Below are 56604 nucleotides of genomic sequence, written 5' to 3'. Positions count from 1 at the left end.
GCTGCTGTGAACTTGATGATGTTGCATATTATCAGGGTGAAACAAAGTCAGGCGAAAAGTGGACTCCAGCCTTTATAGAATATGTTGATAAAGAGAAATGCAACGGCTGCGGGATGTGCGTGAAGGTCTGCTCAAAGGGAGTTTACGAGATTAAGGAATTAAATGGCAGGAAAATCTCAGTCGTTGTAAACGCTGGTAACTGCGTGGGGGATGGGAGCTGCCACATGGTTTGCAAACCGAAAGCAATGGTGTGCGTACCAAGGAAAATAACATAATCAGTGGATATAGAAATGAGGTTATAACATGGACAAATTTGACTTAATAATCATCGGCAGCGGCTCTGCTGCTTTCGGGGCGGCGATAAAAGCCGTAGATTTAGGAGCAAAAGTGGCGATGGTTGAGAAAAGTACAATCGGCGGCACCTGCGTTAACGTTGGCTGCGTGCCAAGCAAGCACCTCCTCAGGGTCGGGGAAATCAACTATTACAGGAATCATGGTCACACTGGATTGGACGTTACCTCATCCCTTGACTTCGCTGGCACGATAAACGAGAAAAGAGAGATTGTGGAGGGCTTGAGGAAGAGCAGGTATATTGATGTAATTGATGCTTCAGGGATAACTCTTCTGAGAGGGCAGGCTGTTTTTGATTCCAAAAACGAAGTAAAAGTGAACGGCAGGACTCTACATGCCGATAAGTTCGTTATAGCCACAGGTTCCTCTCCACATATCCTTCCTATAGAAGGTATAGACAGCGTAGATTACCTGACCAACGTAGAGGCTATGGAGCTATCCGAACTCCCTGAATCAATGATAGTGCTGGGCGGAAGGGCTATTGGTCTGGAATTCGCCCAGATGTTCGCTCATTTTGGAACAAAAGTTACAGTGATCCAGAGAAGTCCCGGCATAATACCTGAAGAGGAAAGCATAATCTCAGATTATCTCAAAGCCTATCTTGAGGAGGAAGGCATAAATATTCAGACCGGGGCAAGTGTCAGAAGTGTCAGGAAAGAGAACTGTAATATCGTAGTAACTGCATTTTTTGGAGACGAAAAAAGAGAATTTAAGGCTGAAAAACTGCTGATGGCAACAGGCAGGAAGCCCAATACGAGGGATTTAGGTCTGGAAAGAGCAGGTGTTCAGGTTGATAAGAACAGCGCAGTAATCGTGGATGATGAGATGAGAACCACATCACCAAATATTTGGGCAGCAGGTGATGTTATAGGCGAACCAATGCTTGAGACTGTAGCAGGCAAAGAAGGCTCAATTGCGGCTGAGAACGCCCTGGCAGGTAAAGGGAAAAAGATGGACTTTTCAGCAGTTCCCCATGCCGTATTCACCATACCGCAAGTGGCAAGTGTCGGTCTGACAGAAAAGAAGGCAGAAGAAACAGGCATAACTTGCAGATGCAGCACTATCCCGATGGAACTTGTGCCAAGAGCAGTGCTGGCAAAGGATACACGGGGACTTGTAAAAATGGTGATCGATGCAGAAACAGAGCGCATACTCGGCGTGCATATAGTGGCATCCCTGGCGGCGGATATGATTCATGAAGGAGTGCTTGCTGTAAAATATGGAATGACGATTAATGACATTATAGACACGGTTCATGTTTTTCCCACAATGACAGAGGCGGTAAAACTTGTGGCACAGTCCTTTAGAAGGGATATCAGAAAGATGAGCTGCTGTGCTGAATAGAGCAGAAAGACGGCAATTAAACAGAAAACGAGGTGTAATATGGAAAAACTGATTCTTGATATCGCTGGAATGCGCTGCGGGGCATGTGCTATAGGCATTGAGCTTGCGCTTGGAAAAAAGAAAGGAGTCAGAAGTGCGAAAGTTTCTTTGAATGAAAGAATGGCAGTTGTGGAGTACGACCCGGCAATAGTGGGAGTATCAGACATTGCAAAGGCTGTAAGCGATCTTGGATACATTGCAACAACAAGAAGTTAAACAGGACATTGAAAGTAAGTGAGCGCTAAAATTTGAAAAATAACTATTTCAGGCAATCAAGCATCATAGAGTATTCATGGTAGTTATAAGCATATCACTCTCAGGCACAGAGCTAAAGGAATTCGACAATATCACGAATAAGCTGGGTTTCTCCAGCCGTTCGGATGCAGTCCGTGAGGCTCTTCATAGATTCGTTGCCCAGAATAAATGGATAGAGCATATTGACAGCGCTACTCCATTCATCGCTACTATTGTTTATGACGATAAGAGAGAGCAGCCGGTACACAACATCATCCATGATTTTAAAAATATTGTCAAATCTGCAACCCACACTAATTTTGGCGACAGGTGCGCTGAGTGGGTAATCCTTCAGGGAGATAATGACAGTATCAAACAGTTTGTAGAGCGCATATCTGCAATAAAGGATGTTACGGTCTGCCGCTGTTCCGTCTAATTTGCATATCCGTACTTCTCCCATAAAGGCAAGACTTTTGAGAGCAATAGCAGTACAGGGATTTCGATAAGCGGCGCAAGCACCAACGCCAGAGCAATCAGAGGTCTATCTGGAAATGCTGCTACTGCTATAGCTAAAGAAAGAGGGGAGTTTTTTGCAGTCGTCGTCATGACAAGACATACAATCCTGCGAAATTCAAAGCTCAAGATCTTTCCAATGATAAGCCCTAATGTAAATATGATCAGATAAAAAAGGAAAAGCGGAAGTAGAAATTTGATAAAAAGAGAGGGGGTTTTCAATAATATGCTCCCCTGCGAAGCAAACATGGAGAATATTGCAAACGCCAGCGCCCACATCTGCATGGAAGAACTCTTTGATATAAGTTTTTCCTTCAAATCTTCAGGTAGCGCCCATCTGGAAAAAGCAGCTCCGAGAATAGGAACTGTGAGAACAAGTCCCATAGCGTCTATGATCATTTTGAGTTCAATATTTATGAGTTCACCCACGAAGATTTTTAGATAAATAGGTAGTAAAGCCAACTGAAGTATAAGGTTCCATGGCAGCAGGGTTAGACAGGCTGGAACATCCCCCCTGGCAATCTTTGTATAAGTAAGATACCAGTCAGTACATGGTGTAACCAAAAGCATGATAAGCCCTATCCAAAGATCCGGAATGTCAGAGAGGAATATCCAGCCAATAACATAGGCCAGAACTGGCGTGAATATAAAATTAAGACCAAGAGAAGCGGATATAAGAGGGCGGTTTCTTGCAGCTTTTGAAACATCAGCAACTTTTACATCTACAAAAACAAAATACAGCATTACTATAAGTGATGGAATTATCAATATCGAAATATTCCCAACAGCCTCGATATTACTTGATGCAAGACCAATGAGTATGGCTGCAAAAAATACCAAAGGTTGGTTTCGGGCTTCCATTTCTTGGACTCATCTCTCTAAACCTTATTAACATTTACCCAATTTCTTAGCACAACCTACTTTTAAAAATATGAACTATAAGTCTCCATGGTCGAGCCAAATGAATGCGAATTGAAAGTAAAAGGCATGGACTGTCCTTCATGCGCTATGAATGTGGAGAACGCTGTGAAGAAATTAGACGGCGTATCTGATATAAGCGTGAATTTCATTACGAGAAAAGCAGCAATAAAGTACGATTCATCCCGCATTAACACATCGCAAATTATAGGTGCTATTGAGAATGCCGGATATAATGCAATTGAAGAGGGAAAAGAGATAAATCACGAAGAAAGCTGCTCATCATGTGCAACTGATATTTTTGAGGAAAAACCATCCATCTGGAAGCAAAGGAGCACGCTGATCATAGCACTTTCCTCTGTATTGCTGACTCTTGGGCTTTATATCGAATTTGTATTGGGAATGCAGCTTCAGGCTAACATCCTCTACCTGATGGTTACTGTAGTCTCCGGATACAGCATAATGAAAAAGGGGCTTTTAGCTCTTCTGAAAAAACGCCTTGATATGAATTTCCTTATGACCATTGCCGCGGTGGGTGCCTTTTCCATAGGTCACGGGGAAGAAGGAGCATCTGTGGTATATCTGTTTTTCATTGCCGAGTTCTTAGAGGATTATGCGGGCGAAAGAGCAAGAAAATCCATTGGGGCGTTGATTAAGCTTGCTCCTGAGACTGCTGTTGTAAAGAGAAATGGAAAGGAGGTAAACCTGCATGTTCACGATGCGAATATAAATGATATTGCGGTTGTAAGACCTGGCGAGAAAATACCACTTGACGGTATTGTAATTAATGGAGAGTCAAGCGTAAATCAGGCCGCTATCACCGGAGAATCAATGCCAGTTCACAAAAAGGAAGGGGATCAGGTCTATGCCGGGACTCTTAACGAACACGGCTATCTTGAAATAAAGGTCTCCAGGAGGTCAGAGGAAACTGTGCTCTCAAAGATCGTGAAAATGGTTGAAGAGGCTGAACGGAAAAAATCCCCGACTGAGAAATTTGTGGATAAATTTGCCCGATATTATACCCCTGCGGTAATATTTTTGGCAGTGGGCGTGGCTACAATTCCAAGCCTTGTTTTCGGTAAGCCTTTTGATGAATGGCTTTATAAAGCACTTGTCCTGCTGGTTATATCCTGTCCCTGTGCTCTTGCCATTTCCACGCCCGTTTCAATGGTTTCTGGAATAACAGGCGCTGCAAAGAACGGGGTCTTGATAAAAGGCGGAAATTACATAGAGGAGATGGCAAAGGCAAAAGTTTTTGTTTTTGACAAGACAGGCACCCTGACCGAGGGAAGACCGGTGGTGACAGATACGCTGGAGGTCAATAATTATCCGGCTAAGGAAATTCTGGAGATGGCTGCATCCATAGAGTCATTATCCGAGCATCCGCTTGCAAAGGCGGTGGTTGCAAAAGCTGAGTCTGAGAGCGTGAGTTTAAAACCTGCCAGCGAATTTAAGGCGATTCCAGGCAAGGGCTTAAAAGGAAACATAAACGGTAAGACCTATTATATCGGCAGTCCTGCAATGTTTTCTGAGCTATCGATCCCTTTCCCGCAGGCAAAAGTCAAGGAGCTTGAAGAGGAAGGGAAGACAACAATACTTGTAGGGAACCGGGAATGTATGGGAATTATTGCAATAATGGATAAAGTCAGGGACGCTGCGCCTGAAACCATACGCTTGTTAAAGAAAAAGGACATGCGTGTGGCGATGCTGACAGGAGACAATGATAGAATTGCAAAGACGATAGCTAACAAGCTTGAGATTGATGAATACCATTCAAATCTCCTTCCGGAAGATAAGGTCAGGATGATCGAGGAACTGAACCAGAAATACGGTAGGGTAGTTATGGTAGGCGATGGAGTGAACGATGCCCCTGCGCTGGCAAAGGCGACTGTTGGTATAGCAATGGGAGCAATCGGCAGCGATGTTGCACTTGAGACCGCCGACATAGCGCTAATGCATGATGATATATCAAAGCTTCCTTATTTATTTGAACTCAGCAAAAAGACATTTGGGATAGTTAAGCAGAATATCTTTACTTCAATTGCAGTAAAAGGAAGTTTTGCTGTTCTTGCTTTTCCTGGCATTGTAACTCTCTGGATGGCTGTTGCGTTTGGAGATATGGGCCTTTCTCTGCTTGTGATAGTGAATGCGATGCGGCTTGCGGTGTTTAAATGAATTTCTCTCCTGATCCTGGAATTCATCTTATATGTAGTAACCCTGCAATATTAGTGTTTATGCATTATCGGCTGCCCGAGCACCCAGAGGTTAAACACGAAAAAGATTAAAACAAATATGAGAACAGGGATATATGCGGAGTCCTTTCCGTAGAAAGTCCGTTTTGAAATATTCTTGCCAACCGATACTGAAAATACCAGCCCGATTAACATCAGCAGCAACTGGATGAGGAGAATGTTATTAATATCAAGAAGCGGGGACGGCATATACCCGGAAGTCCCGAATAAATCCCACCCAAATCCAAAAGGGTCCGAAAGAACAGGAATTATCCCTGCGCCTTCTTCCAGCAGATGGCGGATATTATGGGATAGATGCATCATCAATCCAAGAGGAATGATGGAATATGCATAGCTGGTGAAAAGGTCTTTAAAAATTATTTTCTGAATGAACAATTTTGAAATCGCGATAGCTGTTGAATAAATCAGAACAGGAAGAATCGCTGCTGTAATAAATAATATGAATCGAATGGTATCGTAACCTGCGCCCGTATAAATCATTAAATCACGGGTGAAACCCGCCCACGGTCTTATCATAATCAGTGTCTGAAATATTGTCACTCCCAGGAGCATCAAAATAAACAGTGCTTCATCCATTCTTGTTTTTGTTAACGTGAACAGATCTCCTGCAAAGGAACGAAGATTAAAGGAGATATTATTCCTGTGACAGGTTTTTACACACTCTGTACAGAGAATACAATTAGCATTTTTCTCCATTGTACCCGGATATTCAAATACCGGGCATGCGTATCCATTTTCATTTCCCGATATGCAGTATTTTTCTTTGCATATCTTACAGGTTTCCTTTTCTTTTGCCCTCAATTCAAAAGGAGCGAACATTGAATACAGGCCTATCAATCCTGTTATGGGGCATACATACCTGCAAAAAGAGCGGCGTTCGAAGATAATTGATATTATCACGATCAGACCGAGTAAAGCAACGATAAAATACGCTGTGTACATCGGGCTATTTACAAGATTGAACTGGAAATCTGCCCATGTAATGATTAGAAAAAATATTGCTGCAAAAGAGAGATTCCTGAATTTAGCAGGCCATCTCCTGTTTAAACTGAATGTATCATTAACCTTTTTATATAAAGTCTGGTGCTGAACCCAGTCTCCTGCAGCCCCGAAAGGGCATATCAGGCACCAGATCCTCCCAAACAGAGCCAGGCTTATTATGAGAAGAGACCACCAGATAACCCAGATTGAAATGGTTGCCAGGCTCTTATTGCTGTTCTGGATCCCGAAAAAGCCTGCAAATACGACCAGAACTAAAAGCAAAACTGCTGGCAGGTGGAATAGAAACCGGGTTTTGTGGTTTTTGAAGACGGATAGTATTGATCCATTCTCAAGCAGGTCGTATCTATCTGTTTTATCTTCGTTTTTCATTTCTCGTTTCTTATTTTTTATTTCTTATTCTTCCTCTTAAAAAAACTCACTATCAAAATGGAAAAAATAACAGAGCCCAGCACTGGACCCAGAAACACCATGCCTGGTTTTGTAAAAGAGTCTGTCAAATCATCATTTACTTTCACACTCCTGCTGAATTCCCAGTCCTTACCGTTGTATATTCCATTTGAAAAAAATATATCTCCGGCATCAGTCACATATTCCCCGGATACAGTGTTGTCATACAGGATCTTTTCTGCCTGCCATACAGTGTAGATATTGTCCTGCGATATCTCAATCTGCGGATCGTAATGTTTGCCGCTAACATCGTTTACTTTGATATTGTTATCAAACTCAAGACTGTCATTCCTTCTGATGCTTCTTGAAAAATAAATATTTGATGCGCCTTCCCTTTCATCCTCCCAGACAGCAAAAACCTCCCCGTTCCTGACTGCAATTGAGGGGTGCATTTGATCTTTATTTCCTGTATCGTCATTCATCCGTATGTTTTTATCAAATTTCCAGTTGTCCTCTAACCTGCCTGTTGAGAAGTATATATCAAAATCTTTATTTCTGTCATCGTACCAGGCGATATACACGCTTCCATTCTCAAATGCCAGTGAAGGAGTATAATGGGAAGCGTTTGTGGAATCATCATTTACCCTGACGTTCTGACTGAATTGCCAGATCCCATTTTCCTTTACTCCATGTGAAAAATAAATATCATAATTGCCATTTCTCGCATCAAGCCAGGCAACACATACATTTTTTTCATCATCCACAGCAAGCGACGGCGCATAGTGCCAGTTACCTGCGGGATCATCATTTACCCGCACCGGTTTATCAAATCTGTAAACACTGTTGGTAGAACGCCCGGTAGAACGCCCTTCTGTGAATTCTATATCCCAGGTATTCTTGTTCATCATTGCTGCATATACGGTTTCATTCAGGATTGCAATGGAGGGCAGCACCTGGCTTCCCGTCTCAGCTACAACCGGGAAATCTTTTTTGAACTTGATATTATTTTTTTCGGCCATTGAAAAATAGAGTTCTTCAAACCCGAATCTGTCATCTTCCCAGACTGCATAGATATTGCGGTTATCAACAGCTATCGAGGGAGAACCGTGCCCTGTAGTTCCTTTAATTTCATTTATCCTGATATTTTCATCAAAAACCCAGCCATTCTTGAAGCTTCCTTTTGAAAGATATATGTCCCCGGATTTATGGGGTATATTGTTCATTGTCCTTGTGTAATTGCCATTTCGCTCATCGGCCCAGGCAATATAAACTGTGCCATTATCAGCAGCTAAAGATGGGAACCACTGGAGGGAAGGAGCAGGTTCTTCAGAAGAGATGGCGTTTCCAGCAAAATTTATATTCAGGGCTGTAATTGCAGTTATAAAGATAAGGAATACGCATTTTTGTTTATTCATGTTTTTTTGCCCTGTACAGGGAAAGCGTACCAAAAAGCGACATAAATCTTGCAGTTTCTTCTACCTGTTCAAATCCGGCTTTCCGGAACATATCGGGCAGCAGCCCATCTATGTTCTCTTTTGTTTCCTCAAGATGCCGCAATACCAGTGATATCAAATACGCCAGTGCATTATGGGGTTTCCCGAAGTCTGCAACATGCAGTTCTCCCCCTTGTTTCAGAACCCTGAATATCTCTTTAAATGTGCGGGCTTTGTTCTCTGCTGTCAGATGATGAAAAACAAGGCTTGAAACTACACGGTCAAAAGAGCGGTCAGGATACGGTAATTCAAACGACATTCCCTGGTCAAGTTTGATGTCAATACCTTCATTTATTACTTTTTTCCTCGCAATCTTGAGAATTTCAGGATCTCCGTCAAGACCTGTCACTTTAGCATCCGGATTGGCTTTCTTTATGAGAATAGTTAGTGTGGCTGTACCGCAGCCGATATCAAGTACCTGATAACCCTTTTTTATATTAGCCTGCTCGATAAGGCCGCGCTTGAATGTGGATTCGCGCATGAACAACTGCATTAATGGATCATAAAAAGGTGTGAACCACCCATGGCGCAGTGCCGGAATATATTTATTGTTATTCGTGTCCATACTTTAAATCTTTTTCAGATAATTTGAAAATACAAATAATTCCGGCCTTAGAGCCATGATAATTCTCATTTTAGATCCTGGCTGCCATTTTAGTGTATTTCTTTTCAAACTCGCCCTGGCATGTAGTGCAGCAAAAGAAATAATCTTTGTTATCGAATTTCTTTTTTACTGCATCTCCTGTCACTTTCTTTTCGCAATAAGAACAGGTCAATGTTATGCTGGAGGACGCGAGCGGGATAGTTGAATCCTTCCCGTATGCATTTTTTACTGATAATATACGGATGTTATTCACATCAGTAAGACCTATTCTCTCCTGTATCGCAAGAATCCGCTGCATATCCCCTGCCACTCTTGATACGATGGCTGTATCAGAATCAGAGGTTACATACAGCTCCTTAACTTCTTCAATCCCCCGGAGCTCTTCAGTTATCCTCCTGACAGCGCCTGGCTTTGCATTTACAAGGAGTATCGCTTCTGTTATCCCCAGCTTGGCGTTATCGATATCTATTGTGAATTTATTGATAATCCCGAGTTCAAGCATCCTGTCCACACGGCTCTTGACCGTGGGAACGCTTGTAAGACACCGCTTTGCGATCTCCTGGAATGATTCCCTGCTATTGCTCTGCAAATGTGCCAATATCTTTACATCGAGATTGTCCAGTTCTATCATAATATGTTTACAAGGAGTGTAAACGTAAGTACTTTACGGTAATTCTTGAGGTCTCTTGTTTTACAGATTTTTCTGGCTCAGGAAATTTCTTGTTAAAAAAATGCTTAAATAATTTTTCAAATTTAAACCAAAAATTTCTTTAGCAATTAGATAGTTCTTACATATGCGATCTACCATGCAAGACAAAGATAAAGAAATGATGCTGGTATTTTTATTCATGTTCATATTTATTGCCATACTGGGACTCTCCTCTCTCTGGCTGAGGTATAAATAAAATTAAAATTAAATGCAGATCAATCGGAATTACCAATGGAGGTTTAAGGATGTCAGAAAGATGTATCTACTGCGGTATGGGAATTGAGGGAGAAGGAGTAAACAGGGAAATTGATGGAGAAAAAATTAAATTCTGCAGCCTGCATTGCTCAATTATGTTCGGAGGACTTGAGAAAAAAGGAAGAATGAAAGCAGCAATCATGGTAGAGCGGACTGAAATACTTTCTAAACTGGAGGAAGAAAGGGGGACTAAAGTAATAACATTGATCCACAGAAGGGAGCCGTGGGAAGAAAAAGATGAGAATTATATCAATATCGAGGATACAGAGCATGTTTTAATGAATATAAGGCAGACACCAGAGGATAAGGATGTGGATCTGATTCTGCACACTCCCGGCGGACTTGTCCTGGCTGCTGAGATGATCGCCATGGCAGTGAAGAATCATCCTGCAAAGGTCACGGTCATAGTTCCTTTTTATGCCATGTCTGGCGGTACACTTATCGCACTGGCTGCTGACGAAATTATTATGGAGAAGGACAGCGTGCTCGGGCCTGTTGACCCGCAGATAAAGGATATACCTGCAGGCTCTTTAATCTCTCTGCTCAATAAAAAGCCGATAGGGACCATCTCAGATGAGAACATCATGCTTTCGGATATAGCCAGGAAGAGTCTCGTAAGAGTAATAAAATTAGTAGAGTGGCTGCTGGAAGATAGAATGGAAAGAGAAAAGGCACAGGATGTGGCTGATTTTTTAACGGGAGGATACATAACCCACAGCACACCTATAACATTTGAAGTCGCTAAGGAATTCGGCCTGGAGGTCAAGAAAGGAGTCCCTGATCATGTATACGACCTGTTCAGGACGTTTGAGTTCGGCGCATGTCCAAGGCCGCAGTATGCGAAATATTGAATAATTATTCTGGAAATTCATTCAGTGTTTGTTATTTGTTTTTATTCCTTTAGCCTTTTCTCGATTACTCCAGGCCATATCGAAGCCGATACTATCATCGAAAGAATGAACGCATAAACCATCCCCGCATACACATCCGTATAACTGTATTGAGTGGATGGGCCAACTTTCTGGATAGCAAATATATAAAATAATATGACGATCAATATCGATGTTACCATACTTGCTGCAACGCTGTAAAATCCTGTTTTATTCTCCATATTTCACCTTTAAAGTTTTATCCTCTTCATCAAAAGAGTGTTCATTGTCACGGAAACAGAGCTTGTAGCCATTGCTGCTGCTGCAAGTGCGGGATTGAGCAAAAACGGCGGATTCGTGAACGGATAGAGAATTCCTGCAGCTATGGGTATTCCCACAATGTTATAGAAGAAAGCCCAGAACAGGTTCTGCTTTATCTTTTTCAATGTTAGCTTGCTTAAGCGTATCGCTTTTGCCACATCACGCACATCACTCTTTATCAGGACAATTTGTGCTGACTCGATCGCAACATCTGTACCGCTTCCGATAGCGATACCAACATCAGACTGCATGAGAGCTGGCGCGTCATTAATGCCATCGCCGACCATCGCCACTTTTTTACCTTCGGCCTGGAGTTTCTTGATCTGGGATGCTTTTTCCTCAGGCAGCACTTCTGATAATACAATATCGATACCTACCTGTTTTGCGATAGCATCAGCAGTACGCCTGTTATCTCCTGTGATCATGGCGACCGTAAATCCCATCTTATGAAGTTCACTCACTGCTTCTTTTGAATGCTCTTTCAGTGTATCCGCAACAGCGATCATTCCCACAATTTCATTATCAGATGACACAAGCATGGCAGTTTTCCCCTGGGTTTCGAGTTCTTCCATCCTGCTATTCAGGGGTGCGATATCCATATTGTTCTCAGTCATCAGTTTTCGCGTGCCAACAAGGACCCGCTTTCCACCGGATTTTACTTCTATTCCTCTTCCCGGAATTGCCTTAAAGCTCTCTGCATCAGGGATTTCAATACCACGTTCTTTTGCGCCTTTCAAAATAGCTTCACCAAGCGGATGCTCCGAGCCTTTTTCCGCAATAGCAGCAAGTTTCAGGATTTCAGCCTCTGTTCCTTTAATAGCTATTACATCGGTAAGTGAAGGCTCACCTTTTGTAAGCGTCCCTGTCTTATCAAATACAATAGTATCAAGTTTCTGCGCACGCTCAAGCGCCTCACCACCCTTTATAAGAATACCGTTCTCGGCTCCTTTTCCAGTGCCTACCATTATGGCAGTAGGCGTAGCAAGCCCCACAGCGCATGGGCATGAGATGATCAGGACTGTTATGGAGATCAATAGCGAGAAGAGAAAAGGTGAGGTCATTCCCATCCCGAATGTGGCCGGGACATTGAAATATTCAAATCCGATAAAGAACCAGAAAAAGAACGTTAGAAGCGCAAGCACATGGACTGCAAGAATGAAATGCCCTGCAACAATATCAGCAAGTTTCTGGATCGGTGCTTTCTGGGTCTGGGCGTTTTCCACTAATCTGATTATCTGGGCAAGCGCTGTATCTGCTCCAACTTTTGTGGCCGTGAATTTTATCATCCCGGTCTTGTTCATGGTGGCACCGATAACTTCTGAGCCTACCGTTTTCTCAACAGGTATGCTCTCACCTGTCAGCATTGATTCATCAATTGCAGTAAGACCCTCTATGACCCTGCCATCCACAGGTATTTTCTCTCCCGGTCTTACGATCACCACATCATTGACCATGACATTTTCCACAGGGATCTCTTTTTCTTCACCGTTCACAGAAATTCGGGCTGTCTTTGCACGTAGACCCATCAGCTTCCTTATTGCCTCGGAAGTTTTTCCTTTGGTTAGCGCCTCAAGGTATCGCCCAAGCACTATGAACATGATAAGAAGCGCAGCAGTATCGTAATAGGTATGTTTGTATGCCTCACCAAGGTCAAGGAAAGTTGCTGCGACGCTAATGATATACGCAGCCCCCGTCCCTGTTGCGATCAGCAGGTTCATATCGGTGACCCCGTGTTTTAGACCTCTGTATGTACCCTCGAAGAACTGACGTCCAGGGAACAGCATTACGATGGTGGCGAGAATAAATAGCAGATAATCATTTTTCAGTATGTCAGGAACAAAACCCCAGCCAAGGTTTCGTCCCATATCTCCAAGTGAAATGGGAATTGCAAGAACCAGAGCGATTATGAAATTGATCTTCTGTCTTTTTATCTCTGACTCTCTTGCTCTTTGCTCCCTGTCAGCCTCTGTCTTATCAATTTTTTCAGATGCTGTATAACCTACATTTTCAATGGCTTTTTTTATTTCCGGGATTGAGACTAATTCGGGATCATAATTGATCTTTGCCTGTTCAAGAGGAAAACTCACATCTGCCGAGGTTATCCCGTTTGTTTTCTTAAGGGCGGTTTCTATATTAAGAGCGCATGAAGCGCAGTGCATCCCGCCTATTTTTAACGTGATCTCCTGCTTTGCAACCCCGTATCCGATGCCTTTAATAGCGGTTTCAAAAGCTGCCGGGTTCACCTTTCCCGGATCATACTCGATCGTTGCTTTTTCAACCGAGAAATTGACTGTTGCTTTTTTTACCCCGTCTATTTTATTAAGAACTTTCTCGATATTCTGGGCACATGATGCGCATGTCATTCCTGTAAGTTTCAAAGTGATTTTTTGTATTCCGCCGGATTTAACTTCATTTTTCACAGGTGGTAAAGTGACAGCCTGTGCCTGCTTAACAGGTACAGGGCATGCTTCTTCTTCATCAATGACCTCATACCCGGATGCTATTATCGCCTTTTTTATGGCTTCAAGATCAGTAATAGAAGTATCATACGAAACCAAAACCTGTCCCTTTTTATAATCCGATGAAGCTTTTGTGACGCCTTTAACGCTCTTTGCTGCTTCACTGACCGTTTTTTCGCAGTGCCCGCACATCATGCCTTTGATTTTTATCAAAACGTCTTCCAATTTAATTCTCCTGGGGTTTTTTGAATTTATGCAATAATTATAATACTTTAATTATCTCTATCTTTTATGTTTCTTTTGGTTAAAATAATGAAACTTTTTAATGCAGATTGTTGTTTAATAATAAAATCAAAGCTTGAAGTCTTGCAGAACGTAAAATGAACCAGAAAAGAATAAATGTGAAAAATTTAAAGAAAAGTATGAGGAATCACTATAATTAAGAGGCTTCCTCCCCCTACTGTTTCCTCGATGGAAAATGTTCTATTTTCCAAATACCTTCTTGATCTGACCGGTCTTTTCTTGAAGTTTGCCTACAATTTTTTCTGCTGTTCCTTCGGCTTCCATTTCAGGATCATCGAGGAGCTGTCCTGCAGTTTCCTTGATTTCACCCTTTATTTTGTGAGCCTTGCCTTTTACCTGATCTTTTGTGCTGCTTTTCATAATATTCACCAGTTTCTTAATTTATAAGTGATGATTTAAACTCTCACGATTATCTCACGATTACTTTTCCGCGCGGCATGGTTGGATGGATTGTACAGCTATACTCAAATGTTCCGGCTTGATTAAATTTGTAACTGTATGTTTTACCCGCATCGATACTTCCTGAATCGAATGAGCCTGATACTGAAGTTACTGTGTGTGGAACATTATCATCATTAATCCATGTCACGGTTGTTCCCACCGGGACTTCTGCAGTAGCAGGAACGAAATTAAAGTCTTTAATATTTACCTGTTGTTCGGTGGATGTCTGTGCTGGAGTTGTTGGTCCAGGTGTTGTCGATGCGGGTGTTACCGTAGTCGTTGAAGTACACCCGCTTATTAACACAAACACCACTAACAATCCAATAATCAATGTCTTTTTCATAACTAACCTCCTTAATATAGAATATTTGTATTAAGTACATATAATCCTTTCGCTTGCTTCAGTATCTCCGAATGCTGAATTCCAAACAAAATATCATATACAAATAACCAATCTCCTGGCTTGTTTCAAAGATTTGTTCCGATTATATCATTCATCCAGGAAAATGCTGCAGCTGCTGTTGAGAAGCCGACAGTATCGACCAGGAGAGCAATCGTATGATAAATCTCTTCACTGGATGCCCCTGCTGCAATTGCCCTTCTTGCATGCGAATGGGCACCACCCTCTGACCGCAAAGCAACGCATGCTGCAAGCTGTATTAGATGTCCGGTCTTTACATCAATTGGGCCCACATTTCTGGCAAGGGTACCTGCATGCTCATGAGCCTGAATTAGTTCAGGGAACATTTCCTGAAATGTCAAATAATTCTCGGGATACTCTATCATAATACACTCCTCCTAATAATTCTTATTCAAACTATCTTGCCAAAACCATTTAAATCTATGTTTCAAATATTGCAGTAGGGTGAAAAGATACCCAAAGTTATATTGCCTTTGTTTCTTTTATTCGTATATAAACGAATGATTTTCAAAATTCGTTCTTAAAGGATGTAAATAAGCAATGAACAGCGAAAACGACCCCATGCTTTTAAAAGTAAATGATATGAAAGATTATATATATTGCTCCAATGCGTGCCCTTACTAACGAAAAAGAGTCGGAATGGAATGGAGTTCAACTTCTATGTTGAGCACAAGGAGAAAAGCACAGGAACCAGGGCATTTCAAATGCTCACGTATAAGTATACTGGCATGATGTTTCCAGTTGCGGGAAGAAAAAATAGATTAATGTCTAATTGAGATAATTGAGAGCCAAAAACAGCGAAAGGATTATAAACATTCATTTCAAATAATATCTATGTGGAGGTTAGATAATGGATTTAGTAGAAACATTAATTGTGATCCTATTGATTTTATGGCTCTTGGGGTCGCTCGGTTCAGTTGGTGCTTTAATCAATATATTGTTGGTCATTGCCATCATTATGATACTGATCAGAGTCATTGAAGGTCGTAGGCCGTTATAACAGGCTCAGCCATCCTAAAGTCGGTTATTACAAATCATTTTAGGACTTACACTTTTGATTGTAAATAATCAGCATTTGCATCTCGAATATTAGTCAATGTGGAGTATACAATCTTTGATTTCGCGTATGAATTCTTTTACCATAATTACTATTGTAATTTATTACAATAGTATAAGGGTTTTGCTAACATAATTTTTACTGCGCATATTGTAACTGTTACACTACAATTTACTTAATAATATAAAATTATGCATCGACGGTTTATATGTATATAGGAAATTATTGAGATTAAGGGTACGGAAGATGGGTTTAAGTACAAAGCTTCACTATTTATAGCCGTAGACAGTGAAGAGGACATTGAGGTATTCAAACGAGGGTGTGAAGTTGTAGCAGTTATCGACAAAAATGTTGGAATTGGAAGGGAGGACATACTTGCCCTTGCGTTTAGAATTGCGAAACTCTGCGCTTTTGAATAAATTAAATAAAAATTTAAAATTTTTTTCACCCGCTCAATTGATCAACCTCAGAACTAATTTCCCTTAATGTCTCGATAGCTGATGGAGGCGAGCCAGCTCCCTTATGGCAGCCAATGCAGGCATTATATGTTTCAGCCCATACATTTTCAAAACTCTTAGCATCCTTTTTGGAAGCTGCATCTTTTAATTTCGGAATATAAGTATTGCGGAAATCAGTAAGAGAAGAAGCCCTTTGGGAATCAAGGATAGCAGCATCTTGCAGCGTTTTATCCAATTCATCTATTTCAATTTTTGCAGTATCCCATCTTGCAAACTTTCCTGCATAATCAAGGGAGAGCATTCTGCGACCGATCTCCTGCATATCCCTGATGAACGAAACTTTATCTTTTTCTGCCAGAGATGTTTTTACATCCTTTACAGATGAATCAATTGCTTTTATTGAGGAGTCAATTTCTTTTACTGATGTCTCAAGTTTCTTGACATCAGAAGATACAACGTTTATTTCTCCAGATATTTTTTGCTCAAGGAATATTCCCAAAATTATGCCTATCACTACTGCGGCAAGCACAAGCAATGTTTTGTTTTCACCATTCATTTATCTCACCTCTACTCTTTGTTCATATTTTCAACATTAATAAAATCTTTTAATATCCCGGCAGCATGCCCGTAAAAGCCGATCATGTCATTCTGTTTAACATCTTCACAGAATATAGGGACCCATTTTGAGAAATGTTCCTTCATAAAAGAATCATGCTGGGCGTTGAACCCATTTTCTGTGAGATAATACAGGAATTCCAGTTCAACTGCCACATGATCCGGAAGATCGTGGAATTTTTCAATTACATTCAATCCGGCCTTGTTGTAAAAATCAAGCACAGATAATGTGGAATGTCCCATTATGACATCTTCCCTGTACATTGATTCATAAGGGGGGCATGGAACTTGCGGTATTGCAGTTGTAAAAAGCCTTGTGTACTCTACAGCAAGCATTTCATAGAATTTCTCATCATCCTTTTCCCTGTTTTCCTTTAAAAAAGTGGAAAAACCACTAATAGCGGCTTCATCAAGGAACTTAACATCCTCAATAAAGCCATCCCTCAAATATAAAGTGAATTCCCTGTCAGGTTTATGAAAGATAAGACTTAATATTTTATAATATTCTTTCTCCATAATTAAGGTTGAGAGGGGAGGAGTTTAATAAACCTCAACCCTATAATATATGCTATTCCTATTGCACCAACTACCCCGAGGATAATAGCGACCTCTGCTCCTGAAATTGAATATACGGCAGGTTCACCGTATAATCCCATCATAGTTCTTCCAACCACCTGCTGGGAAGGTACTGATTGACCTGGAATCACAAGGCTGAACCTTTCTGCAAACACGCCAATAACTGCTAGAAGGGATGCTATCTGCACCTTGATCATTGTCTTCTTTGAAGAGAGGATGATTATTGGTAACACTGTTCCGAAGATTATCTGTATCCCCCAGAACACGAAACTGTAAGGGCCTTCGAACAGGAATTTTGACATCTCACCTCCACCCATTCCCCCATAAGTGCGTACTATGTTTTCAATGAATACAAGGAACAACTGTAACAACAGAAAAGCTGTTAGATATTTTCCCAACCCTACAACGAGTTTCTCATCCATCTTATACCCTATCAACTTGAAAGTAACTGTGAGGATCAATATGAGCAACGCTACTCCGGATGTCAGGGCTGCAACAATGAAAAGTATTGGAAGAAGCGGCGAGAACCAGAGTTCTTTAGCTACTATGAAACCAAATATTGCGCCGGTACCTGTGTGTACGAATATCGCAAGAGTTGCTGCCATGGCTCCGAGGAGCTTTGTGATTTTCAATAGATCGTCTCTAAATGTAGTCCAGAGATATACAATTGAGAGAATAATATATCCCGTATATAAGAAAGAATTTACCGCGAACATCGATGAAAGGTTACCTGGCCCATACAGGAATAGATTCATGAACCTATCCGGGCGACCAAGTTCCCCTAATATGGTTGTCAGGGCTCCGATTATAAGGAGGATTGCAAGGAATATGGATACTCTTGAGACAGGCTTGTATTCTTCCTTCCCGAAAACATAGGTCAGGGATGAGAGCATAAGAGCGCCTGCACTTGCTCCTATGAAAAATATTACCGATGTTATAGGCAGGCCCCAGGGAACAATGTTGCTTGTGCCGAAACTTTCATGGCCCTGGATCATACCCTGGATAAATTCGTATAAACCTACAGCCACCATTATTGCCAGGATCCCGATCAAAACGTAAGACCCGGTAGATTTTCCATTAATTTTTGTGTATTCCATGTTTTTGCCTCCTAATCCAGATAATAGACCTGTGGTTCCGTACCAAGGTCAGCCCGAAGCTGGTAATTCCTTCTGCTGCGAAGCAGCCTGGAGACTTCGCTATCCGGGTCATCCAGATCACCGAAAGTCCTTGTCTTTGCAGGGCACGCCTGGGTACATGCGGGTTCAACGCCATCGGGTGAGCCGATTTTTTTCCCTTCAGCTATCGCTTTATCAATCCTGTGGCGGCAGAAAGTGCATTTCTCCACTATGCCTGATATCCTGGAAGGTACATCTGGATTGTGATACGGGATTTCCAAATAAGTTATCGGAACATTCTTGTTTTCTTTTTTGAGCTCCTCTGCTTCCTTTTCGAACCTCTCCACATATTTCTTTTTCTGATCATAGAAATTAAAGAACCTCTGCTGGTAAGGACATGCTACCATACAATATTTACATCCTATGCAGCGCTCATATCTTTGCAGCACAAGACCATCTTCTCTCTTATATGTGGCATCCACAGGGCACACCTTAACACAGGGAGGATGTTCGCAATGGTTACAGATAAGAGGCATGATGCTTGCACTCACATTAGGAAACTTTCCTTTAAAGACCGTGACAACACGGTTCCACTCCATCAGCCTTCTATTTTTGTAATCTTCAGGAGTGCTTGATGTTACACTGTTCTCTGCTTTGCAGGCTACAGCGCATGCAGCACATCCAACGCATCTATCAAGATCAATGACCATTCCATATCTTACCATAATTTCACGCCCTGTAAACTTTGACCATTGTTGCATTGGTAGCGCTCTGCGCCGAGATCACAGCTGAGAGGTTTGCTATTATCTCGTTGGGGTTAGCGCCCAGTCCTTTAGCATATTTTCCATAGTTCCAGTGCCCATGCTCGAACGGGAAAACAACCAACCATGGAGGATTTCCCGGATTTATCACAGCCATTACCTTGATCTTACCTATCGGGGATTCAACCCAGACTTCGTCCCCGTTCTTGATCCCAAGTTCTTCGGCTTTGTCAGGGTTAAGTTCTACCCAGCTTGTCCATGCTTTCCCGATCACTACCCCGAACCTTTCTTGCAGCCACTGTGCGTTTGCACCCCTGCCTTCTGCATGGTTTATCATTTTAGGCGAACTCATATGAAGAGGGAATCCTTCTTCTTTTCCTGCAAAATGCGGTTCTTCGTAATGGGGGTACGCATAAAGTTCAGGAGATTTCAACTCGCTCTTTAGTATTTCTTTTTGCTTATCTGTAAATCCCTCAAGCTTTGAACTTCTAAACTCGAACTTGCCAGATTTTGTTTTCAGGAGTTTGTCCTTTACCGGGTCCTTAACAGTTGTTGTTTTGACCTTTTTCCCATCCTTCATTTCTTCCTTTTCTTCTTCGGCCTTTTTCATCTCCTTATTGTATCCGGCGCCGTCCCATTCATAGAAGTTTCCATTCGAGAAGCGATATATGTAAGGTTTCTTATACCATGCTCCTTTTTCAGCCCATGAATCAAAGCCGTTAACTCCATTATCTCCCGGGGTTTTTTCAAAGCCTTTCGCTATTTCACGCAGCATGTTTTCATGGTTGCCAAGCAGGGTAAAATACTCTCCCATTTTTCCACCCATTCTCTTACCCAGGTCTATTATTACATCTATTGAATCCCGATTGTCATATATTGGTTTCACTGCCTGCTCTCTAAATCCAGTAACAGGATAACCTGAACTTGCATATACTGCCATATCCTGCTTTCTCTCAATGTAATAAGCATCCGGCAGTATATAATCCGCATAAAGCGCTGTTTCGCTCAAATAACTTGAGGTCTCGACCATGAAAACATCTTTAAAGCCTTCCCACGCCCGCTGGGGATTTGGATTCGAGAATAAAGGATTAGTATAATAGGTGAACATCATACTCAGTTTATAGGGATCCCCCTTTGCGTGATTATCCGGTACATTCTGGTATACATTGCTGGCAAGCGGCCATTCATCGCTCTTTGCTTCATCTATTCTCTCAAGAGTATGAGCTTTGAAATCTGCAGCGACCTTCTTGGCGATATCATCCAAATAATCGTCGTCCTTCAAAGAAGAACTTGCATAGGGAACACCCATCTGGTACATTACCCCACCTTGAGCGAACATGCTTCCGACAAGTGCGTTAAGACCGTGTATCACCATATGATTGTAAGTACCATTGGTGTGGGCGCCTGCGCCTCTTTCACCTGCTGCTATGGAAGGTTTTGCGGTTGCGAATTCCTTTGCTATCCTGATTATTTGCTCAGCGGGGATGCCTGTAATCTCACCTGCTTTTGCCGGTGTAAAATTGATAAGTACATTGTTCCAATAATCTATAAGCCCCAAAGTCCATTTTTCTTCAAAGTCATCATTTGCCACTGTTTCTCCGGAGATGAACTTTCGTCCTGGTGTCTTGAAATCACCTACAAAGCTTCTATCCCATAATCCTTCAGTGAGAATGACCTGTGAGATCCCCATAGCCAGTGCACCGTCTGTGCCAGGTTTTACAGGCAGCCATTCATCCGCCTTAATAGCCGTTGTTGAGAATCTCGTGTCTACCATGACCTGCTTTGCCCTGACAGGTCTTCCTCTTCGCATGTGCGCCCATTTCTGAAGCATCAGGTTTGTAGGTCTCCAGGCTTCGAGGGTGGCACCTCCAAAGTTGAGCACGTAATTACAGTTATCCCAGTCATAAGCACAGTAATCATCCGTTCCATCCATGCATAGCCTTGCTTTTTTACTTGCATCTGCGCATATCGAGCTATGACCAATGTTATTTGGGGTACCATAGAGCTTCGTGAAAGTTGTCCATACTGAGCCAGCTCTTCCCTGGTTCCTACCGCTGAGGAAAGCGACAGTATGTGATTTTCCTTCATTTCTTGTCTGATTCAATCGTGCGGCTATGTCATTGAGCGCCTCATCCCATGAGACTTCCATGAACTTTGGATCCTCGTTCTGACCTTTATTAGGATTCGTCCTTTTCATGGGGGATTTTATTCTATCAACATCATAAAGCAATTGAAGTCCAGCATACCCTTTTGGACAGAGCTTGCCATTGCTGTAAGGATGGTCAGGATTCCCTTCGATCTTCACAGCTTTCCCATTGACCACTCTTACTTTTGTCCCGCAACCTGCAGGACACTGGATACATACGCTTGAGACCCATTTTTCATCTCTGGCCGCATCAGTGCCCTGGGCAAGTGCTTTGATAATAGGTTCGCCAAAACCAAGCCCAAAGGTTGCAGCACCTGCTACACCAGCTATTTTTAAAAAATTTCTCCGGTTCAATTTTACATCCAATACCATTATAAGTCTCCTTTTTATAATTATTCCAATTATTTTATTATTAAATCGATTTTCTTTATTTCTTTTTCAGATTCTATCCTAGCTTTCTTGAATTCACCTGTTGCTTTTCCCATGGAGCGCGCCAGCTCAGGTAGCTTGCTTGCCCCGAAAAGCAAGAGAATCACAAAAAATAAAATTACCATTTCTTGAGTTCCTATCATATCATTTTTATGTCCGATCCAAAGCTAATTATTGATTATGTAAAGCAATATAAATATAAAAGATTTTTTAGAAAAAAATTTCTAATTAATTGATTTTACAGGAAGAAAAATTCCAGTCAATGACTTTTACCTGGAGAAAATTCAAAGTTCAGCACTTCTTAAAGCTTCAAACAACTTCTTTCCTGCAGGTGTCAGCGTATAAAATTTCTCCCTGTCCTGCTCTATTATTTTATGTTCCCTCATTACTCTCATATGAAAGTTTAACTTGGTAGCATCTTCAATACCAAGCCTGCGCTGGATCTCTGTAAACTTAAGCCTGCCTGCCTTATAAAGAAGTTTTACTGCATCCTTTCTTGTTTGATTTGAGATTGCCTTGATCAGATCGGAATCGAAGATTTGAGGCTTGTCAAATTCTGCCTCTGCAAGAACCTTTCGTATTTTTGTCTGGACTTCATCTATTCTGAATGGCTTTGTGATGTAATCTGATGCACCTGCTTTCATGGCTTCAACCGCATTATCAATAGTTGCAAAAGCGGTGATAAGGACCACACGGATCTGAGGTTTTATACGTTTTACTTCCCGCAATACTTCCATACCACCAACAACAGGCATGATGAGATCTGTCACAACGATATCAAAATCTTTTTTCCCGATTTTTTCAAGCCCTTGTCGGCCATTCTCGGCAGAATCCACCAGGAAACCTGCATCTTCCAGCAGCTCTACCAGCCCTTCCCGGATTTCTTTTTCATCCTCAATTATCAAGATATTCTTCATAACATCAAATCGGTAATCTTATTGTAAACGTTGTTCCAGTTCCAACTCTACTTTTAACATCGATTAAACCATTGTGCTTTTTAATGACCCCATAGCAGATCGAGAGTCCAAGTCCTGTTCCTTCACCTGACTTTTTAGTCGTAAAAAAGGGATCAAATACTCTACCAATGTTATCCTGTGAAATGCCACAACCATTATCTATTATGCTAATCTCGATGTGATCATTTTTTGCTGCTGTTTTAATAATTATTTCTCCGTCTGTTGTTATGGACTGTATTGAATTTGTCAGCATATTCATGATTACCTGTTGGATCTGTTCACCATCAGCCATTATAAGTGGAAGAGGCATAAGGTCAGTAGTTATCTTCGTACTATTTAATTGAGGTTCGAGGACATTTAGCACAATATCAATCTCGCTATTTATGTCTACCGAACCTATTTTGGGCTCTGACTGGTGCGCAAATTCAAGCAGTCTCTTCACAATACCCGCCGCTCTATTAGTTTCCTTATTTATGATTTTGAGCCTGCTGTCAGTTTTTTCATCCCACGTTTTCCTTAGCATTATCTGGGTGTGAAGGGATATAGCGGTCAGAGGATTGTTTATCTCATGAGCAACTCCTGCAGCCAATTTACCTAATGTAAAAAGCTTTTCAGACCGCATGAGCAATTTCTCAAGATTTGCTATCTCCTTCTGTTCTTTAATATCTTTGATAACCAGAACATTACCAGCATTGCGACTATCCTGCAATGGTTTATTACTTATAAGACCGGGGAAATTCGAGCCGTCTTTTCTCTTGAAAACATTCTCACCATCTGGTATTTCCAAATTATCAGCTTCATTCATCGAATAAAACAATATATTAATCTTACTGCCTGCAACTTCCTCTAAACAGTAGCCAAATATCTTTTGAGCTCCGCTATTCCAGGAAAGTATCTTTTTTTGTGAATCTATCAATATGACAGCATCACTTATACTGTCAACGAATCTTCTATATCTTTCTTCTGATTCACGCAGTTCGTTTATGCCGGTATTCAGATTATATGACATCTTGTTGAATGCATTTGAAAGAATATTTATCTCATCTGTTGAGTCAGTCTTTATTTGATATCCAAGATTCCCCCTGCCTATTTCTTCGGTTCCTTTTACCAGAGAGCGTATCGGTCTTGTCAAATAATTTCCAGCGATATATGCCATTAAAACACCCAGAGTCCCTACAAGAAGAGTGATTGTAATTATTGCACTGCTTGTCTGTTTTATCTTTTCGTGCATGGATGTTTCATCCATGCCGATATGGACAAAACCTGCCCTGCCGTCCAGAATTGGGGCAGTAAAATCAATGACAATGCCATCACCCGTATCGAGAAGATGGGAACTATTTTCCAAATATTTCTGAACAGTGAGAAGTTCGACCGGAAAACCGCCCTCAAAGGTATGCGCCAGCACTTTGCCCCTCGCATCAGTTATATAAATATATTTAACATCTTTTTCTATTTTTTTAGTATTTTCAACAAGCCTATGGACATATATTGTATCCTCGATCAATATGGATTCTACAATGCTTGTTGCCATATTCCTTGATATGACCTGTCCTCTCTCATGAAGCTCTTCTGTCAATGTCTTGTTGAGGCTAACCTGTACAAAAATAGTTGTCATGACTCCGAGAAGCATTATGATGAAAACTATCCAGATAACAAATTTCCTTACCAGTCCCCCACCAATGAAATCATTTATTTTAAGTATCTTTTCTTTTAGCATCGCTGACTACCTTTTTCATCTCTCTTACAGAATTATAGAGACTATCATTAGCTTCTGAGAACCGGTCTATCATGATGCGATCCAGTATCTCTATTCCCTTTTCGTCCTCATGCATTTGAAGAAGAATTTTGCCCAATTTCCCTTTCAAAGTTGGGTCAATGTCTTTTGAGACCACCAGAGGAGGAATGCCATATGGAGGAGACTTACTTATTATTTTAGTTCTTGAAGTAAATCCCGGGTCAGTTGCATTTTTGAAATCCCAGACCAGACTATCCACAGCAGCACCATCAACCATCTTTTCAGCTACAGCCTGAATGGATTTGTCGTGACTGTAAGTGAAAAATGTAAGCTTGAAAAAAGTTTCCGGGTTCTCACCCAACTGCGCTATCATATACTCTGGCGATAGCTTCCCTGAATTGGAGAGAGGGTCAGTGTAGGCAAATGTCTTTCCTTTCAATCCTTCAAGAGATTTGATGCTACTGTCATCCGGCACTATTATATATGAATAATAGCGAGGTTCTCCTCGCACTATGGGTACTGCAAGGATTTCCATGCCGAACTGGTCTTTGCCATCTATATATGCAAGACTGCATACAAAAGCAGCATCCACGCTATTTTTCCGAACGAGGTCGTTTACTTCCTGATAAGTCTTCCGCTGGACAAGCTTAACCGGAACACCCATTTTCAAAGACAGATAATCGAACATATCCTGATAATAAATCAGAGTTTCATCGGGCGAGATGATTGCAGATACTGCGATTCTCAGGCTCTCTGAATCTGAACTGCTATCAAAGTCATTGCTTCTGTTCGAGAGATTTACTTTTGTGGCTTCATTGCTCAAACATCCGCTTGTAATTACAAATAAGATAATCAATAATGGAACCACGTTTTTTTCAGGATGCATACAAACTCATTTAGATTTCAATCTTACTTTATCCATCCTTATAATTAAAAGGTATTGGAAGCTTTATATTAAAAAAGAAAAAAACTCTATATTAAAAAAAATATAAATTGTTCAATGTAAGAAGTAATTAAAAAAAGTTAAGGTTCCCCTGATATTTCTATTCAGGAGAGCCTTTGATTACATTAGATTATTTAACAGCCAGAATCTTTGTTTTCAACTTGTCAGCTATTCCTTCTCCAATAGTCAGCTTTGCACCCGTATATACCCATTTTGCCAATTCCTCCATATCTGAAGCTGTCAAAGCTCCGGGATCTTTATTAAGGTGGAATTTGCACTGCCGCTCCAGAAAAGGAGATGCTGACGGACCCATATCCTCAGCCAGTATCTTAACAATTTGATCATTTATTGCCATTCTTAATCACCCTCTGGGAGGAGTATTATCCTCTTTGCTCATTGCTTCCATCACCTTAAAGGCATTTATCATGCGCCTGAAGGAATCTGCCAGGTCTCCGATCTCATCTGAAGAAGACACTTCTACTTTCTCTGTCATGTCTCCTTTACTGACCTTGTTAGCAACGCTGGTAAGATTTTTCACCGGGTCTGTTATCATCTTTGCTGCTACGAATGAAACAACAAGAGCTATCAATAACGAAATCGCTATAGCATAGATCGTTATAGTTGTGGTTTTATCTCCGCTTTCCTGTGCCACTTTGAGGGATAACGACATGTCTTCCTGGGTCTTGTCCACGAAAGTCCCTAGCTTGAGGTTCAGCGCATCTACTCTTGCTTCCAGGAAATGCATATCCTGTTTAAGATGTTTTTCCTGTATACTTGCGTCTTTATCCGGATTTTTCACCCTGGCAACTACCTGGTCTGATGCCGCCAAAGCCAAGACTTCTATTCTTTCCAGTTCATTCAGCTCGTTTCTTGTCGCGTCATCTTTCAGGATATTTTTCAGATTGTCCCTATTTTGCGCCATGGCCTCTTTTCCTTCATCGATCAGTTGCTTGCCCATTGCCTGGCTGTCCTGGGCGTATAGAAACGTTCCAACCTGAACTTTTGTGGCTCCCCTTTCATAATTGGTAGCATACTGGTTGATCGAAAAGTCGCTTCCAACATCTGAATTAACAGCCTTGATTACATCCAGGTTTGATATGACTGTTGCTCCTGCTATTGCGAATATCAGGACAAGCAGTATAAATCCACTCATCAGCTTATACATTATTTTCATTGTTTATCGCCTCACGTCACGGGAATGAATCCTTCTTTCTGGACAATGTTCTGTCCTTTTTCGCTCAGAATAAAGCTTATGAACTCTCTTTCAAGTCCTACGGGTGCCCCGTCGGTTATCATATACATCTTTCTTGATAGCAAGTATGATGTATCCAGGATCGTTTGCTGTGTCGGAGCTACACCATTGACTTTGACGACCTTGACATCGCTATTGATCCAGTTCACAGGGGTATATGCGATACCGTCAGGATCATCCCTTATAGTGGGTATCATCAAAGGAGTGGGGTGTATTATTGTGGTACCTGCGACATATTGTTTATCAGCAGAACCGGCGATCTTAGTGTTAAAGAGCTCAGCCGTTCCTGATATCTTGGGGTCGGTATTATATATTTTTATCTTGCCCTTCTTTGTGCCATTTGTGATCTGGCTCCAGTCGGTTACTGTCCCATCAAAGTAGATGGCTTTTAGCTGTGCCGTGGTAAGGTCAGAAAGCGGGTTGCTCGGATGTACGATTACGCCTACGGCATCGTTGGATATAACGATCATATGAAGCTTCATCCCTTTCTGTTTCGCTTCAGCATACTCATTATCCTTGGGAGCACGAGTGGCATCCGAAATATCAGTTTCGCCTGCCAGGAATTTTACAAGCCCTTCACCTGTTGAGCTTTGCTGGACGTCAATTGTTACCGCCGGGTGGAGTTTCATAAATTCTTCCGAGGCAGTTTTTGCTATCGGATAGACGGTTGTTGATCCGTCAAGCTTCAGAACACCAGATAGTTCTGTTTGCTGTTTCGAATTCTCCGTGCTGTCTCCAATACATCCTGCCACAAGTACAGAGATGATGAAGAGCATCAAGAATACCATTTTGTTTTTCATCAATTATACCTCTTAGTTTTTTCCTAGTCTCAACTCGTTTTTCAATCAACTTTACGTGGACTTCACACATATTTATGTCAGGTTGTGAAGAAAAGCACACCTTTGACGGTCAGGAATCTGATAGATATTATTTCGCCTGGCTTGAGCATAGTGGCAATAGAAAAAATATTAATTTTGCTTTCGTAAAGAGGATATTCGGGACGATATGTAGTTTCAGCAGGTGCTTAGGGATATCGACATGGGTTGGAAATTAGAATTTTTATTGCAAATAATTGCTGTTAATAGAATTTTTCTTTAGAAAAATGATTTTATACAACTACATCTATACCTATTTTAATAAGCGGATAGATAAATTAAATTTGCTCTAATTGGAAAACGAATATTCATGAATAATATGCTTATGGATTCTTGTGGCCGTGTTATAACGAGTCTGCGCTCTCTTGACACTATTGTTAAAATTGTAACGGCGGCAACTGAATTTGGAGTTAAGAAAGTAAAATTCTCAGGTGGAGAGCCATATTATAAAAATAACCTCAAACAGATTATGTGCAAAATATGAAACCGCCAATATCACTTAAAGAAGCGCTTGAAAAAATAAACGAGTTAAAGAATAAATATTATTTCAGGCGTGGATCTGAACTGGTCGATCTTAATGACTCCATAAGCAGAGAACTCAGTGAAACTATTTTTGCAGATTCAATGTCTCCTGAATTCGATATAGCTGCAATGGACGGATTTGCTGTTCGTTGCGATGATGCGTATCCCCTGATAATATCAGGCAGTGTATATGCGGGTGATCGCATGGCAAAGTTCAATCAGGGCGAAGCTGTGGCAATAGCAACAGGTGCATTACTCCCGCAGGGCGCAGACGCTGTGCTGAAGATAGAGGATTCAGAGGTTAAAAAAGACCAACTTTTCGGTAAGAGATTAAAAAAATGGGAAAATGTGTTCCGTGCTGGCTCGGATTACAGAACAGGAGATAAGATATTTGAGAAAAATCACCGTATAATGCCCCAGAGCGCCGCGCTTTTATATAGCCTTGGTATCGAAAAAGTTCCGGTATTCAGAAAGGTTAGAACAGGCATAATTTCCACAGGTACGGAGATCCATAACGGAATGATAAAAAATACCAACGCAGTATTGATACAGGGCTTCATGAAGGAACTGGGCTGCGAATCCACGTTTATTGGCACGGTGCCCGATGACTACGATAAAACAAAGAACATGCTGTTGAAGGCGACAGATAACAATGATATTGTTTTCACCACAGGCGGCGTTTCAGTCGGGGAGCGCGATTATGTTGCAGATATCATTGCAAAAACCGGTGAAATCATATTCCACAGGGTTGCTATACGGCCCGGCAAGCCGATCGCGGTAGGAATAATAAATGACACTCCTGTATTCAGCCTTCCGGGCAAGCCCACAGGCGCTTTTGCAGCCCTTGAAATGGTGGTAAGAAGTTATTTCACAAAAATACCAAGAGCAACTTGCAAACTAACGATAAATGAGGATATATTGCTCCAGGAAGAAGGTTTTAGTTACATTCTGTTCGTGAAAATAGCACAGGACGTGGCAAACACTATGGGATATAAGAGTTCGGGTATGAAACTGTTTGAGAAGGAATACGAGACTGCGATCATCTCAGCATCACCCAGGTCTACCATAGTGGATGGATATGTAGTAACAGATAGGAACATGGAAAAAGGCGAATTAGTTGAAGTCCATCTATTCAGTTAGGAGATACATGGATAAAAAAATCGTAAATCTTGCAATAGACCTTCACGGCCATCTGGCGCCAGGCATTGCGCTTGGATTAAGAATGAGTGAACTTGCACTTGTTCGAATGAAGACTAAAAAGGGGGATAAATATCTCATCGGTATATCCGAAACAGCTCGATGCCTTGCAGATGCCATGCAGGCTGCGACCGGCTGCACACTTGGACATGGGAGCGCTTTTGTTGAAGATTATGGAAAGCTAGCTCTTACTCTTGGAGATGCCAGGACGAAAAAAGGTGTGCGCGTTGCGCTTAAGGATGAAGCGAATAAGCACTCAACGCTGATGAATAAATGGATGATGCGGCTTGGGAAACTCTCCCATGAAGAGGAGGAGGAGCTTGGAATGCAATTAGTGGATATGGATGAAAAACATTTTCTTATTCAGGATGTTGAGATAAATAAAGGTCAGAATTTCGAGAAATCCGGGATAGTAACATGCAAAGAATGCCGCGAGCTGGTCCCTGAAAGCCTGATAGAAAGAAAAGGAAATGAAATTTATTGTAAACCCTGCACAGGGACAGCATACTATAAATTATTGAGGACCTCGTAAAATCTCAGACTTTCTCCAACTTCACTTTCGTATCATAGAACACAGCGCTTCCGCCTGCAAGATCAGACAAGCATGTGTTTTTCAGGTACGGATCAAGAAGCATGGCTGCATTGGCATGAATACTCCTGCCCCTCCGCTCATCGCCTTTTATGACATTTCTATCAATCTCTATGCCCCTTGAACAGTTCGCCCAGTTGCCAAAACCAAGGATAAAGGTCACCACACCCGGTGACCAGCCGGGTAAAAATGATATCTATCATATGAGTAGAGACCTCCCCGTCCCAAATGGTATTATTACAACACCAACTATCTAACTGAATTTACAATGCGGCAATGAATAGCTTTCTGTATATAATCCCTGATGTAGTATGCGGAGGATGGGATTCGAACCCATGAACTCCTGCGAGACAGGACCCTAAATCCTGCGTAATTTATGACGCAAGATTTATAAGTGTATAAATTAATTTGGATATTGCATGCAACATCCACCCATATTTCCAGGAAAAAATGCTGAGATCTTGAAACAATATCAGACAACCCTTGAATTAAACCAACTAGGAAGGCTGACGATAGATGGTTATTTGTGGAAGATCTATGCTGCACTAAAACATTTTGGCTTCAAGCGTGGTAATGAATTAACCAGGCAGGATATTCGGGACTATATTATCTACAGGCGCAATAACAACAAGCAGAGGACGGTAAACAATGATATTATAGCCTTGCGGAAATTCTTTGATTGGTTAAAACCGGGGAACGATTTCTTTGATGATATTAAAGTCAAGCAGCCTAAGAACTATTTACCTGTAGAGCAACTAATAACACCAGAAGACGTCAAGAAATTGATTTCGGTATGCAAGAGCCAGCGGGATAGGGCGATTATCATGCTCCTGTGGGACTCAGGATGTAGATTGAATGAGGTATTGAGTCGGAATGTCAATCACATCCAAACTGATGAACATGGAGCCACCATGATAGTAGATGGCAAGACCGGCATGCGGAAGGTAAGGCTGATCGATTCTCTCCCAGATGTTCGACTTTGGCTTAACCAGCATCCAATAAAAAATAAAAACGATGCGCCACTTTTTGTTACTGAGAGACGATATAATCATAAGGAGAGTAAAGTAATGGAAGAATGTAGGATGGACCAGCGCACAGTCCAGAACATGCTCAAGACAGCGGGTAAATTGGCTAGCCTTGATAAGAACGTACATCCTCACGCGCTCAGACATGGGAGACTTACCTTATTCGTGAAACAGGGATTTTTTGAGTCTGAGCTGCGGATCCTCGCCGGTTGGGAAAAAGAGAGCGGTATGCCAGCAGTTTATGTTCATCTTGCAGGGGGCGATGTTGATAGGAAGCTCCTCGCCAAGAATGGATTGATTAGGGATGATGGAGAACTTCTGTTTAAGACCTTGAAACCCGGGAAGTGTCCTAGATGTGCTACCGACAACCCAATTGACGCGAAATATTGTGCGATCTGCGGGCTTATCCTAGATAAGAATGTTGCAAAACAAGTTGATGAAAAGACAAAGCTTATCCCCGAAATCCTCATGACGATGCAGGGAGATCCGGAATTTCAGAAATTATTCGCTGAAGCCATAATGAAAGCTGCAAAGAAATGAAGTTCGCTCAATAAAAACATCTTTTTTTTTACTGGTAATCTGGTACCTAAAATACTATAATAAAAAAACGGCATCTATAGCATTGTTTTCCACTCTATTATTACGGATGTAATATTACATGTGTAATATTTCAGGCGTTTATATGTTCGTGATTTCAAATATAACCTATAAAAATCCAAATTATACTAAAATAATACATCAGTAAGGTTCTTTTTATATACTTTTTGCTACTATATACCCCTAATGAAGGAAGCAAAAACTAAAATTCAGAAGTTCGGCGCCACGGGCATCCACATATACATTCCTAGTGATGTAAGAAAAGATTCGCAGAATCCTTTGAAAGCAGGGGATGAGGTCATGGTATCAGTTGATGGAAAAAAGATGACCATAACGCCGGTAGACGCGGCCAAGCAGAAAACCGGCGCGGCCACAGCCAAAATACACAGAGATGACTGGGTATGATGTATTACATCTCAGGTACCTTAATCCTTTCGGACGGGTGTCACCAATGTTGAAACTGACGCCCGACCAGATTGCGAAAATTGAATCTCTGATTAGTACAGATGATACGCTGCTTCCTCTGTTCCCTGTTCTTGAGAGGGCTGTAGTAGTTGCTTTGAGAAGTTACTTTGGGGCAACACAGAAATGATGAAAAAAGAAAGTGCGGAATTCGCCAGAAAACCGCAACGGTCAAAATATATGAATTTCAATATAGTTGTTGAAATATATAATACTTGTGTTCGGGGTGAATAGGATGGAATTTGATGACGATGAGAAGGAACATTTTAAAACTTCCTTCACGATCGAAACAATAAATCATGAACTGCCATTCACATATGAAAAATCAAAGGATGGAACCTACTATACTTGCGCCAGTGATCAACTTTTAGAGATGGAGAAAGGAGCGGGTCACATCAAAATTGTACAAAGGAATGTCCCCTATCTGCGAGAAAAGTTCAGGGGGCCTCCAGAAGTCGCAATAAATGGCTCATTGAAAATAGTTCAGCCCAGTTCTGATGAATCCTCCTTAATTGAGGAAAGAATTGGTTTTTTTCGAGTGTAAAAGATGTGGAGAAAAAACATATGTTCCACAAAATGGAAAATTGACTGAACCATTTGAGTGTGAAAATCTCGATTGTGGCCGTAAAGGCGCATTTAAACCTTCGTTTCCTGTTGAATTAGTTAAGCCGATATGGAAATTGCCGAATGGCTGCAGGGAATGTTCAGCGGTTGAAGTTTACAGAAATATATAACTTACAGAGGGAGACTCTAGGATTCCAACTGCTTTTGATGTGTATGGCTTCAAAGCTATCGCTTCTACCAGGGCGTTTCTCGCAACCTTAGAAAGTCGGTCCATCATCATAAATATGACGCAGGGGATTCCCGCGAATATCTTGATTGAAGAAAATAAGGCAGTATTGCTCAGATCAGAACTAATCTATTTCCGATATACGACACTTGGAAAATTAAAATTAAGTCAGCCGGTTTCCACTAGCGGGGCGTCTTATGGAAATGTTGACTCCTCCCTATACGGTAGCTCGGATTTTCAAGGGACTTGAAGGGATGAAAAACATTATCACTTATAATGAACTCATCAAAATCCTAGACGCGAAGTTGCGTGCACTAGAGGCCCGGAGATCGGAAGAAGAACAGGAGAGTACTGAAGCAATCATAATCAAAGCTGTTGATTTTCTTATTGATCAGGCATCCATTCCGAAAGATTTTGGAAGAATAAGGTCTATTCTGAGGAAGCGAGGGTTACCGCATGTGGTACTTGCACTTTCAGTGACGCAAAAATTTTCAAAATAATAATCTCTGGCAGGTTGTGAAAATATCCACTTGAAATTAAAGGGGGCAGGTTCAGACTTGAAATATTGAAAAAATAGAAAAACATCAAAAATAGAAAAGAATCTGAATAGCTCAGGCTATGATAATAAATAAGAAAGATATAGACTTTGCAGGAAGGCAAAAAGATGAACGGGAAACGCTGCACGAATGTACAATTGTTTCTCTTGAATTATTTATTATGTTTATAATAAAACCGAAGTGTTGAATCCTTTTTTGATGCAAAGGCATCGACATTTAACTCCTTTTTATTTAACCATTCATCCAACTTAAGAACGGTTGGCGGAGTCGGGTTATCATAATGAGGGTCAAAGACATTAATTTCATTGTTGATTTTTATTCCTGCTACCACATGGTCATGCATAAAAATAAAATAAAGTTCAGAATCAGGAAATAGATTACGGAGCAAAGATGCTGTGAGTCTTGCATAATCTCGGCATATTGCAAGTTTCCAGTCCAATATTTTTTTTACCGGCATATCTTTTTGAAATATCCCATATTTCGAAGCTTCTATTATAGATTGTATTAATTCTTTCAAATGAAACTTTTCCTTTTTCCATTTCATTTTTTTCCTAAATCTATCAACAGTGACCATTATTATGCCCAGTTGACAGAATATTAAAAATGTAATATAAATTATTAATAATGTTTGTGATGATACTGCTGGCACAAGACTAAGAATTACTAATAATCCAAATATAATTGAATATATAAATGCATCAAGGCAAACGGCTCTTTCATTAAAATAGGCTATATTCTCATTTTGATATTTTATTATATTATCTAAAGTATCTCTGCTAGAGTTTCCTTTTAATTTTTTTGCAAGATCTTCTGCTTCTTTTATATCTTCTGAGGTTGGAACAGGAGCCCTCTTCGTGTTTAGAAAGAACTGATATGTAGCATGGTCTATTTTATGTCCCTTACAAACAAAAAAATTTTCAATTCTTTTGCCTAAAGGCATTATTATATTTTCCATTTGTTTTATTATATGAAATGTACACCTCATAAAACAAAGTGTGACGATTTACCCACTGCAATATTCAATGATGCAGATCCTTTTGATATGGGACCCACATATTTTATAGAAATCGATTTGCAGAGATGACAGAATAAAATTTTAAGATGAAGTTAATTTCCCCTATATTTTCTTGCGCCAACTATTATGCCTGCTCCGACAATACCACTAATAATCCCTGTGATACCGTTGCCTTTCGCGAGTGAAACCAATGCGAAAAAAACCAAAAAAAAGCCGATAATCACTAATATAACTGCGACTATTCCTTGACCTATAGATTCTAAAATACCCATGACCATATAATATAATAAATATCTATTTAAATACAACCTCATATCATAATGCTCATGTGATTATATTATAATAGTATGTAAATAATTATTAATATAAGGCGCTTCGGCCGCGATTTGAACGCGGGGGTCCGCTAGAACCACAGAGAAGATCTATTCCTTTTCATATATCAAAAAACGATAAGCAGCGATAGCCTCCAGGATGCGATATGAGGCACGATCTCAGGGCGGTTAATGATCTATTCCCTATGAAATCGTTATACGCAGCCTAAAAAACCTAATTTTTTCGAGCAAAATTCAAAATTTTTTAAAAATCAGATCTCTTTTTCAAAAAGATTTTCCCTGGTAAATATGGATCTTCAAAATGTCGGGCTGGAATCAATATATTTATAATCATGCTATTATATTAACCCAAACCGATTAAGGTTTTTTAATATTTTTTCAAGCGATGGAGAGACTTATATAAGATGATGAAGATTTAAAGAATTTACCATTAATTCGATAGCGGTGGGCGTGTGTCTTTCCTAATACCAGACTTGATAACAAGATGAGAGCTGCATGCCTGGGATAATCGATACAATTATTACTATATTATAGAGTTATAAATTATCCGCTTCTCGTTTGTTCTTCTTCCTGGATAAGTTGATTCGATAACATTAGAACTTGCGCGCTATCGCGCCATTAACAAATTAAAAGACTTGGTATCTATTACCAAAACAATAACTGCCTTCAACAGAAGGCATACCCGGAAAGTTTGGCCTAAGCCTTTTCAAAGGCTGGCATGTTGGCATTCGGGAGAACTGCCAAATACCCCTATCTTCATGCGTTGTCGTTTGCTTTTCCATTCAAAGGCATACAGCACACTCACGGCTTTCCCACTACCGTTTTGCGTGGGTTCGCAACAGCGAATCCCACGCGGAGGCGAGCTTGCCGACAGTAGTTAAGATGGCTCACATCATGATACCGGGCATGTATCTTCAACTTCTCCCCATGCCCTGAATATTCAAACATAAACGCAATAATAAAAAAATTAACAAGTTCTCATAGCTCTCGCTCTGATATCTGCAAGACATCTGATCACTCGCTCGTATTCATATTCAGTCAAAGCATAATACGTCATGAGCTCCTGCTTGCTCACTCCCGCTTTGAGGTTCTGGGAAAAAGAAAGATCTCTGTTCATTGATGTGCCTCACGCCATTCGAGTGATTTTCGAATCGGATCATCCAAGGCCACATATCCGATACATGGATGTTCATCAAGGGATTCCTTCAAAAAGAAGAAGACCTTGCAGTCTTCACATTGAATCATGAAATCACCTGCCTTCCAAGGATGAAATCAGCTGCTTTCTGAGCTTTAGCTGCAGCCTGAATGAGCATCTGTTTATCATTTTTCAATGCTTTAATCCAGGAATTGATGTAAGCTGCTGATTGCTCCAATTGCGGATCATTGAAAATGCCACAATGCCCGGATAAAAACGAGGCTCCTATTTCTGCGACAAGTTCTTCTTTGGAATATTCTTCTTCACCGGATGCTGAATGACCTGTCAGGCCGCGATCTAACCTGGACGTATGGCCTGTGGAGTGAGTTAGCTCATGGAATAACGTTTTATAATAAAATTCGGGTTCATCATAGCTTCCAAGGATCGGCATATTGATATAATCCTGCCCGGGTGAATAATAAGCTCGCTGCTCCTTATGTTGGACTATTGGCGCGCCCTGATATCCTTTGATGATTGCTTCCGCTTCCGGGATCGGCTCATGATGTTTCAACTCGACTGAGAACTTCTCTGCAGGTAGTCCTTCAGTCTGATCGAAGTTAAAGACATTGTAATATCTCATTATCGCGCCTCTGGATTCTTCGAGTTCTCCCGCTTCGTTTTCAGAGATGTTCTTGACAGGTTTGACGAAGATCACTTTGCTTGCATGTTCTCCTTTCTTAACATGCCCGCCCATCTCGTTAATCTGCTTGAAAGTTAGCCAGTATGGATTAGATCGTGATTCACACAGAAGCATGATCGAGTTTATACCTCGGTAGTCTTTCTTGGATATCCCATTTTGCGGGAATCCTCCTGCATAGGCTTTTCTCCATGGTATGCATCCAGATTCGAGTTTCTTGATGATCTGGTCCGTGATGATATCATAGACGGAAAAAGAAGATGACATTTAAGTCACCTCCTTAAAGAGATTCAAGTCTCTAAGAACTGCTATTTCGTGTTTGCATTGATGGTTTTTTGCATCCGGACAATTACATGAAATGTCTTGACCATTGATATCAACTCGATACCGATGACCGTTTCTGGTATTTATCGCCTCAAAAAAGGAAAAGCGATTAAGAACCCGGATCTCGGATGCCCGGGCCAACCTTCCCAGTGTAGCAGGATCTTTGATACCAATGAAAACCTCAGATTTGGCGATCATAGTGGCACACCCATGCTGAATAATAGATTTTCGTAGGCTCTGCAGCTCTCTGTCCATTCCTGCCAAGCCTGAGCTCCTGCATGACTGAAAGGATCTGTCTGCGGTGGGTGTGCCGCAACATCGTGGAATTGTTTCATTAACGATTCTCGCTCGGATTGAGCGAATGTTTTAAGTGGTTTTAGTTCAGTATTCATATCTAACTGCCTCTTGTTCAGGCGGTAATCGCTTCCGTGGCTATTGCCGGTTGTAGCCGGCAGTTGCCTTGCGATTTCACTTTTAACAATTTCATTTAATATCCGCGAACACGGCAGGTTTCCGGATTAAAAGACCAAAAACAAAAAAAATAGCAACTTAACCTTAACACCCGATCGGTGCCAGGTTGTTCCGGATCTGTTCTTTCCAGATTGACAGCTGGATCGTGTTCACGACTTCCATAACGAATTCTTCTTTGCGCTCGTTAATCCTTCGTTCATATCCGATGATTTGCAATCTTCGCCTCTTTAGTCTGAGGTCTGTCGTTCTTACCATTATAATAACTCCTGAATTATATATTATACTAATTCGGAATTGACAAATTCATTTAATATGCGACCATGGACGATGACACCGGAGCCACAAGCGGCAATCCTACTACCGTGTGCTGTTGAGCGTAGCGAAACGCACGGAGGGGCAAGCCTGCCCCGACAATAATTAGACGGTAGGTCGCTGATCACAGCGCGCCGCCCTCTGAATATCCCAGGCCTGTAGTGTATGATTATTCCTGCGCGCTTTTGATCATGAATTACACGCCAATCGATTTATTAGAAAATCCTTATTTTGGAAACTAAGAATAGTTCTAAGCTATATCATTTATTTATTACAAGCGTAATAATTACCTCTTTAAGGTAAAAGAGGTGTAATATTTCTTTATATCGAAAAAAATACGTCAGTAAGGTTCTTTTTATATATTAGTCGGTACTATTAGTATTACTGTTATGATGCAAAAAACACACACAAAGTTTTCAATATCGTTAGATACTGGAGTATTAAAGAGAATCGAGAGCAAGCGGGGGCTTATACCCCGGAGTGCATACATCGAGAAAATACTGGAAGATGCTGAGGCAAAGTAATGGAGAAGAGATATGAAGGAATTGTCAAGAATATTCCAATTTCAAACAATTCCTGCAATGACTATAATGTGCCTAAAAATATAAAAGCCTTTGCCCTGCCCGGAATGGTGGTCTGAAATGGTAACATCTATAGATGGCATGAATACCATATCGCAGGAGAGTCCGACTAATATTGTTGATAGGTCGGAGGAAGGGAGAAAACTGCTTGCTGATCTCGAAGCTAAGCAGATAGTTGAGGAAAACGAAGCTGAAAACACACCTAGAGATAACAAAAAAATTGATATTAAAGAAATTCGGTATATTTTGGCTGAAAGATATCGTGTGAATTCTAGTATTGTTCAACTGAAATATGTCGATGGGGAGGTGAGTGAAGTCCTATTGTGTTATACTCCTATATTCGTGACGGCTCTCGGTTTCGATATGGATCGGGGAGAAAGCCATGTTCAACTAAATTATAAAGATGCTGGAGGAAGAGAACGGGAAATTCTAGTACCATACAAGACAGTCCTGACCAAATCCGGGATATTTGAACTGATGGCAATGGGAGTTAATGTACCGGAACCACTTGCTAAAGATCTAACATCATATTTTTCATATTCCATTAATAGGCTTGCGGAGTACCTTCCACAACTAAAAATAGTAAGCAAAAATGGCTGGAAAAATGATCATGAAATGTTCGTGCTTGGCGATGTTGGTTACACAGTACAAGGACCCCAAGTCGTTAAAAACTTAGGAAATCTCCAAAAATCCTACATTTCCGGATCTCTTGCATCCTGGATCGATGGAGTTTCACCTCTCTTTGATCACCAGATCGTTCGATTCAAATGCTATACCTCGTTATCAGCCGTATTGTTGCGGTTTTTGCATGTACAGTCATATGTTTTGGATCAATATTATGAAAGCACAGCGGCAAAAACAGCCTCCTCAAATGTCGCGAGCAGCATGATTGGCTCTCCGAGTGGTCTTCGCCAATCAGCAGATGGAACGAAAGTTGGAAGCGAGCGTGTAGCCGAGAATTATACTGACCTGCCTATTTATCTTGATGAGACGAGCTCCATGAAACCAGAGCAGCTGCAGGAGCTCATATATATGTGGGCCAATGGAAAAACTAAGAACCGAGGAACTAAAGACGGGAAGCTTCAAGAACCCGGTACCTGGAATACTGTTGTACATTTGACAGGTGAAGCGCCCATTACTTCAGACAATATGTACACCGGTGCTCAGGTTAGGACCCTGGAATATTACGGTGGGATCCTTGATAGAATTCCAAAGGAGCTGGAGAAAGCAAATCACTGTATAAACGTGAATTATGGGCATATTTTCCCATTATTCATCCAGAAGGTTTTTGAAAATTTCGGGTCTTTAGAAGGCGAATTTCTTAAAATCAAAGCATCATTCAACAGTTCGACATCAAATATAGATACGAGATTGGATGACACTTATGCAGCAATCGCCCTGGCCGGAACATTATTGGAGCAAATTTTCAAGGATATCGGGATTAAGGAGGTCGATGCTGTAGAATTCACCCGGGCTGTGAGAGAACAGATCTCTGAAAATAATGTGATTCAAAAATATAGCGATAGGGCCCTTGAATCCGTGGCGTCACTTGTGGAGAATAAGAGAAAGTTTTTCCTGACAGAGAGACACGCCCAACGTGATAATATAATATTCACTGACGATGATGGGGCTTATCATTACGAGATCCTCGGCTGGCTTGTAGTATATGAGGGTTTGGAAAATGGGAAAGAGTACAGCGAGCGGCGATATGTTGATTTTATTCCGGAGACCTTGAAAAAGTACCTTGAACAATCCGGGTATGATGTCAATCGCTGCTTTCAGGACTGGAGAGCATCAGGAATTATCACACCACAACCTGGGCGATTCACGACTGTTCAGAAACATGATGATGGAAATAAGAGGGTTATCCGCTTCCTGGCAAAATATCTGGCTAGACCTGAAAACCAGAATCCTGAAAAGGTGTTTGAATTTCTTAATGAGCGATATGGTAAGTTTCCCACACCTGCAAATAAAGAGGAGTTGGTACAGATCCGGGAAAGAATGAGAGAAGCACTATCAGTTTCTTTGGCACTTGAGAATGAACCGGCTATTGATGACTTCATTTTGAAGATGGGGTGGCCGAAATGAATAATATGTATATCTATAATAACACAATAACCACTAATAACCATATAATAACCAGTATAATAACCACTTGCATAGACACGATAACCACTATAACCACTATAACCACAGATTATTATATTGAACAACTTTTAAGGCCAAAATATATAAAACATATATTTTCAAGTGGTTATGGTGGTTATCTGGTTACTGCTAGCGATTCGAAGTGGTTATTGGGTGGTTATTGGGCGGTTATTGGATGGTTATTGGATCCTATTAGCTCAAATTCAGCCAGACAGGGGTTTAGGTCTGTTCCGGGGCGATCCTAGTGAATCTGAAGGCTGGCCTCTATTGCAACGATATCCAGAAAATCTACGTTTTCTGGTCAAAGAACAGGCCAGAACTCGCAAAAAAAGTAGATAAACTATCAAAATCCTACAGGGATGCTCTGGCACAATCTGGACAAAATTACTATAATTCACAAGTTTTAGAACTTTCAGTTCGCCAGGTCGGACTTATGGAACAAATGGGTGAAGTTTTGAATAGTGATTCATTCTGTAGAAAGAACGAGACCAGAATATGTGATCAATTCGCCATAATTTTCCAAAGGGAAGATGAAATCAGGAATATAATGATAGCCCTCGGTTTTATATCTGAACCTAAAGAAGAAAAAGAAGATATAAACAAGGGCAAAGAAGGCAAAAAATGAGTGACATACTTTCGGAAATTCGCAACATGGGATCCTCAAAAAGAAAAGAGGCATGGGAATATCTTAAAGTGTCGTTCACTCTCAATCAATTCTTGAGGGACCTAAAAAAACACCATAGATCCACACAAGCGATTCGAAAAAATCTCACACAACTATCAAAACTGCACGTTCGGATCTCTCAAGATCTTGACGAGTCACATACCCGGGATATCGTGCAGCTGATACAAAAATTACAGTCATCAAACATCAAAAATGACACAAAAAAATGAGGAACTAAAGATGTTAATGGAAAAACCAGAAAACAAGATGCGAGAACCGCAAATGTTCGCCGATAGAAATGGCGAATTGATAGAATTAAAAGCAAAAGAAAATAAGAAAGCAATAGAAGGAGAATTATAATATGACAAAAGACGAAAATATAAAAACCATACACGACGCGCTGCCACAATTTTATTCAATCGAAGAGCTTAAGACCTACGATGAGTTACGCCTTGAGGATCTTGCATCAAATGTCAGAGCACAGAACAGAACTGCCCTAATCGAATCAGCCTACATTAGAAATGAGAAGAGGAAATAATGCAGCTTGATAAAACCACGATCCAGAAGCTTGAAAAGCTGATCAGCGATGCAAAAGCAAAGATCGAGCGGAACCACACCGAAATTATGAAAAATATTACGGTCAGCTCTAAATTAGAGGTCATTGTCTCACCAGATGCCCGGGAACAAGTTAAAAACCTCCTTGACTCCTCGTCTGCAGCATCAGCCCAGGCGAAAGAGTACTCTGAATTGATCGAGCGGATAAAATCAGCAAGCTTAAGCCTCGAAATGAATGGCCGAGACTATGATTCCAGGAAGCAGAGCCTCAACTCGAAAATAACCCAAGCGGAATCCTTAATTTCCCAGGGTATAGCACAGGGAGTTATATCCAGAGACCGTGTAGATGTATTGGAATCCACAATCGCAGAGAGTAGAAGCTCCCTAAAGAAGATGGAGAAGATCCTTACTCCAATCGAAACGAAATTATCCGGGATCCCTGATATCCCCGGTGGCCTGTCAGCCCTTCAGCAGAAACCGGCAATTACTGAAGGATTCTGAATATGGGCGGTCATGCCCGAAACCGGAAGAAGATGAAAGAAAGAAAAACGCATGCCAAAGGTCATTCCGTCAATGAAAATGCGACTCTTTCTTTTCATCTCAAAAAGCGTGAAAAATTAAGCCGAGCTTGGTGAAAAAGGATATATCCTAAAGTATACTGTTAATGAGGCTGTGCATCCTGATAGCTCTCTGGGGATGCACAACCTTATTATTTCCTAACGTATATATAATTCACTATGAGATCCAACAGACGCGAACAACGAGAAGATATAACTCTTTCTAATGTGAACAAAGTTGAAACTCTCGCAGTTATCGAAGAAGAAATTCGACGCAGGAGAGCTTCAAATATTACGCCCGTAATGTCTGCGTAATATTTTATATAAATTATAAAATAAAAACGAAACTCTTAAATACTAACGAGCGTTAGTGATGTCTGATGAATATGTCATTCAATACAAACATACCAAAAAACGATAACGGTGACGTTATGTGTCTCGAACTTGATCAAAAAATAATTGATAAAATGGACAAGTGTATTGCAGAGGGATTATTTGAGGACAGAAATCAAATGATAACAACCGCATTATTTGATATTATTCTTCGCAGAAAGTTTTTCAAGAGTGTCTCTAAATCCGGCGTATAACATGATAGAATAATTGTTCCAGCAGAACAATAGAGAATATCATTGTCGAATTATTACTCTTTAGACCTAAAAGGAAGAAAATATGACTTAAATGATCAAGTCTGAAGCTTTGCCTGGCTCGGCTGGACAATTATACTTTTTTTGGTTAATTTCACAAAACAGCAAAGCATAGACGTCATCTAGGATGCGATATGAGTCACGATCACAAGGCGGGTAAGGTATTTGTATCCTCAGAAACCTTATAACAAGCCTAGCAGACCGAAAAATTCCGGTGGATGTGCTACGACTTCATGAAATTGGTTCAATATCGATTCTCGCTGAGATCCAGCAATACAGGAAGCACAGATACCAGGGCGGCCTCATTCTCATAATCGCAGCCCCGAAATATATCCCTATATTACCGTCACGGATATCGATGTGTGTCCAGAATGCTCATTACCCCATGAATTACATACTTAACATTCGATCAGGCATAAACTTTAAAAGTGATTTAAATTAAAGCAAATTCTTGGTAATTAGGTTAAATCTGAGAAAATTTTTTCCAAAGAACTTTAAACTCACCATGTTTACATGTATATTGTCTAGTGTTTTGCTTATAGAGCGAACAGATTGTGTCTTTATATAGGATAGGTGGATCAATGATGAGATATAAGATTTGGAGAGGAGTTGCCCTCAGAATAGCGTTTGGAATAACGATGCTGGTTATATTGCTTGCAGAGATGTCGAGTGCAGTTCCGGTTGAAGAATGGAACAAAACCTTTGGTGGGGAGCATGGAGAGAATGCCATTTATGTTTACCAGACTTCAGATCTAAACTATACTTTTATTGGCAGTAAAGAATCTCAAGTTGGTTTTAATACTTGGTTTGTCAAAACAGATTCAGAAGGTAATGAATTACATAATAAAACTCTGGTAGAAGGCATATACAACTACCCTTACTTTGCGAATAAAATATCTGATGGAGGATATTTAATTGTTGGTTCTTTGGGAAGCCCAATAAATGATAACGATGCATGGGTGATTAAGACAGATTCAGAAGGTAATGAAATTTGGAATAAAACATTTAAAGAAACAAGTGCAGATGAAAGATTTTATTTCTTTAAACAAATATCAAATGAAGAATATACATTTATAGGAATGAGTTATTCTGGAGGACCTACTAATAATTTAATACAAATAAAAACAGATTTAAATGGCAATGAATTGTGGAATAAATCATTATTGATTGGTTGTTATCAATTAACAAATATCCAAGATACATTAGATAATGCTTATGTTGTCTCTTTATTATCATGTACAGGGGCAGATACTAAAATAATTAAAATTGATTCTAATGGAAATGAATTATGGAACAGAACATTTGAATATAGTATAATACATTCTATCCAACAAACGTCAGATGATGGATTTGTTTTAGCAGGAAATAAGGAATTAGCAGGTACAATTGATTATGATGATGGTCTTTTGATTAAGACAGATTCTAATGGTAATGAACTCTGGAACAAGACCTATCAGGAGAGAAATAATTACTCTGAGATATTCGGGCCTATCCAAATTACTTCAGAAGGAGGTTTTATTATTGGGGGATATTCATATGATGCAAATGGAAGCCATCTAATCCGAGGAGGTTATGGTTGGCTGGTAAGAACTAATTCTAATGGCGTAGAGTTATGGAATATGACATTTGGAGGAATTGATTCCTTTAGACCAGACCTTATAAATTTTGTTCAAGAAACTTTGGATCGAGGATATATTCTCGCAGGCAGTACAGTCTCTTATGGAGCTGGAGATTATGATGCCTGGCTCACCAAGGTTTCCAGCGAAGGTTCTGTTCATAATATGAACAAAGGTATTACCTACACAACAATCCAATTAGCCATCGATGGTGCCAACCCAGGCGATGAAATACATGTGGACAGTGGTACATACCACGAGAATATAAAAGTGAATAAACAGATAACCTTAAGCTCAACATCTGGAAATCCTAATTATACAATTTTGGAATCTCCAATCAATAGCGAGGATGTAATAAATGTAAGTGTGGATTCCGTGAACATCAGTGGATTTACATTAAAAAATGCATTGAGTATGGCTGGAATCTATATTGGAAATGGTGGTAATAGCAATATTTCAAATAATATTTTGATGAGTAACTATTTTGGCATCAAGCTTGACTATTCCAGCAATAACACTTTAAGTGGTAATAAAGCATTTAATAACCGCCTAGGTATCGTTCTTGTACATTCTAATGATAATATTCTAAAAAGGAATAATGCTTCTGACAACAGCTATGGTATCAATGTGGCTGGGCTTTCCAGCAATAATATACTCGTTGCAAACATCGCTAGCTCTAACAACGGTTATGGTCTTGGTCGCGGCGACGGTATAGGAATAAACTCTTGGGGTAATAACAATACATTAAGTGGCAACACTGCAAACCTGAACAATGGCTCCGGGATCTTTTTGAGATCATCTACCAATATTCTAAGTGAGAATAGCGTATCTAAAAACAATCAGGGCATTTATATGGAATCTTCCGATAGTAACGCAGTTAATAGTAACAATGTCGCAAATAATAATATTGGAGTCTATCTCTGGAATTCTATCACCAACAATATTAATAATAATTATTTCAACAATACTAATAATTACATCCAAGAAGGGATAATTTCTGGCAACACTTGGAACACCACCAAAACACCAGGCATCAACATTATCGGCGCCCCATCCCTCGGTGGAAACTTCTGGGCATATCCCAATGGCACAGGCTTCAGCCAGATGTGCACAGATGCGAACAAAGATGGGATTTGCGACTCTCCATATGTTCTCGATGCGAACAATTCCGATTTACTACCATTGACAATACCATCTGGATATAGCTATATTTTCGGTACTGTGTTAAACAACAGCACAGGGATTGCAGGTGTTACTATTTCCACAAATACCAACATCACAACAAATACAGATGAATCAGGCAAATATTCAATACTTGTCCTTGCTGGAGCCTATAATCTCACTGCGACCAGCGAACCCAAGTTCTATACAAATAGCTCGGTTACTGTTACTATTGTATCTGGAACGACTGTATTGCAGGATATTGAACTTATAAAGAAGCCAACGGGCAATATAAACGGCTTGGTAACAAATGTCTAAAATTGGCAACCACTTCAAATTATGGTGATGGTAAGCGGCATAAAGACCATTATTTTAAAGCCAGCTACAGCAGGGCAGGCACAATATCCTTTCCACCTGCTGCCCCGTGAACGATATCTTCCTGCCCCTTATCACAGCATACTCCCGCGCGCCCATTCTCAGTTAACCGTTACAACCTGAAAAAATGACATGATCACCGATGCCGGCGACTCTCTGGAGCAAGAGCGCAAGAGTGTCGCCACAGCCAGCAGCGACAATTACCGCAAGGCGAGAGCCGTGCCTGAAATGCGCGAAGCAAGCGTTGAGCGCATTGAAGGATGCGGTGATTGGAGCGTAAGGACAACAATGCAGCAACCGCAAAAAGCGGCGCCCGTGAATAAGAGAAAACATTGGCAAACCCAGATGTACTTATTTGTTACCGTTGTGTCTCCACAAGCTCCCCTTTTTTTATCCAGATACGGTTGTTATCTTCATAAAATAATATGTACTCTCCTTCTCTTAACTTGCCTAATTTATCTATTACCTTTTTAGGAAGTGTGATCTGATTTCTACGGGTAATCTTTGATTGAGCAATGCGTTCTTCTTTCATGGAATTATTGTTAATATATTATCTTAAAAATTGAATACAATGAAATAGGATAAACGGAAAATAGGAATATTTAAATATCACCTCAAAATTGTGGTACTATGTTTAGGTGGTGTCAAAATTATTAGTATCATTGATACAAAATCCAAAGAGTACCGGGATGTTATGGAAGAATTTGAAAGTTCACGTGATCTCGAAGCACAACATCTTAAAAAAAGCAAAATAAAGTATTTTCTATTTGGATTTGTTGTATTAGCGATAGTTGTTATTGTTTTTTTTGGTAATTCTTTTCAAACAAAGTATGTTTGTTCCGATGGGCGGCAAGTTGATGACCCCGATATATGTTCCGGATCCAATCCGCAGGTTTTACCCCTGATCAAGACTGAATCAACAACCTGTTATAGTTTTAAAGAAGCAAGGTCACATATTGGTGAAACTGGATGTATAAAAGGAGAAGTTGTACAGGTGTTTACATCCGCTGCAGGCAATACCTTTCTAAATTATTGTTCCAATTATAAAACCTGTCCATTTTCGGCTGTAATATTTAGTTCTGACAGTGGTGAAATTCCAAACCCTCAGAAGTATTCTGGTAAAAATGTTGAAATTACTGGCCTTATTAGAGCATATCAAGGAAATGCCGAAATAATTATCAAATCGTCAGACCAGGTAAAAATAAAGTGATCAATATTCAACAAAATAGAAAATCTTTGTTTTTTATTGGGCTGATGTTTGTATCAGGACTTCTGGTGGGTTCTGTTCTTACATTTAATTTATTTCCAAAGGAACTGGCAGTTCCCCAGCTATATACAGTCTCCAGGGTTATAGATGGTGATACAATTGATGTTACATTAGGGCATACAACAGAGAGGGTCAGGCTCCTCGGTTTAGATACGCCGGAAACAGTCCATCCACAAAAGCCTGTGCAGTGTTATGGACCTGAATCTTCAGCGGAAACAAAGCGACTTCTTGATGGAAAGAAGGTATACCTGATACCGGATCCCATGAGTTCGGATAAAGATAAATATGGACGATTGCTAAGGTATGTTTTCTTATCCAATGGTGAATTTGTTAATGATTATTTGATCAAAAACGGATATGGCTATAATTATATTTATGAACCGTTCCAGTTCATGAAATGGTTTTCTTTTGAAGAAGAGTTTGCAAGAAATAACAGTATGGGTCTATGGGAGAAGTGTCGTGCCGATTAATTTTGAAGTCAGAGCAACTTATGCAGTTGATATCGTTAAAGTGTTGATAAAAAAACGTTCATTGGCGTGTCAATTTGATCTGAAAAGGAGAACTATATGAAATATATAAAAAAATTTTACGCGCAGGAGGGATTGAAAACGAATGGAATATACATTTTTATTTTATGTCTGATATTATTTGCAATATTTCCGTCATTAGTGGAAGCTAAAACCGTTGATGAATGGAACAAGGAAGGCAATTACTTGGTTAATGCAGGAAAATATGAAGAAGCAATCAAAGCCTATAATGAAGAATTAAATATTAACCCACAGTCTGTTAATGCGTGGTTGAACAAAGGTATAGCTTTTCATTATTCGGGCGAGTACATGAAGGCTATAGCAGCATATGATAGGGCAATAGCTGTAGATCCAAATAATAAGGAAGCTTGGTTTGGTAAAGGATTATCTTATTATAGGCAAAAAGACTATAAAACAGCAGTTGAAGCTTATGATGAAGCAATCATAATAGATAGAAATTACGAAGAGGCATGGTCCAATAAAGGACAAACATATTTTTATTTAGGTGAATATCTTAAAGCGATTGAAGCTTTTGATAGGGCATTAGCTTTAGACCCGAACGATAAAATTGCTTGGACTGGCAAAGGATATGCACTTGTAGAATTGGGACAATTCGAGAATGCTATAAACGCGTCTAATAAAGCAATTGCCATAGATAGAAATTTTAAGGACGCTTGGTACAATAAAGGTTTAGCATTTTCGAAATTGGGTGATTATAGAAAAGAGATTGAGTCATACAATGTGGCTATTGCCTTAGATACAAATTTTGAGAGCGCATGGTACAATAAAGGGATTGCATATTATTATTTAGGTGAATATGATAAATCTATTGAGTCATTTGATAACACAATTGCTATAAATCCAAAGCATAAAGGAGCTTGGTATAATAAGGGGCTTGTACTTGCTGAATTGGGAGAATATGTGGAGGAGATCGAGTCATACGATAGAGCAATTGCTATAGATCCGAATTTTAAGGAGGCTTGGTATAATAAGGGGCTTGCACTTGCTGGATTAGGGGAATATAACAAATCTATTAGATCATTTGACATGGCAATTGCCATAGATAGAAATTTAAAGGAGGCTTGGTACAATAAAGGTGTAGCATTTTCGAATTTGGGTGATTATAGAAAAGAGATTGAGTCCTACGATAGAGCAATTGCCATAGATCTAGATTATAAAGAGCCATGGAATAACAAAGGGGTTGCATTCAGAAATTTAGGTGAGTACGATAAAGCAATTGAAGCATATGATAGAGCAATTGCCATAGATCCAGATTATAAAGAGCCATGGAATAACAAAGGAGTTGCATTCGGAGATTTAGGTGAGTACGATAAAGCGATTGAAGCATATGATAGAGCTATATTTATAGATCCAGATTATAAAGAGCTATGGAATAACAAAGGAATTACCCTTGACAATCTTGAAAGATACGAAGAAGCAATCAAAGCCTTTGAAGAAGCAATAAAGATTAATCCAAAATATGCCGATGCGTGGTATAACAAAGGAACTTCTCTTAAGAATCTTGGACGAATTGAAGAAGCAAATAAAGCATTTGATAAGGCATCGAAGCTGCAAAAAGCACCGGGGTTTGAAATAATATTTGCAATCGCCGGGCTGGTCATGATAACACATTTATTGAAAAGAAAGAGATGAAGAAAGATTGTTTTTCAATAGCGATACTATTTTTTAAAAGCCAAATAACATAGATTTTTCTGATTGAAATTCAGGCGCAGGATGGGGAGTTGTGTTTTTCTACTATAGGTTATGATGGGATTATTCTGGGATATTTGTGGAAAAAATGATATTGAGTGCGAGGGATGGGATTCGAACCCACGAACTCCTTCGAGATTAGCCCCTAAAGCTAACGCCTTTGACCTGACTGGGCGACCCTCGCATATTGCGTAATATATTTCGTAAGATTTAAATCGGATAAATTCCTATTTTTAGATGCTATTTTTCGTTATGCATAGTCATAAATCTTACGTGATGATTGGTGGAAGACCCTAAATCCTGCGCCTTTGACCTGGCTGGGCGACCTCCGCGCGAGCCTTGAGATGATTCTTATTACATAAAGCTTTGATGTTTGGAATAATCGGAAAATTCTTAAAATAGATATAATTATGGTGTGCGCGGGCAGGTAACCGATTTTATTCTTAAACCACACTCCCCCAACCTGCCGGAGCACTACAATCATATTGTGTAGTAGCACCCACAAATAGATGATTATCATAAGAGTACTACTGGAACACTAAAACCTTTTTTAGACACAGGATGAAAACCAAAAAGTCTTATAAAGATTTATTAAATCCAGATTATTTTGAACCGTTGTCTCTTGACGATGATGGCAAGATCTTCACTTTCGGAGCCCTGATTATCGGGTACTCAAGCACTCTTTTCATAAAAATAATAAGTTTTACCAGGTGCAATCTGTATTTAATGAATGGTATTAACTTACTCCTGATAAATAAAACAGTCCTGCTCTCAAAAAATCTTATATATAAATATGGAATTAAAAAAGGCAGTATGAAAACAAAGATCCAAACGGTTATATCGACGACTGTTACGTTATTGGCGAATATCTCAGGATAGATCTTCTTAAGAGCATCGATATCATTTAATGTCATTTAATATTAATATGAGGCTTACTATCCGATAAATATTGCGGAAGGTTTCTGGACACGAAGCCTGATCTTGATCATGGGCTTACTCCTACAATCCACTCCCATCTTTGCTTTGTCACTATTTTATACTTAGTTTGATATTTCGTTTCATAATGGTCTATTACATCTTTCGACTTTGTTTCATAATGGTCTACCGCCGGATTTGTTTTCGTATCGTATCTTATAACTCCACGAGATTCTTTCAAATTACTAAACTCTATATCGTAATAGTATTGGCAGTCAGATAGACTCCAGCATATATAGACAGTATATTTTTTAGCTCCATGATTGGTTCCACTCTCATTCCATACTCCTGAAATTGCATTAGTAATTGTATACTCCTGTGCTTGTTTCACATCGCCAGAAGTATAATTCCATTTACCTATTGTTCCTGTATATAATGTTCCATATACAGGTTCCTGATAGGATACATTTCGATAGATGGGTTCGTCATAAGTATAGTTCTTATACACAGGATCTTGATACGATTCTTGATATGATTCGGTACCTGTAACAGAGGCTAATAGATATGCTCCCAATAAACTTCCTACAATTATCGCAAGTACCAGTAGAATTGCACTTGTGACTTTCGTGTTCATTCCATCTTTACTCATTTTTGTTTCAATCCTTATTTTAGTGGATGTTGCTCTCGAATATATAGATACTGGAATCAAACAAAAATACTCTAATCAATTTTTCGGAATTATATATAAATATAAACCGACCGTAAGGCTTATCAATCCATAAAGCTGTGCATAATTACGAAGACATTTAATTCGGGTTAGTAATATTAGAAATAGGGCATAAGGAAGTTATGCTCCCTAAAGCAACGCTCTAAATCTCAATCCAATCAACACTAACACGTAATTTAGAGGTCTCGTATAAGAAATGGGGGTAAATAAATGAAAAGAAAAATAAGTTTTATGCTATTGCTATTAGTATTTGTAACTCTTGTAAGCGTGCCGAATTCTTTAGCTAATAGCGATATTAATAACGATTTCAACGCAATATATGGCACAACGGGATCAAGGCTTGATACATGCAGTACATGCCATACAGGTCCTCCGTCCTTTAATGCGTACGGTACAGACCTGTCAAACAATGCAATAGACTTTACAGTGATAGAGTCCTTAGATTCAGATGGTGACGGATTTATCAACATCGACGAAATCAATAATCTGACTTTCCCAGGGAATTCAAGCGATCCACCTGTAGTTGTTGTAGGGGACAGTATCTCAGGCATGAAGTTCAACGACCTTAACAATAATTCAGCGAAGGATGGGAACGAACCCGGACTTGCGAATTGGACAATCACTCTAACAGATCAAAATGGCAGCACTGAAACTACTGCTACGGATAATGATGGTAACTATACCTTCACCGGTCTGACACCTGGCAATTATACTGTTGCAGAGGTTCTTAAGACGGATTGGATACAGACATTCCCAACGAATGGAACTTATAATGTAACAATCACAGGCAATGAGAGTATGACAGGTATGGACTTCGGCAATAATCTCACGATTGCAATACCATCGGTTGGTAATCTTACTTCTGTAAAAGTGGCAACAGCGCCAGTCATAGACGGCTTACCTGAAGCAATATGGGATCAGGCAACCGCCATGACTATCAATATATCCGGAGGGGCGAACACAGGAGCACATACGGTTACTTTAAAGAGCATTTATACTAATGATTCAGTATATTTCCTTGCAAAGTGGAACGATCCTACAGAAAGCTTAAGACGTATGCCCTGGCAGAAACAGCCTAACGGCACATGGGAGCAGCTTAGAACACCTAATGTTAAAGAGGGAGGAGAAGAAACTTATTATGAAGATAAGTTTTCACAGTTGTGGAATATAAATATCACTGACTTTGAAACCGGTGGTTGTTTTGCTACTTGCCATGCAGGTGAAAATTCTGATGTGAAAGCTTATGGTAATATGTACACAGCAAATCCCGGAGAAATAGGCGATCTGTGGCATATGAAAATAGTACGAACCAATACAACTGGCTTTGTGGATGACCAATATCTGGACTCTATACGTTATAGCAATGTTACAGCAGATGCAGGTAGACATAGCGACCCGGGGCTTGTGCCGTACTATAATAACATAGATGCGAACGAAACTGCACCGAATTTCACCTCAGCAGACCAGCCAGCTCCGCCTTATTGGATATTTGATGACCAGAAACAGCCATTCAATGACATATATAATGCTAGCGATGAAATTGCAGGCATTATAGTAAGACCCCCGACAGGGGATAGGGCAGATATCGGGGGCAAAACAGTTTACGAGGATGGCAATTGGACTCTGGAATATGGCAGAAAACTGATAACAGAAAGCCAGTATGATGTTCAATTCTCAGATATAACAAAGGAATATTTATTTGGGACTGCGGTCTTCGATAACGCGCAGACAAGGCACAGCTATGATAATGGAGCGAATAAACTTGTTTTTGCACCATCGACAGCAATAATCGGAAATGGCAGTATCTCAGGCATGAAGTTCAACAACCTCAACAATGATTCAGCGAAGGACGCGAACGAACCCGGACTTGCGAATTGGACAATCACTCTAACAGATCAAAATGGCAGCAATGAAACTACTGCTACGAACAATGATGGTAACTATACCTTCAGCGGTCTGATACCTGGCAATTACACTGTGGCAGAGGTTCTTAAGACGGGTTGGATACAGACATTCCCTACAAATGGAACTTATAATGTAACCATCACAGGCAATGAGAGTATAACAGGTATAGACTTCGGCAACAACTTGTCCATGGCACCATCACCAACGAATGTTACCGTTGCTGTACGTACAATCGAGAAAGAATCTCTACGCATAGGAGAATCAACCACTGTTACTGTTAATATCAGCAGTTCTACAAATCAAGCATTCTCCCTTCAGGAAATTATCCCGGCGGGATGGAATTTGACACAAATTTCTGACGATGCAGATGCTTTCAAGAATAGCACCAATGAATGGATATGGTTCAATGTGACGCCAGGAGTTAACAAGACAGTTGTCTATAGACTGACTGCCCCAGGCAATGCTACTATTGGAACATATCACATTGACGGAACAGTAATTACATCAAGTGAAGTGGTAGCAATTGTACAAGGAGATAAAACCATCACTCTTGATATTACAGCGTATTACGGCAGACTTGGCAGTGATCCTAATGTAATAGAGACTGCGGATGTGTTAACAGCCATAGATGATTGGGTAAGCAGCAGAGGGCCCGCTGGTTTTGAGCTTCCTATAACAACGCAGCAGCTGCTTTCCTTGATTGATGAATGGCTTAGAAGTTAAGCATAAACGATCCGGAAAAAATTCAAGGCTAATCCCGCCACCTGAGTGGTGGGATACTTTTTACTTTTTACAGTTCGGGTATAGCGTTTATGCTAATTAGTGTAGCACAAACCAATGTCTCAGATTTAATAACAATTTGAGTGCTGTCTCATATTGCAGGTCACAATCCAGCCAGAAAAGTAAATGTCGAATATTTGGAATAGTCCGGAATATTCTTAAAATAGAAATAATTATGATGTGCGCGGGCAGGTAACCGATTTTATTCTTAATCCCCACTCCCCAAACCTGCCGGAGCACTACAATCATATTGTGTAGTAGCACCCACAAATAGCTAATTATCATAAGAGTACTACTGGAACACTAAGACCTTTTTTAGACACCGGATGAAAACCAAAAACATCAACGCTTACGATTAAATAAAGGATCGTAACTATAAAGTTCAAAAATGAAAGGTACATATGTTCTTATCCTCAGGTTGAATCACAACATCGACCTGACCATAGGAAAGCTTGGAGATTTCCATTTCAAGTCCGGATATTACTATTACATCGGCTCAGCACTTGGAACCGGAGGATTCAAACGTGTCACAAGACATTTCAATGTGGCTTCAGGTTCGAACAGCACGAGAAAATGGCACATAGATCACCTTCTTCCCCGGTCGGAAGTGATATGCGCCGTACTATTGCCGACATGTGAAGCTCTTGAATGCAAAGCTGCACAAACGCTACTGGAATTTTCGCAATTCATCCCGGGCTTTGGGTGCAGTGACTGCACATGCAAATCGCATCTTTTTTTCCATGAATCGGATATCACGAACGATCTAATAAGGATCGCCAATAAGCTTGCAGGAAACGAAAGTATAATTATTTATCCCGGCATGTAGGGATTACATGGACATAGGAATTATCGGAGGCTCCGGATATACAGGCGGTGAATTGATGCGGCTTCTTTCCCAGCATCCGGAAGCAAACATCAAAGCAGTTACTTCACGCAGCAAAAAGGGACAAAAAATCAGTGATACACATGCCCATCTTCGAAAAATTGTTGACCTTGAATTTGAAGACCTGACACCCGTTGAAGTTGCCTCCCGTTGCGACATCGTTTTTACAGCCGTTCCTCATGGCACAGCTATGCAGGTTGTTCCTGCACTTATTAAGGCAGGTATCAAGGTCGTAGACCTTAGCGCCGATTACCGTCTCAAAACCGATGTTTTTGAAAAAACCTATAAACTCAAACACACAGATCCGCGCGAAGCGGTATACGGAATACCGGAACTCCACCCGGAAGTATCGTCACAGCAATTTATCGCAAATCCAGGCTGCTATCCCACCGGTGCCTCGCTTGCTGTCGCACCCCTTGCCAGTGCAGGACTGATAGAGCGCGTAGTGTTTGATTCAAAAAGCGGGATATCAGGCGCTGGAGTAGAACCAAGTGCAGTTTCCCATTATCCGAACATGGCCGAGAATATCCAGGCATACAAGCTCACAACACATCGCCACCGCGCCGAAATTGTACAGGAACTCACACGTCTTGATGGCAGCCTGAAAAGCATCAGCTTTACGCCGCATGTTATTCCTTCAGTGCGGGGGATTCTCACAACAGCGCATATTTTCGTGAAGAAACAATTAAGCCAGGAAGATGTCAGCGCGATATACAATGATTTTTACAATGATAAACCATTCATCAGGCTGATAAAAGGCATACCCATGCTGGGAAATGTACGCGGTTCCAATTTCTGCGACATAGGTTTTGAGGTTGAAAAAGGAAGCGACAGGATAGTTGCGATATCAGCAATTGACAACCTGGTAAAAGGAGCATCAGGCCAGGCTATCCAGAATATGAACCTGATGTCTGGCCTTCCTGAGACAACAGGTCTCTGGTCGCCAGGTTTTGCTCCGTGAGGTGTTATTATGAAAATAAAAGATGTTATGAATAAAGATGTTATCACATGTGCGCCTGGTGACTCATTAGGCTATATTTCGAACTTGTTCAAAGAGAACCATATAAGCGGATTGCCCGTTGTTAATAACGGAAAAGTAGTAGGACTTGTTTCCGAAACTGACCTCTTAAAGTTATTCAAGATGCCGGAATTTTCAAATGAGTTATGGCTTCCAAGTCCTTTTGAAATAATCGAGATACCCATACGGAATCTTGTCAGGATCGAAGAGACTAAGAAAGCCCTTGAAAATCTTAAGCTTCGGCCTGTAGAGGATATAATGACAAAGGATGTCCATGCAATTTCCCCGGAGGATGAACTGGAAGATGCTTCAAGTATTATGGTAAAATATAAAGTTAACCGGCTGCCAGTCATCGATAATGGAAAGCTCGTCGGAATAGTTGCCCGAAGTGATATATTAAGGGGCATGGCAGGATCGGCGCAATGACTATGACAATGGCAGTGACAATGAAAACGATCACAGGCGGCATATGCGCCGTAAAAGGCATAAGAGCTAATGGGATAAAGCAGGGAAAGAACGGGCTTGCGATCATGGTTGCAGATGCCCGGGAACTTGAAACCGCGGGTGTTTTTACGAGAAACAAAGTGATAGCTGCGCCGCTTATTGTAACAAAATCCTATCTTGAAAAGGGGAATCTAAAAGCGATAATTGCCAATAGCGGATGCGCAAATGCGTTCACAGGTGAAAAAGGCATAATAGATGCGAAATGGATG

General features: G+C 40.5%; 64 protein-coding genes and 1 tRNA gene (2 of these 65 running past the window's edge). 31 read left to right on the top strand and 34 right to left on the bottom strand.

Annotated elements, in window-relative coordinates:
* The 4 genes from CL181_RS19540 to CL181_RS19525 all read left to right on the top strand — a co-directional run.
* On the top strand, positions 1-275 hold the 3' portion of the coding sequence (locus CL181_RS19540) for a 4Fe-4S dicluster domain-containing protein (RefSeq protein ID WP_097301011.1). Its footprint begins 10 nt before the window's first position; 275 of the gene's 285 nt are visible here — the last part of the coding sequence; its start codon lies beyond the left edge, outside the window; its stop codon occupies positions 273-275.
* A gap of 28 nt (positions 276-303) precedes the next feature.
* On the top strand, positions 304-1695 hold the full coding sequence (gene merA, locus CL181_RS19535) for a mercury(II) reductase (protein WP_097301010.1): 1392 nt from the start codon (positions 304-306) through the stop codon (positions 1693-1695).
* Positions 1696-1734: 39 nt separating this feature from the next.
* A complete protein-coding gene (locus CL181_RS19530) occupies positions 1735-1950 on the top strand; it encodes a heavy-metal-associated domain-containing protein (RefSeq protein ID WP_097301009.1) in 216 nt (71 codons plus the stop codon).
* A 76-nt stretch (positions 1951-2026) separates the two neighbouring features.
* Positions 2027-2404 (top strand): CopG family ribbon-helix-helix protein, encoded by a 378-nt coding sequence (locus CL181_RS19525; RefSeq protein ID WP_097301008.1) that lies wholly within the window; start codon positions 2027-2029, stop codon positions 2402-2404.
* Here CL181_RS19525 and CL181_RS19520 read toward each other — a convergent pair.
* Positions 2401-3342: an arsenic resistance protein gene (locus CL181_RS19520; protein ID WP_097301007.1), complete on the bottom strand. Its 942-nt coding sequence runs from the start codon at positions 3340-3342 to the stop codon at positions 2401-2403. The genes CL181_RS19525 and CL181_RS19520 overlap by 4 nt on opposite strands.
* Before the next feature lie 87 nt (positions 3343-3429).
* Here CL181_RS19520 and CL181_RS19515 point away from each other — a divergent pair, with 87 nt between their 5' ends.
* The gene (locus tag CL181_RS19515; protein WP_097301006.1) at positions 3430-5574 is read left to right on the top strand and encodes a cation-translocating P-type ATPase; all 2145 of its coding nucleotides are present in this window, start codon (positions 3430-3432) and stop codon (positions 5572-5574) included.
* Between the two features lie 50 nt (positions 5575-5624).
* Here the strand turns inward: CL181_RS19515 and CL181_RS19510 are convergent, their stop codons facing one another.
* From CL181_RS19510 to CL181_RS19495, 4 genes are all read right to left on the bottom strand, one after another.
* Positions 5625-7022 (bottom strand): 4Fe-4S binding protein, encoded by a 1398-nt coding sequence (locus CL181_RS19510; protein WP_097301005.1) that lies wholly within the window; start codon positions 7020-7022, stop codon positions 5625-5627.
* 17 nt (positions 7023-7039) lie between these two features.
* Positions 7040-8455, bottom strand: a complete 1416-nt coding sequence (locus tag CL181_RS19505) for a hypothetical protein (protein WP_097301004.1) — start codon at positions 8453-8455, stop codon at positions 7040-7042.
* Positions 8448-9098, bottom strand: coding sequence for a class I SAM-dependent methyltransferase (locus CL181_RS19500; protein WP_097301003.1), 651 nt, complete (start codon positions 9096-9098; stop codon positions 8448-8450). The genes CL181_RS19505 and CL181_RS19500 overlap by 8 nt, the downstream gene beginning before the upstream one ends.
* 70 nt (positions 9099-9168) lie before the next feature.
* Positions 9169-9768 (bottom strand): AsnC family transcriptional regulator, encoded by a 600-nt coding sequence (locus CL181_RS19495; protein ID WP_097301002.1) that lies wholly within the window; start codon positions 9766-9768, stop codon positions 9169-9171.
* Between the two features lie 323 nt (positions 9769-10091).
* Between CL181_RS19495 and CL181_RS19490 the strand changes: the two genes are divergently transcribed.
* The gene (locus CL181_RS19490) at positions 10092-10952 is read left to right on the top strand and encodes an SDH family Clp fold serine proteinase (RefSeq protein ID WP_097301001.1); all 861 of its coding nucleotides are present in this window, start codon (positions 10092-10094) and stop codon (positions 10950-10952) included.
* 41 nt (positions 10953-10993) lie between these two features.
* On the opposite strand, the gene CL181_RS19485 is transcribed toward CL181_RS19490, so the two are convergent.
* The 5 genes from CL181_RS19485 to CL181_RS19465 form a co-directional block, all read right to left on the bottom strand.
* Positions 10994-11212, bottom strand: coding sequence for a hypothetical protein (locus CL181_RS19485; RefSeq protein ID WP_097301000.1), 219 nt, complete (start codon positions 11210-11212; stop codon positions 10994-10996).
* Positions 11213-11221: 9 nt separating this feature from the next.
* Positions 11222-13975 carry a heavy metal translocating P-type ATPase gene (locus tag CL181_RS19480; protein ID WP_255251648.1) on the bottom strand — a complete coding sequence of 918 codons (2754 nt, stop codon included), beginning with the start codon at positions 13973-13975 and terminating at the stop codon, positions 11222-11224.
* Positions 13976-14233: 258 nt separating this feature from the next.
* A complete protein-coding gene (locus CL181_RS19475; RefSeq protein WP_097300999.1) occupies positions 14234-14413 on the bottom strand; it encodes a CsbD family protein in 180 nt (59 codons plus the stop codon).
* A gap of 49 nt (positions 14414-14462) precedes the next feature.
* Complete coding sequence (locus CL181_RS19470; RefSeq protein ID WP_097300998.1) at positions 14463-14837, bottom strand: cupredoxin family copper-binding protein; 375 nt, start codon at positions 14835-14837, stop codon at positions 14463-14465.
* Between the two features lie 125 nt (positions 14838-14962).
* On the bottom strand, positions 14963-15280 hold the full coding sequence (locus CL181_RS19465; protein ID WP_097300997.1) for a carboxymuconolactone decarboxylase family protein: 318 nt from the start codon (positions 15278-15280) through the stop codon (positions 14963-14965).
* Positions 15281-15765: 485 nt separating this feature from the next.
* Here CL181_RS19465 and CL181_RS21620 point away from each other — a divergent pair, with 485 nt between their 5' ends.
* A complete protein-coding gene (locus CL181_RS21620; RefSeq protein ID WP_141398983.1) occupies positions 15766-15915 on the top strand; it encodes a lmo0937 family membrane protein in 150 nt (49 codons plus the stop codon).
* A gap of 501 nt (positions 15916-16416) precedes the next feature.
* Here CL181_RS21620 and CL181_RS19460 read toward each other — a convergent pair.
* The 12 genes from CL181_RS19460 to CL181_RS19405 form a co-directional block, all read right to left on the bottom strand.
* Complete coding sequence (locus CL181_RS19460) at positions 16417-16986, bottom strand: hypothetical protein (RefSeq protein ID WP_097300996.1); 570 nt, start codon at positions 16984-16986, stop codon at positions 16417-16419.
* A gap of 11 nt (positions 16987-16997) precedes the next feature.
* On the bottom strand, positions 16998-17561 hold the full coding sequence (locus CL181_RS19455) for a molecular chaperone (RefSeq protein WP_097300995.1): 564 nt from the start codon (positions 17559-17561) through the stop codon (positions 16998-17000).
* 2 nt (positions 17562-17563) lie between these two features.
* Positions 17564-18718 carry an NrfD/PsrC family molybdoenzyme membrane anchor subunit gene (gene nrfD, locus CL181_RS19450; protein WP_097300994.1) on the bottom strand — a complete coding sequence of 385 codons (1155 nt, stop codon included), beginning with the start codon at positions 18716-18718 and terminating at the stop codon, positions 17564-17566.
* 11 nt (positions 18719-18729) lie between these two features.
* Positions 18730-19497: a 4Fe-4S dicluster domain-containing protein gene (locus tag CL181_RS19445; protein WP_217993224.1), complete on the bottom strand. Its 768-nt coding sequence runs from the start codon at positions 19495-19497 to the stop codon at positions 18730-18732.
* Positions 19466-22015: a molybdopterin-dependent oxidoreductase gene (locus CL181_RS19440; RefSeq protein ID WP_097300993.1), complete on the bottom strand. Its 2550-nt coding sequence runs from the start codon at positions 22013-22015 to the stop codon at positions 19466-19468. The genes CL181_RS19445 and CL181_RS19440 overlap by 32 nt, the downstream gene beginning before the upstream one ends.
* 29 nt (positions 22016-22044) lie before the next feature.
* Complete coding sequence (locus tag CL181_RS19435) at positions 22045-22215, bottom strand: twin-arginine translocase TatA/TatE family subunit (RefSeq protein WP_097300992.1); 171 nt, start codon at positions 22213-22215, stop codon at positions 22045-22047.
* Positions 22216-22356: 141 nt separating this feature from the next.
* Positions 22357-22989, bottom strand: coding sequence for a response regulator (locus tag CL181_RS19430; RefSeq protein ID WP_097300991.1), 633 nt, complete (start codon positions 22987-22989; stop codon positions 22357-22359).
* Between the two features lie 4 nt (positions 22990-22993).
* The gene (locus CL181_RS19425) at positions 22994-24745 is read right to left on the bottom strand and encodes an ATP-binding protein (protein ID WP_097300989.1); all 1752 of its coding nucleotides are present in this window, start codon (positions 24743-24745) and stop codon (positions 22994-22996) included.
* Positions 24723-25649, bottom strand: a complete 927-nt coding sequence (gene phnD / locus CL181_RS19420) for a phosphate/phosphite/phosphonate ABC transporter substrate-binding protein (protein ID WP_097300987.1) — start codon at positions 25647-25649, stop codon at positions 24723-24725. Before phnD ends, CL181_RS19425 begins: the two co-directional genes overlap by 23 nt.
* A gap of 187 nt (positions 25650-25836) precedes the next feature.
* A complete protein-coding gene (locus tag CL181_RS19415; protein WP_097300986.1) occupies positions 25837-26061 on the bottom strand; it encodes a hypothetical protein in 225 nt (74 codons plus the stop codon).
* Positions 26062-26067: 6 nt separating this feature from the next.
* Complete coding sequence (locus CL181_RS19410; RefSeq protein WP_097300984.1) at positions 26068-26880, bottom strand: HAMP domain-containing protein; 813 nt, start codon at positions 26878-26880, stop codon at positions 26068-26070.
* Positions 26881-26891: 11 nt separating this feature from the next.
* Positions 26892-27758, bottom strand: a complete 867-nt coding sequence (locus CL181_RS19405; RefSeq protein ID WP_097300982.1) for a PstS family phosphate ABC transporter substrate-binding protein — start codon at positions 27756-27758, stop codon at positions 26892-26894.
* 385 nt (positions 27759-28143) lie between these two features.
* Between CL181_RS19405 and CL181_RS20755 the strand changes: the two genes are divergently transcribed.
* Genes CL181_RS20755 through CL181_RS19395 form a run of 3 tightly spaced genes read left to right on the top strand, consistent with a single transcriptional unit; the run spans position 28144 to position 30084 of the window.
* Positions 28144-28317, top strand: a complete 174-nt coding sequence (locus CL181_RS20755; protein WP_176505351.1) for a hypothetical protein — start codon at positions 28144-28146, stop codon at positions 28315-28317.
* Positions 28314-29495, top strand: coding sequence for a molybdopterin molybdotransferase MoeA (locus CL181_RS19400; protein WP_097300980.1), 1182 nt, complete (start codon positions 28314-28316; stop codon positions 29493-29495). The genes CL181_RS20755 and CL181_RS19400 overlap by 4 nt, the downstream gene beginning before the upstream one ends.
* A gap of 7 nt (positions 29496-29502) precedes the next feature.
* Entirely contained in the window at positions 29503-30084 is a 582-nt protein-coding gene (locus tag CL181_RS19395) for an FmdE family protein (protein ID WP_097300979.1), read from the top strand.
* Positions 30085-30088: 4 nt separating this feature from the next.
* Here the strand turns inward: CL181_RS19395 and CL181_RS19390 are convergent, their stop codons facing one another.
* A complete protein-coding gene (locus CL181_RS19390) occupies positions 30089-30307 on the bottom strand; it encodes a hypothetical protein (RefSeq protein ID WP_097300977.1) in 219 nt (72 codons plus the stop codon).
* A gap of 253 nt (positions 30308-30560) precedes the next feature.
* Between CL181_RS19390 and CL181_RS19385 the strand changes: the two genes are divergently transcribed.
* The 5 genes from CL181_RS19385 to CL181_RS19360 all read left to right on the top strand — a co-directional run bounded on the left by CL181_RS19385 (position 30561) and on the right by CL181_RS19360 (position 33515).
* Positions 30561-31706 carry a site-specific integrase gene (locus tag CL181_RS19385; RefSeq protein ID WP_097300975.1) on the top strand — a complete coding sequence of 382 codons (1146 nt, stop codon included), beginning with the start codon at positions 30561-30563 and terminating at the stop codon, positions 31704-31706.
* 243 nt (positions 31707-31949) lie between these two features.
* Complete coding sequence (locus CL181_RS19380) at positions 31950-32168, top strand: AbrB/MazE/SpoVT family DNA-binding domain-containing protein (RefSeq protein WP_097300974.1); 219 nt, start codon at positions 31950-31952, stop codon at positions 32166-32168.
* A 46-nt stretch (positions 32169-32214) separates the two neighbouring features.
* On the top strand, positions 32215-32355 hold the full coding sequence (locus tag CL181_RS20750; RefSeq protein WP_176505349.1) for a hypothetical protein: 141 nt from the start codon (positions 32215-32217) through the stop codon (positions 32353-32355).
* Positions 32356-32460: 105 nt separating this feature from the next.
* Complete coding sequence (locus CL181_RS19370; protein WP_097300971.1) at positions 32461-32769, top strand: hypothetical protein; 309 nt, start codon at positions 32461-32463, stop codon at positions 32767-32769.
* Positions 32770-33212: 443 nt separating this feature from the next.
* Positions 33213-33515, top strand: a complete 303-nt coding sequence (locus tag CL181_RS19360) for a hypothetical protein (protein ID WP_097300968.1) — start codon at positions 33213-33215, stop codon at positions 33513-33515.
* Positions 33516-33723: 208 nt separating this feature from the next.
* Here the strand turns inward: CL181_RS19360 and CL181_RS19355 are convergent, their stop codons facing one another.
* From CL181_RS19355 to CL181_RS20740, 7 genes are all read right to left on the bottom strand, one after another.
* On the bottom strand, positions 33724-34527 hold the full coding sequence (locus CL181_RS19355; RefSeq protein ID WP_176505348.1) for a transglutaminase-like domain-containing protein: 804 nt from the start codon (positions 34525-34527) through the stop codon (positions 33724-33726).
* Between the two features lie 152 nt (positions 34528-34679).
* Positions 34680-34859, bottom strand: coding sequence for a hypothetical protein (locus tag CL181_RS19350; RefSeq protein ID WP_141398982.1), 180 nt, complete (start codon positions 34857-34859; stop codon positions 34680-34682).
* Positions 34860-35886: 1027 nt separating this feature from the next.
* Positions 35887-36036, bottom strand: a complete 150-nt coding sequence (locus CL181_RS20745; protein WP_176505347.1) for a hypothetical protein — start codon at positions 36034-36036, stop codon at positions 35887-35889.
* Positions 36033-36164 (bottom strand): hypothetical protein, encoded by a 132-nt coding sequence (locus tag CL181_RS21350; protein WP_255251645.1) that lies wholly within the window; start codon positions 36162-36164, stop codon positions 36033-36035. The genes CL181_RS20745 and CL181_RS21350 overlap by 4 nt, the downstream gene beginning before the upstream one ends.
* The gene (locus CL181_RS19345; protein ID WP_097300963.1) at positions 36161-37018 is read right to left on the bottom strand and encodes an ArdC family protein; all 858 of its coding nucleotides are present in this window, start codon (positions 37016-37018) and stop codon (positions 36161-36163) included. Before CL181_RS19345 ends, CL181_RS21350 begins: the two co-directional genes overlap by 4 nt.
* Positions 37019-37273: an SWIM zinc finger family protein gene (locus CL181_RS19340; protein WP_097300962.1), complete on the bottom strand. Its 255-nt coding sequence runs from the start codon at positions 37271-37273 to the stop codon at positions 37019-37021.
* A gap of 357 nt (positions 37274-37630) precedes the next feature.
* Positions 37631-37801 carry a hypothetical protein gene (locus CL181_RS20740; protein WP_176505346.1) on the bottom strand — a complete coding sequence of 57 codons (171 nt, stop codon included), beginning with the start codon at positions 37799-37801 and terminating at the stop codon, positions 37631-37633.
* A 446-nt stretch (positions 37802-38247) separates the two neighbouring features.
* On the opposite strand from CL181_RS20740, the gene CL181_RS21345 reads away from it, so the two are divergent.
* The 8 genes from CL181_RS21345 (at position 38248) to CL181_RS20725 (ending at position 46282) form a co-directional block, all read left to right on the top strand.
* Entirely contained in the window at positions 38248-38382 is a 135-nt protein-coding gene (locus tag CL181_RS21345; protein ID WP_255251644.1) for a hypothetical protein, read from the top strand.
* A 117-nt stretch (positions 38383-38499) separates the two neighbouring features.
* Positions 38500-40527 (top strand): DUF927 domain-containing protein, encoded by a 2028-nt coding sequence (locus CL181_RS19330; RefSeq protein ID WP_097300959.1) that lies wholly within the window; start codon positions 38500-38502, stop codon positions 40525-40527.
* A 304-nt stretch (positions 40528-40831) separates the two neighbouring features.
* Positions 40832-41212 carry a hypothetical protein gene (locus CL181_RS19320; protein WP_097300954.1) on the top strand — a complete coding sequence of 127 codons (381 nt, stop codon included), beginning with the start codon at positions 40832-40834 and terminating at the stop codon, positions 41210-41212.
* A gap of 400 nt (positions 41213-41612) precedes the next feature.
* The gene (locus CL181_RS20730) at positions 41613-41789 is read left to right on the top strand and encodes a hypothetical protein (protein WP_176505344.1); all 177 of its coding nucleotides are present in this window, start codon (positions 41613-41615) and stop codon (positions 41787-41789) included.
* Positions 41789-42307, top strand: a complete 519-nt coding sequence (locus CL181_RS19310) for a hypothetical protein (RefSeq protein ID WP_097300952.1) — start codon at positions 41789-41791, stop codon at positions 42305-42307. The genes CL181_RS20730 and CL181_RS19310 overlap by 1 nt, the downstream gene beginning before the upstream one ends.
* 236 nt (positions 42308-42543) lie before the next feature.
* A complete protein-coding gene (locus tag CL181_RS21340; RefSeq protein ID WP_255251643.1) occupies positions 42544-42678 on the top strand; it encodes a hypothetical protein in 135 nt (44 codons plus the stop codon).
* Between the two features lie 910 nt (positions 42679-43588).
* Positions 43589-46102 (top strand): nitrous oxide reductase family maturation protein NosD, encoded by a 2514-nt coding sequence (locus CL181_RS19300; protein ID WP_097300949.1) that lies wholly within the window; start codon positions 43589-43591, stop codon positions 46100-46102.
* 27 nt (positions 46103-46129) lie between these two features.
* Positions 46130-46282, top strand: a complete 153-nt coding sequence (locus tag CL181_RS20725) for a hypothetical protein (protein WP_176505343.1) — start codon at positions 46130-46132, stop codon at positions 46280-46282.
* Positions 46283-46517: 235 nt separating this feature from the next.
* On the opposite strand, the gene CL181_RS19295 is transcribed toward CL181_RS20725, so the two are convergent.
* On the bottom strand, positions 46518-46691 hold the full coding sequence (locus CL181_RS19295) for an AbrB/MazE/SpoVT family DNA-binding domain-containing protein (protein WP_097300947.1): 174 nt from the start codon (positions 46689-46691) through the stop codon (positions 46518-46520).
* Between the two features lie 162 nt (positions 46692-46853).
* Here CL181_RS19295 and CL181_RS19290 point away from each other — a divergent pair, with 162 nt between their 5' ends.
* From CL181_RS19290 to CL181_RS19280, 3 genes are all read left to right on the top strand, one after another.
* Positions 46854-47369 (top strand): hypothetical protein, encoded by a 516-nt coding sequence (locus CL181_RS19290; protein ID WP_097300946.1) that lies wholly within the window; start codon positions 46854-46856, stop codon positions 47367-47369.
* A gap of 44 nt (positions 47370-47413) precedes the next feature.
* The gene (locus CL181_RS19285; RefSeq protein WP_141398980.1) at positions 47414-47896 is read left to right on the top strand and encodes a thermonuclease family protein; all 483 of its coding nucleotides are present in this window, start codon (positions 47414-47416) and stop codon (positions 47894-47896) included.
* A gap of 96 nt (positions 47897-47992) precedes the next feature.
* The gene (locus CL181_RS19280) at positions 47993-49606 is read left to right on the top strand and encodes a tetratricopeptide repeat protein (RefSeq protein ID WP_097300944.1); all 1614 of its coding nucleotides are present in this window, start codon (positions 47993-47995) and stop codon (positions 49604-49606) included.
* Between the two features lie 156 nt (positions 49607-49762).
* On the opposite strand, the gene CL181_RS19275 is transcribed toward CL181_RS19280, so the two are convergent.
* The 3 genes from CL181_RS19275 to CL181_RS19260 form a co-directional block, all read right to left on the bottom strand.
* Positions 49763-49847: transfer RNA gene (locus tag CL181_RS19275), tRNA-Leu, on the bottom strand.
* Positions 49848-50265: 418 nt separating this feature from the next.
* Positions 50266-50577, bottom strand: a complete 312-nt coding sequence (locus tag CL181_RS19920) for a hypothetical protein (RefSeq protein WP_141398979.1) — start codon at positions 50575-50577, stop codon at positions 50266-50268.
* A gap of 71 nt (positions 50578-50648) precedes the next feature.
* On the bottom strand, positions 50649-51212 hold the full coding sequence (locus CL181_RS19260; RefSeq protein ID WP_141398978.1) for a hypothetical protein: 564 nt from the start codon (positions 51210-51212) through the stop codon (positions 50649-50651).
* Between the two features lie 303 nt (positions 51213-51515).
* Between CL181_RS19260 and CL181_RS19255 the strand changes: the two genes are divergently transcribed.
* The 5 genes from CL181_RS19255 to argJ all read left to right on the top strand — a co-directional run.
* Positions 51516-53933, top strand: a complete 2418-nt coding sequence (locus CL181_RS19255; RefSeq protein WP_097300940.1) for an ethylbenzene dehydrogenase-related protein — start codon at positions 51516-51518, stop codon at positions 53931-53933.
* A gap of 445 nt (positions 53934-54378) precedes the next feature.
* The gene (locus CL181_RS19250; RefSeq protein ID WP_097300939.1) at positions 54379-54816 is read left to right on the top strand and encodes a DUF123 domain-containing protein; all 438 of its coding nucleotides are present in this window, start codon (positions 54379-54381) and stop codon (positions 54814-54816) included.
* Positions 54817-54823: 7 nt separating this feature from the next.
* Positions 54824-55834 carry an N-acetyl-gamma-glutamyl-phosphate reductase gene (gene argC, locus CL181_RS19245; protein ID WP_097300938.1) on the top strand — a complete coding sequence of 337 codons (1011 nt, stop codon included), beginning with the start codon at positions 54824-54826 and terminating at the stop codon, positions 55832-55834.
* A 9-nt stretch (positions 55835-55843) separates the two neighbouring features.
* Entirely contained in the window at positions 55844-56317 is a 474-nt protein-coding gene (locus CL181_RS19240; RefSeq protein WP_097300937.1) for a CBS domain-containing protein, read from the top strand.
* 20 nt (positions 56318-56337) lie between these two features.
* On the top strand, positions 56338-56604 hold the start of the coding sequence (argJ, locus tag CL181_RS19235; protein ID WP_097301034.1) for a bifunctional ornithine acetyltransferase/N-acetylglutamate synthase. It continues 909 nt past the right edge of the window; the window shows 267 of its 1176 coding nt (coding positions 1-267); its start codon is at positions 56338-56340; its stop codon lies beyond the right edge, outside the window.

The organism is Candidatus Methanoperedens sp. BLZ2, from assembly GCF_002487355.1.
In the GTDB taxonomy this organism is placed as follows: Archaea; Halobacteriota; Methanosarcinia; order Methanosarcinales; family Methanoperedenaceae; genus Methanoperedens.
This window is presented reverse-complemented; position numbering and strand designations above follow the sequence as displayed.

Coding starts and splice junctions, on each gene's coding strand:
- merA (WP_097301010.1), top strand. CDS start 304: ATGGACAAATTTGACTTAATAATCATCGGCAGCGGCTCTGCTGCTTTC.
- CL181_RS19530 (WP_097301009.1), top strand. CDS start 1,735: ATGGAAAAACTGATTCTTGATATCGCTGGAATGCGCTGCGGGGCATGT.
- CL181_RS19525 (WP_097301008.1), top strand. CDS start 2,027: ATGGTAGTTATAAGCATATCACTCTCAGGCACAGAGCTAAAGGAATTC.
- CL181_RS19520 (WP_097301007.1), bottom strand. CDS start 3,342: ATGGAAGCCCGAAACCAACCTTTGGTATTTTTTGCAGCCATACTCATT.
- CL181_RS19515 (WP_097301006.1), top strand. CDS start 3,430: ATGGTCGAGCCAAATGAATGCGAATTGAAAGTAAAAGGCATGGACTGT.
- CL181_RS19510 (WP_097301005.1), bottom strand. CDS start 7,022: ATGAAAAACGAAGATAAAACAGATAGATACGACCTGCTTGAGAATGGA.
- CL181_RS19505 (WP_097301004.1), bottom strand. CDS start 8,455: ATGAATAAACAAAAATGCGTATTCCTTATCTTTATAACTGCAATTACA.
- CL181_RS19500 (WP_097301003.1), bottom strand. CDS start 9,098: ATGGACACGAATAACAATAAATATATTCCGGCACTGCGCCATGGGTGG.
- CL181_RS19495 (WP_097301002.1), bottom strand. CDS start 9,768: ATGATAGAACTGGACAATCTCGATGTAAAGATATTGGCACATTTGCAG.
- CL181_RS19490 (WP_097301001.1), top strand. CDS start 10,092: ATGTCAGAAAGATGTATCTACTGCGGTATGGGAATTGAGGGAGAAGGA.
- CL181_RS19485 (WP_097301000.1), bottom strand. CDS start 11,212: ATGGAGAATAAAACAGGATTTTACAGCGTTGCAGCAAGTATGGTAACA.
- CL181_RS19475 (WP_097300999.1), bottom strand. CDS start 14,413: ATGAAAAGCAGCACAAAAGATCAGGTAAAAGGCAAGGCTCACAAAATA.
- CL181_RS19470 (WP_097300998.1), bottom strand. CDS start 14,837: ATGAAAAAGACATTGATTATTGGATTGTTAGTGGTGTTTGTGTTAATA.
- CL181_RS19465 (WP_097300997.1), bottom strand. CDS start 15,280: ATGATAGAGTATCCCGAGAATTATTTGACATTTCAGGAAATGTTCCCT.
- CL181_RS21620 (WP_141398983.1), top strand. CDS start 15,766: ATGGATTTAGTAGAAACATTAATTGTGATCCTATTGATTTTATGGCTC.
- CL181_RS19460 (WP_097300996.1), bottom strand. CDS start 16,986: ATGAATGGTGAAAACAAAACATTGCTTGTGCTTGCCGCAGTAGTGATA.
- CL181_RS19455 (WP_097300995.1), bottom strand. CDS start 17,561: ATGGAGAAAGAATATTATAAAATATTAAGTCTTATCTTTCATAAACCT.
- nrfD (WP_097300994.1), bottom strand. CDS start 18,718: ATGGAATACACAAAAATTAATGGAAAATCTACCGGGTCTTACGTTTTG.
- CL181_RS19445 (WP_217993224.1), bottom strand. CDS start 19,497: ATGCAACAATGGTCAAAGTTTACAGGGCGTGAAATTATGGTAAGATAT.
- CL181_RS19440 (WP_097300993.1), bottom strand. CDS start 22,015: ATGGTATTGGATGTAAAATTGAACCGGAGAAATTTTTTAAAAATAGCT.
- CL181_RS19435 (WP_097300992.1), bottom strand. CDS start 22,215: ATGATAGGAACTCAAGAAATGGTAATTTTATTTTTTGTGATTCTCTTG.
- CL181_RS19430 (WP_097300991.1), bottom strand. CDS start 22,989: ATGAAGAATATCTTGATAATTGAGGATGAAAAAGAAATCCGGGAAGGG.
- CL181_RS19425 (WP_097300989.1), bottom strand. CDS start 24,745: ATGCTAAAAGAAAAGATACTTAAAATAAATGATTTCATTGGTGGGGGA.
- phnD (WP_097300987.1), bottom strand. CDS start 25,649: ATGCATCCTGAAAAAAACGTGGTTCCATTATTGATTATCTTATTTGTA.
- CL181_RS19415 (WP_097300986.1), bottom strand. CDS start 26,061: ATGGCAATAAATGATCAAATTGTTAAGATACTGGCTGAGGATATGGGT.
- CL181_RS19410 (WP_097300984.1), bottom strand. CDS start 26,880: ATGAAAATAATGTATAAGCTGATGAGTGGATTTATACTGCTTGTCCTG.
- CL181_RS19405 (WP_097300982.1), bottom strand. CDS start 27,758: ATGAAAAACAAAATGGTATTCTTGATGCTCTTCATCATCTCTGTACTT.
- CL181_RS20755 (WP_176505351.1), top strand. CDS start 28,144: ATGAATAATATGCTTATGGATTCTTGTGGCCGTGTTATAACGAGTCTG.
- CL181_RS19400 (WP_097300980.1), top strand. CDS start 28,314: ATGAAACCGCCAATATCACTTAAAGAAGCGCTTGAAAAAATAAACGAG.
- CL181_RS19395 (WP_097300979.1), top strand. CDS start 29,503: ATGGATAAAAAAATCGTAAATCTTGCAATAGACCTTCACGGCCATCTG.
- CL181_RS19385 (WP_097300975.1), top strand. CDS start 30,561: ATGCAACATCCACCCATATTTCCAGGAAAAAATGCTGAGATCTTGAAA.
- CL181_RS19380 (WP_097300974.1), top strand. CDS start 31,950: ATGAAGGAAGCAAAAACTAAAATTCAGAAGTTCGGCGCCACGGGCATC.
- CL181_RS20750 (WP_176505349.1), top strand. CDS start 32,215: ATGTTGAAACTGACGCCCGACCAGATTGCGAAAATTGAATCTCTGATT.
- CL181_RS19370 (WP_097300971.1), top strand. CDS start 32,461: ATGGAATTTGATGACGATGAGAAGGAACATTTTAAAACTTCCTTCACG.
- CL181_RS19360 (WP_097300968.1), top strand. CDS start 33,213: ATGGAAATGTTGACTCCTCCCTATACGGTAGCTCGGATTTTCAAGGGA.
- CL181_RS19355 (WP_176505348.1), bottom strand. CDS start 34,527: ATGGAAAATATAATAATGCCTTTAGGCAAAAGAATTGAAAATTTTTTT.
- CL181_RS19350 (WP_141398982.1), bottom strand. CDS start 34,859: ATGGGTATTTTAGAATCTATAGGTCAAGGAATAGTCGCAGTTATATTA.
- CL181_RS20745 (WP_176505347.1), bottom strand. CDS start 36,036: ATGAACAGAGATCTTTCTTTTTCCCAGAACCTCAAAGCGGGAGTGAGC.
- CL181_RS21350 (WP_255251645.1), bottom strand. CDS start 36,164: ATGATTCAATGTGAAGACTGCAAGGTCTTCTTCTTTTTGAAGGAATCC.
- CL181_RS19345 (WP_097300963.1), bottom strand. CDS start 37,018: ATGTCATCTTCTTTTTCCGTCTATGATATCATCACGGACCAGATCATC.
- CL181_RS19340 (WP_097300962.1), bottom strand. CDS start 37,273: ATGATCGCCAAATCTGAGGTTTTCATTGGTATCAAAGATCCTGCTACA.
- CL181_RS20740 (WP_176505346.1), bottom strand. CDS start 37,801: ATGGTAAGAACGACAGACCTCAGACTAAAGAGGCGAAGATTGCAAATC.
- CL181_RS21345 (WP_255251644.1), top strand. CDS start 38,248: ATGATGCAAAAAACACACACAAAGTTTTCAATATCGTTAGATACTGGA.
- CL181_RS19330 (WP_097300959.1), top strand. CDS start 38,500: ATGGTAACATCTATAGATGGCATGAATACCATATCGCAGGAGAGTCCG.
- CL181_RS20730 (WP_176505344.1), top strand. CDS start 41,613: ATGACAAAAGACGAAAATATAAAAACCATACACGACGCGCTGCCACAA.
- CL181_RS19310 (WP_097300952.1), top strand. CDS start 41,789: ATGCAGCTTGATAAAACCACGATCCAGAAGCTTGAAAAGCTGATCAGC.
- CL181_RS21340 (WP_255251643.1), top strand. CDS start 42,544: ATGAGATCCAACAGACGCGAACAACGAGAAGATATAACTCTTTCTAAT.
- CL181_RS19300 (WP_097300949.1), top strand. CDS start 43,589: ATGATGAGATATAAGATTTGGAGAGGAGTTGCCCTCAGAATAGCGTTT.
- CL181_RS20725 (WP_176505343.1), top strand. CDS start 46,130: ATGGTAAGCGGCATAAAGACCATTATTTTAAAGCCAGCTACAGCAGGG.
- CL181_RS19295 (WP_097300947.1), bottom strand. CDS start 46,691: ATGAAAGAAGAACGCATTGCTCAATCAAAGATTACCCGTAGAAATCAG.
- CL181_RS19290 (WP_097300946.1), top strand. CDS start 46,854: ATGGAAGAATTTGAAAGTTCACGTGATCTCGAAGCACAACATCTTAAA.
- CL181_RS19285 (WP_141398980.1), top strand. CDS start 47,414: ATGTTTGTATCAGGACTTCTGGTGGGTTCTGTTCTTACATTTAATTTA.
- CL181_RS19280 (WP_097300944.1), top strand. CDS start 47,993: ATGAAATATATAAAAAAATTTTACGCGCAGGAGGGATTGAAAACGAAT.
- CL181_RS19920 (WP_141398979.1), bottom strand. CDS start 50,577: ATGACATTAAATGATATCGATGCTCTTAAGAAGATCTATCCTGAGATA.
- CL181_RS19260 (WP_141398978.1), bottom strand. CDS start 51,212: ATGAACACGAAAGTCACAAGTGCAATTCTACTGGTACTTGCGATAATT.
- CL181_RS19255 (WP_097300940.1), top strand. CDS start 51,516: ATGAAAAGAAAAATAAGTTTTATGCTATTGCTATTAGTATTTGTAACT.
- CL181_RS19250 (WP_097300939.1), top strand. CDS start 54,379: ATGAAAGGTACATATGTTCTTATCCTCAGGTTGAATCACAACATCGAC.
- argC (WP_097300938.1), top strand. CDS start 54,824: ATGGACATAGGAATTATCGGAGGCTCCGGATATACAGGCGGTGAATTG.
- CL181_RS19240 (WP_097300937.1), top strand. CDS start 55,844: ATGAAAATAAAAGATGTTATGAATAAAGATGTTATCACATGTGCGCCT.